This window comes from Arcticibacter svalbardensis MN12-7 (assembly GCF_000403135.1).
GTDB lineage: Bacteria > Bacteroidota > Bacteroidia > Sphingobacteriales > Sphingobacteriaceae > Arcticibacter > Arcticibacter svalbardensis.
Genome location: NZ_AQPN01000141.1, coordinates 57,672 through 115,342, shown reverse-complemented (window position 1 = coordinate 115,342; position 57,671 = coordinate 57,672). Strand labels below are relative to the sequence as shown.

The window sequence follows — 57,671 nt, the reverse complement described above, 5'->3', positions numbered from 1 at the left end:
TTCTTTCCTGATACATATAACGGATGTGGTTTTGCTTACAGCCCTTTTCAATTACATTATGATATTTCATATAAGAGCGTCCAAAAGAAAGAATATTTACACTGCGCTGTTCCCAGGGTTTAACTTTGAAATTATCAGGATTGATAGTTTCCGGTACCCACTGCACTTCACAATTTGGTATATGAAGCTTTCTAAAATGTTCAGTTGCCTGGTAACTGGATAATAAAAGCAATTGAATCTTACTTTTACGCACCAGCTGCTCAACTTCTTTAAATCTAGGTTCCCAAACATCATACGTCCATAATACCCGTAAATCACAATCGTAGCTATAATAGGGGAATGACTTTGAGTGTAAATAATAAGCATAAGGGAGACCTAAACTTATTACAGCACCAGGTATTTTAAACCGCTTTAATACAGGGCTTAAAAACCTGTGTATCCAAGTATACATTCGGGTGGATATTTTGCTTGGTGCAAAAAGCACAATCCCCTTTTTTATATCCCAATTACTATTTTGAGCACAAAATTGTTCAAAATCTCCTAACAAAACCAAATCAGGACTATTATTGCGGATTCTAGAAGTGATTAATGTTATCATGAATTAAGTATATAAGTATGATCAAAAATTAAACACTGATAGTATGACCGTTAGCAATATTTTGATAAATAACCTCAATGCTGTTCATTGCAAGATCATGATCAAATCTTTTTGCATTATTGATAGCGGCCTTTACAGCAATTTGGCGCTCTTCATCTGATAGATCAATAACCTTGCTTACAACTTTTGCAGCTTCAACAGCCCATTCCTGAATTGCGGGCGAATGATCCGGACGAAGAGGAATAAGGAATCCTGCATCACCAGCCACTTCAGACATTGGAGCCTCATCGGTAGTAATTACCAAACAGCCGCTAGCCATTGCTTCAGCAATAGGCCATCCAAATCCTTCTGCAAGTGATGGAAATATAAATACAGTAGCACCAGCATATGCTAAACGGACATCCTCATCGCCTAACTTGCAGATGATATGGATATCATTTTTGAAAGGAGATTGCTCAAGTGTCTTTGCCAATTGAGGAGAAAGGCCTTCACCTACTAGTAACAGCGGCAATTTAGCCTTGCTTTTAGTTCGCCATGCATTGTATATTTCTATAACTCCCGAACGATTTTTGTACCACTGGTTATTCCCAACATGCAACAGGTACCCAGGCATTAAGTCCAGACTCACTTTCTTCCCCAGTATAACTCTTGCTTCAAATAAATCAAAAGGAGCAAATGTTTTAACTATACCGTTATAAACCACATCAGAAGATAATGGATATTCAGGAAGAAATTTAAGCAGTTCCTCTTGTGTTTTTTTTGAACCAGAGATAAAGTGTTTTCCTTTATTAAGACCTTTCCGGATTAAGTTTTGATATTGCCTTCCGGTCCAACTGATCTTAATTTCAGCTATTTTACCAGATGCTGAGGCTTGTGCCAAAAAATCGTGACAATGTACAACATGATGCCTGTTTGCCACTAAAGGAACCCAGGGTCCCTGCGCCTGATCTGTAAAAACAAAAAGTGTATCAGCAGAACATCCTTTTAACCATTTATTGACCTGTGCAGGAAATACAATATATTGATCGATATAACCCATCCATTTTTTCATACTTCCTTTTAATGGAAGATTAAAAAAACTAGACTTGGGAGCCCATACTTGAACTTGATGACCTCGCTCCTCCATTCCATCGGCCATCATCTTTGTAAATCGAGGCATACTCGAGAACTTTGGTCTAATTTGATCACCAAAAAAATCAGGATTTGAAAATACAACAATATTCATATGAGATCAGCTAGTAATTAACTCGGTTAACTTATTCATTTCATCCAGAATGCTTTGGCAGACGTCTTCATTGCCAATAGAGTTTGCTCTTATCCTCTTCATACCGGCCTGACGAATACTTTCACGCTTAACATCATTAGCCAAAAGTTCACTGCAAACTGCTGCACATTCTTTGGCATCAGCCCAAAAAACAGCTTCCACACCTTCTTTATACATCTCCAAATGCTCTGTCGTGCGTTCAGCACATAAAAGTCCTCCTGCATACGGAATTTCTAAGGATCTTTGCGTGTGTAAATCTCTATTTCCTTTAGAAAGAAGACCTAAACATATTTTCGCACCTTGTATCGCAGCTACATAGTTACGACCGCCTAATCCACCACCGCTATGTACAGATTTTAAAGTGTTCCAATAGGGTGACTTTTCCCAACGATCACCCCAAATACGTAACGGAATATTACGTTTCAAAAGTTCCATAAAAAACTCATCTCTTTTCTCATGGCGCATCCAGGTACCTATAAAAGCTACTTCAGACTTAAAGTCGTTAGGTATTTCAGCCGGATTCCGATAAGGGTGATGAGCTATTTCATCGTAACTCATAAAAACCCGCATAACACGCTTCGCGCCAGCCTTAAGACAACCCTCTTTTGTCTCATTTCTAACAACTACCACCAAATCGTATAGCGGCAGTGCCTTAATTAATGAATCAAATTTATGTCCATCTCTTTTACCTGTTGGATCGTCGTTATTGTACACTACTATAGGGACGTTAAAAGTCTTTAAAATCTTTATACTTTTGGGCCCGAGTAATTCCCCACTGCCTACCCATACTAAATCGGGCTTTTGTATAGTGTTTACAATATCTGTTGCCCATTTATTTATAGCGCTTTGCTTCAGATGATAACCAGTTCGAAAATGTACAAATTCGAATCTCCGACTACTAAAAATCTGATAGGGATCTCTTCGAATAATTACATTTCCCAGCCGTTCCAAGGCATTAGCGCGATGTGCAGATGTTGTATTCGGATTGCAATCTCCTATGTAGAGTATGTGAGCCATATTTATATTTTCTATAGATTTTAACTGGACAATAATGCAGGCACATATTTACACAACAAACGTGTAAAATGATAGATGACAAAATAAAGTAGGACCATTTGAAACCAGCCTCGTAAAAGAAAGGTTCCTAATCCAATAACACTTTCAGTTGGAAGAAATTGGAATATAGAAGTAAGCACTAATAAGCCACAAACACTGAAACAAAGTTTAGGATGCTGAAGACTTGACGAAGATTGCCCGTAATCATTTCTTACAAAAACCAGTTTATCAAAGAGCAGGTAGATAGGGATTATACCTATACCTAATATCAATAAATACCACAATCCAAAGGCAGCCATTCCTGTACCGGCAAAATGTCCTGACCTAAAGCCTCCATAAACAACTGTTCCGGCACCAGCCAAACTATATATATAATCACCAAATGAAAGTGAATAAATATTATCCTTATTTAGGGATGGGTGAAGCACCTTTAACACTGGAGATGGAAGAGCGCCCCATAAGTAGTCGATAGAAAATTTTCTCATTGCTGGATTATTGCTACCAATTTTATTGGCTTGAACCAAACTGGCATCATTAAACTTAATATTCGCGAAACGAGCAGTAAATATATTATCCAGGTATCTTTCATCCCAGTCACCCTGTGCTTCGTTATCATTTAACCTACGCAACGAAATAGCTTTCTTGTCGCTAAAGGCATCCAGAGTCATGTCAACTAGTTCTGCCTTGGAGAGGTCTGCCCGTTGTGATCTGACAATCACCATAGCAGTACCTAAATCTGCCAAGGGACCTGTAAGTAGCCATAATCCAAATCCTGCAAGAAGTATAATTTTATAAGAGATCACAGGTGTTTTAAATACTCCATTAAGCAAGCCAAGCAAATAAGATAATCCAACTGCAGTAAAGCCTACCATAAAGGCACCCCGAGTATTACGTGCCATGCCAATGATAAGAAGCATGATTGAGTAGACTACCAAGAAAGTGACTATGTTTTTTGTTAACGCTTTCTTACTTCCAAACAAAGAAGCAAATGGAATAAAGTAAGGTGCGTAAGCAAACGGCAGTAGAGCAAAGACTGCCTTATCAAATACATTACCAGACACTTCTGTAGCTGTAGTTGGCGAAAAAAGGTAAACGTAAATATTTGCGGCCAATCCTATAGCGGCCATGGTCCACAACTGCGATTCGCTTGGAGGCTGAAAAAAGCCTGCCCTGCTTAATAGCGAATTATTCCCTCTATAGGTGTTTACTGGTAATAAACGATAAACATAATGAGCAGTTACTAATACAACAAGCGCTGCTGTCGAATGAAAAAATACTTGCAAAGGGAGTTCTAAATTATACACAACAGGCTTCCCTTCTAAAAGAGTAAAAAGTAATGGAAAATAAAACTGTGTAGATGTGAAACCAATCACTAAAAAAGAAGATAAAGGATAGTTTTTCAATGCATCACGCTGTAAGAACACTTTAGAAGTAATTGTCCAGGCAGTTAATACACAAGCAATAGCAATAAAATTCGCATATGTAGAAAAAATAAGTGCTTGTAAAAAAGCAGCAACCAGAAGGACTACCCATGACCATTTTACAAGCTTTATGACGAATGTGTTCTTTTCGGCAACCTTTATTTCAGCCCTTCTCCTTTCTGTCCTTAATCTCCGAGCGACAACCCGATCAATCACATTATTCATAATTTTTACTATTATCAGGTAAATATTGTTTCCAAAGTGAGATTAAGCCTCAATTATTCGAAAAAAGAAATTTAACTCCTGGCAAATTAATTACTAAGCGCATGGCATGTTGAGTAGCCAGTACAGGCAAAGTATGCCAGTACTTCCAGAAGTTCCAAAACAAAGCCAGCATAGAAACGCATACAATAATCCATTTGTACTGAGGCAACCCAATCATACCACCCATGGAAATTGCCGTAATCCATACCGAAATGAGTGCTATGTTAAATGATCTTTGAGGCCATATCAGCTCATGTAGGGATAACCATTGTTTCGCAACAATACTGTATGCAACACAAGCTATAATCTCAGCCAGAAGTATGGCCATTCCAGCTCCGACGATTCCTAATAAAGGCACTAAAATGACTATACCCAGAATGACAACTGCGGCTGTTAACGAAGAAATAGTAATTTGTTGCTTAAGTAAATTATTACCCCTTACAACTGATATTGCAGGCTGCGCTATAGCATATACCAACACCCCAAGAGAGAGAAGAGCGAAAAGCCAGTGATTAAAAGGAATCTGACCACGTGTCCACGCTCTGTAAAGAGGTTCAAAAACAGCTTGTAGAACTATCAATGCAGGAGCCATAAGTGCAATAGCTACTACCCATACTGTACTAAAGGCAATATTACTACGCACTTGATCCCTTTGGTGCAAAAACCGCATTAGATCAGGCATTAATGGATTAGTGATCGTATGTAATCCCTGCATGGCGACGTTTGCACCAGTTCGCATAGTTGCAAAAGCGGCCAGACCAGTAGCTCCAACAAATGGAGTCAAAAACAATCTTGCACCCTGCTGACGAAAGTTTTCAAATAGATTGGTTACTGATATAACTGATGAACGAACAAAAATTTGCCATCCCAACGTTAAAGAAGGATACACAATCTTAACCCCTTCTTTCCGAAGTAAACGGAGCATATCTACGTATATCGGAGCATCGGATAATACTCTGACAACGGCTAAAATTATACCTGTAAATAATAATCCGGCTCCGTTCATTACGGCGACAGCTGGTGTAATATTCATCAGCACCGAAGCAAAAACACCCCACCAAGCCATTCTTGGATAGTATCCGAAAGTAGATAATACGCGAGTCAATAATCCTCCAATACTACCGCAAACAAGCCATGCTCCACCTTGTAATAGAAGAACAATTCCTGCCTCATGTATCGTATTCGTATTTCCTATCCCTATTAGACTTTCGCCCAAAAGATGAGGTAATACTCCCCAATAAATAACTCCCGTCACTATAATAATCTGTATGATGCCCAATAAAACACCAATGAGGATACTTGAACACAAATAATTACTTATTTTCGAAAGATTTTCCTTTCCAATCTTCAAAAACTCATACGCTAAATATTCCTGAAAGCCTAAATCTAATGAGTTAAGGATAGAAGCAAAAGATAAGATAGCAAGCCATAGGCCATACGTTTCAACCCTCCAATAAGTAAGATATATAGGTACAAGTGCTAGTTGGGTCAACAGATTTATACCTATTTGCACCCATGCAGCAGCAGTCCCAGATATTAATCTTGATGATACAGACATAAGAATTATTAATAATTGCTTTGAAGAAACCTGAGTCTTCTGCTCAATATATACATGCTATCAACGAGCTTTAAAAAAGCGATAACTATTTTATTTGGTTTTGCAATAGGCAGATCTGGCACTTCATTCCCGCTTTTATTAGCTGCATGCCAACAAGCCTCCCAATCAAAATCCCATATATTGTCTACATGAAATTTACTATACCCATACTCCTTAAAATACTTGAGTACTTCAAAATCCTGATATGAAAATTTAGGTTCCTTAAATACTTTCAAATTGATATTTCTATTTTCCCAGCCCGCTAACCATTCTTGTGGAGTATTTTCAATTCGATTGATATTAAAATTCAACTTAGTTGGGTTATAAGCATATCTCCTGATATAAAAACCACTAGTCTTTTTTACGTTTTCCAGCACCGAGTAATATCTCATTTTCGAATAACTCACCTTCATTCGGGAAAATATAAAATGCATAATTTTAATATCATCAATATATTTATCCTTACCAGCTGGGTTATCAGGTACACGTCTGGAATGTATCTTTGTAGGCTTATGACTAATGCCATCATCTACATAACCAATAGGATAATACAATTCGTGACTATTGCCTCTTATGCATTTTTTTTTATCATTTAGTAGATCTGACCTTTCAAAATACAACGAAGTCCCTGGGTCCAATTCCCTTATCGTAGCCCAGGTTTGTTGATAAAGCATACTATCGGCAGAAATCAATTCATCTGCATCTAAACCAAGTAGAATTCTCTTTTCCTGTGGAAATAACTTTCTTGCCGTTTCAATTAATAAAATCTGCCTCTCGTCTTCGCAAAAACCATCATTATTATTATTTATTAAATGAACTTTTGGAAATTTGGAACAAATAGACCTACTGTTATCTGTTGATTGTTGATCAGCAATAATGATACAATCAGCAAACAGACTCGTGACTTCAAGAAACTGCTCCAGAATCCAATCTTCATTTTTAACAGGAGTGAGGACAATAATTTTAGTATTTGCAACCATAAAATTAAAAAATCATTTAAAACCGTGTACCGAAATTCTTAAATAAACTAGAAACAATTGACGGTTTATCGCTATCAGCGAAATATCCATAATCAACACTATAGCCATATCGCTGGTCCATGTGTACCCCATTGAATACCAGATGCATATTTGGCAATTTCTTTGCCCGGTATACCTCCTGAATAAAATCTAATTCCGACTTGGAAGTATAATTGTGACGCACCATATACAAACAGATATCGCATAACGGTGCCAATATCAAGGCATCTGTTACCAGGCGCAATGGTGGACTGTCAATCAAAATATTATCAAACTCAAAACGAAGCTCATTAAGCAGGACTTCCATTTCAGTACTTTCCAATAATTCCGAAGGATTGAATGGAATAGGTCCCGACTTCATCACAAAAAGATTAGGATGAACCCCAGATGGTTGAATAACCTCTTCTTTTGTAGCCTCGCCATTCAGCAAATCACTTAAACCTGGCTGTTCATTATCCAGATTAAAGATTCCGGTAATTTTAGGTTTCCGCAGATCCAGTTCCAAAATAATTGTTTTCTTACCTGATGCGGCTAATGAAGCACCAATGTTGCTGGTAACAAAACTTTTGCCTTCACCTGCTATGCTCGAAGTAAATAAGGTTACTTTAGCCTTACCTTTCCTGTTGTTTACTTGTAGCAGGTTAGTCCTTAATGCTCTCATTTGTTCCCCAATTGCATAAGACGCACGGTTTAAAACTACAATAGGAGCCTTGCTTTCTGAATGGCTTAACTCACAGATCACAGGAACACCGGTTGCCATTTCTAACTCATTTTTGGTCAGTACCACATTCTTTATCGTGTTCCTCCCTGCTATCAGTCCTATTGGAAGCAACAATCCACCCAATAAAGCCAATGCTATCGGATACTTTTTATTCGATTTTGGTTCATCATAGTAAGGCTCTTCTACCGTACGGGCATCTGTTAGTGTGGAGGCATAGCTAAGCGCTACTTCTTCCCTTTTTTGTAATAAATACACATAAAGGTTTTCCTTAATCCCTTGTTGTCTTTTGATGCTGACGTACTGTCTTTCCTGTCCCGGTATATGTTTTATAGACGACTCAATACCCGAATTGAAAGATTGCAATTGTTTTCTGGTCGTTAAGTATGACGATTTAATCCCATCAACTTTACTCTTAATTGCCTCTTTTGTACTATGGATCTGGCTATTGATAGGCGCAAATATGGGATTCTCTTCAGGAGTGGTTGCCAACAATCTATTTCGTTGCAACTGAAGACGGGTTAATTGTTCAACCAGACTCACTAATCCTGGATCTGCAATTCCCAGCGTTGCCGGTGCCGTACTGGAGTTAGAAGAATTCACATACCTTTCAATGCCGTTGATTACATTTAGCTGAATATTAACCTCGTTTAATTTGCTCTCATTTGTTTGCACGTTATCTAAATAAAGCTGCGATTGCGATGAGATATCCGTTAACCCGATACTGCTCTTATAATTTTCAACGTCTTTCTCTACATCCGTTAACTCTCCGGTAAGAGAAGCAAGCCGGTTATCGATGAATTTTAAAGTACTTTGCGTTTCCTTATTTTTGTCTTTAATATTCGAAACCTGGTACGCACTTATCAATGCATTCAGTATGGCTAAACCACGCTCAGGCACCTCATCACTCATTTGTAATCCAACTATAGGAGCCGTTTTATCTAAAGTAACGGTAATAAGTTGCTGATAGGCGGTAACAACTTTTTCCGGCTTTTCTATATTAATTTGTACTTCTTTTCCTATATATTTCTCAATCTCAGCAGTAGGTTTCAATATCCATGTTCCCAATTCATTCTTTAATGGCGTATTAAATGCGTAACTCACACTACTGCCATCTTCATTTTTTAAAATAAAGTTGCTCGCGTCTTTAATTGTGATGTCAAAGGTTCTGGTCTTAATCTTTTTTACAGGTGTTAGTAATTCAAATTGAACCGGTGATTCCTCATATAAATCTCTGTAAGAGTAATTAATACGTGTTTTATAGTTCACCCAAAGATGCAATTGGTTCACCACTTGCTCCATTAGTGGACGCGACTTAATAATAGCAACCTCATTTTCTATAATTTTTGGCGACTTTAAGATATCAAGTTCCTGAAGAGCAGCTTTAGCTGTGGAAGATGATTTTTGGTCGTCTTTAATGGATAACTTAGCCTGAATACTATAGACAGGTATATCATTTTTTATGTAAAGAATAGCGGCTGATACGCAAATCAATATACTCAAAAAGAAAAGCGGCCAATGGTACAGGTATTTATTTAATGACTCTCTGACCACTTTATTCGGGTTTTCTACGTTATTGTCGCCAAAAGATGTGTAAGGAAGCTGTTTGTATTTCATAGATAATTAGTTTAAAATGCTGGTAACTACAATGGCAACTACTGAAAGTGCCGAGAGTAAAATGCTTACTGTCCTATAGCTATTGTCAACTGAAGCATACTTTGTTTTATCAGGCTGTACATAGATTACATCATTGTTTTTAAGATAATAAGAGGAGGACTTAAATGTACTTGCAGAAGTCAAATCGATGTTTTGATACTCCCTTTTGCCATTCACTTCCCTAATCAGTAGAACATCAGTACGTTTGGCCGTTATATTTAAGTCGCCAGCCAGACTTAATGCCTCTAAAAGCGTAATCCTGGTATTTGAAACCTTAAAAACGTCTGGATGCGCCACATCTCCTAATACAGAAACTTTAAAATTGATGATCCTGACATTGACACTTGGCATTTTTAAAAACGCTAACAATTTTGCCTGAATCTGCTTTTGAGCAACAGTAGCGGTTAATCCGGATACTTTTATTGCACCAATAAGCGGGAGTTGAATTTCACCATCCTGGTTGACGAGGTACTCCGCTTTATTAGTTGAATCCTGCCATGCTCCAGGATTTAAGCTGGTCACATTTATGCCCAAAATGTCCTCAGACTGAATAGTAAGCGGAGAAAAATTCTCCACGTTCTCCTGTAAAGTTCCCGATCGGTTCAAATTCTGGAAGTAGGGAATCTTTTTATATGAATTACAGGAGGAGAAGAGTACAATTAAAAGAAATGCCTGAAAAATGAAAAATTTACTCATAGGACTACGTTATGTATGTGATTGAATTAATTAATATTTCCATTATTACCTCATTTTTTTTACACATTTAATCCCTTCTAATTAAAATTTATTCGCTAACCCGGTGATAATCATAAACACTTGTATAAAGCTTCGCCACTTCGCTTACAGCAACTGTTTTTCAGTTTAGAGAATAAAAATTATCAGATACTATTAAATAAAGTGATTATGATATAAATACGTGTAATAATGTTTTTTAAAGGTAAAGACTAAAACCAACACTAATTACTCATTTTGACTTGTGGATATTGTAGCGTGTAATTGTGGGAAATTTGTTGTGGTGAATTGACTATTATTGAACCAAAATTTAGAGAAAACAGGATAAAACTGGAAAGTCATAAAGTCTATATGGACAAACAGAACCGTTAAAAAGCGGAACATTCCGCACTTCTAGTATATATCAGTACAAAAATGAACCTAAACCAAGTTCTTAATCGATAAAATATACAGATCAGACCCATGCATTTTTAAATCCAATTAAACTGCACAAACGTGATAATTTTTATACCACTTTCAATATGTAAATCAAAATTATCCGCTAAATTAAAATACTTGTAATTTTTATAAAAAAAGGCCTGTAGAATACTTTATTAAAAGAAATTGGCAAAAACTATATGCAAAATATCAGACCATCAACAAACTTTCAAACAGCTATTAATAAATCGTTGCTACAACGATTTATTAAGCGGGTGATATCGTGCGCTTTAATCCGGAATGGTTTAAGAAGCATCCTGGAGACGTTGATGTAGTTACATGAGGTGATGCACATTGTCGGCAATTGCATAAAGGATCTGCAGGAACCTAAATGCTATCTTTTACTTCATGTATCTGTAAATAGTCTATGAAAAGTCCATGTTGAGTCCATGTTTTTATGCATAAACACGGACTCAACATGGACTTTTTATAGATTCATTATAGGATGGAAGATAATCGGACAAGAAAAACAATAGGATCAACCTACGGCTAACTTACCACTCTCTTTCCAGATATAAGCTGGCATTGCCTCTTTTAACCTCCATTCTATATTCATTGGTCTTGCTCCTGTAGAATTTATAAAATCTGCTTTACCCAGGAAAACATAAGACATAGTAGCCGTATACTCATCTTTATTTTGTTCGCGAACGAATAGAAGAATGGTCTTCTTCTTTTTTAAATGTTCAATATAAGATTGCCCTTTGGGAGATTCCGGAGCCGTGGCATTTTGAGATTGCCAATGGAAAAGATATTCATTTATGGCATAATCATCATACAGTGTAGTGGGGGAATATTCCTTTTCTGATTTCTTAAGCGTGATAAATAATGATTCTACATTTAGTTCCTTATTCAGAGCTACCCCCTCACGGTTGGAAGATATTGTACTAAAAGTATGAAGACCTATGGCCGCTAGTATCTCATCTCTGTTATATCTACTATGTACTTTTAGCGGGAAAGGAAAATCTAACTGAATATCCTTCTCCATGAAATCAATTTTACCCAGGATATAATCAATCAATTCATTAAGCTCAGATAGCATAACTGGGTTTTTTAATAACTGAAACAAACTATCCGCTAAAGTTTTAAATTCAGTTTTTTTACCTCCATTCTGCCATACATCATAATGAAGCATTAACAACATTAAGCTTTGGCTCTTGGTAGCACAAGGGCACTTGAATTGAGCAAGAGCCAGCTCTTTAATATAGCTCAGATAGCTAAATGAATTACACTGTAGAAGTTTCTTAACCAGCCGGGTAAGTTCTATTTCATTTGGCTCTTTAAAATCTGGTATCACTCCTGCATCTGCACAAAGCCGTTTCCAACTTCCTTTTTTGTAAATAAGGTTTATATCAATGTGATTAAAGGTGATGAAATTTTGAAGTGTTAAAGGTAAGGTGGTGTTGAACTTAAAGTTCCTTATTTTTGCCAGTAGCTGATTTCTATTAAAACCAATGGCTCCTTTTATGTTGCGCAATATAATATCCTGTGCCTTTTTTTCTAATATAATGGAACAACCTAATGGTAAATGAGGAAACTCATTTTCTATTTCTGTTAAAATAGAGGAATGGGTTTTACCAATTAATGCACGATACTTGTTTTCGAAATCATATTCAGGACGAGCATTCCCCACAAAATCCAATACGGTGAGACATTCCTTGTTTGATGCCAGACGTAACCCTCTTCCTAATTGTTGTAAGAATATGGTTAAACTTTCTGTAGGCCGTAAAAACAAAACGGTATCAATTTCTGGTATATCGACTCCTTCATTAAAGATATCACGAACAAATAAGTAGTTAATATCCTTACTCCGTAAACGGCTTCTGACTTCTTCTCTGGTATTGGAATTTTCACTGACTAAGTAATCAGCTTTTAATCCGGCCAGTGTAAATTTCTCCGCCATGTATTTTGCGTGATCTTGACTCACACAAAATCCCAAAGCCCTAACCTCAGTTATATCCGTTAAATACTTTTCACAATTTGAGATGATCTCCCCTACTCTTCTATCATTTTCCGTATATACTTTAGTAAGTTCAGCTGGTTCATATCTTCCATTTTTCCATGACAATTTAGAAAGGTCAACAGAATCAGAAACAGCGAAATATTGAAATGGTGAGAGAAGTTTTCGGTTCAGTGCTTCAGGTAAGCGGATCTCGGCGGCAATCGTATTACAAAAATCTTTCAAAATATCCTCACCATCCATCCTTTCAGGTGTCGCAGTCAAACCTAAAAGGATAGTTGAATTAAATTTATCTAATATTGGTCGATAACTGGATGCTGCTATATGATGAACTTCATCGATAATTATAAAATCATAAAAATCTGGAGAAAGGAATAATTCATTTATTCGATTTCTTAACGTTTGGACGGACACAAAAACATGTTCATAATTAATAGGTTCTTCGCCATCTACCCATAGCTCCCCAAAGTTTGCATCCTTTAATATATGCCTGAAGGTTTCCTGTGCCTGTTCTAAAATTTCTTTTCTATGGGCTACGTACAAAAGTCTGGCTCTTGCATTTTTGTCTTTAAAGCGTTTATAGTCAAAGCCTGAAATGACAGTTTTTCCTGTTCCTGTTGCTGCTACTATTAAGTTTTTATATCGATGATGAATTAAACGTTCTGATTCCAGGTTACTTAATATCTCTTCCTGATAAGGATGGGGTATCAAATCAAAGTAAGTAGTGATTCCTTTTTGATCTTTCGATCGCTGGATTTTCAATGCCTTATTTAACTTCTCTCTATCCTCGCCTGGTTTGTAATATTCAAAGTCTTTATCCAGCCAGTAGGTTTCAAAAGTTTTTTTGAACTTGTCGATGATGTGGCCAATTTCCTTTGTGGTCACTTTTAGGTTCCACTCGAGGCCTGTAGTTAAGGCAGAACGTGAAAGATTAGATGAACCAATATAACCGGTATTGAAACCGGTGTTACGTAAAAACAGATATGCTTTAGCATGTAAACGCTCATGTTCGGAGTTATAAGAAATTTTAACTTCGGTATTTTTTAATCCAGCTAAAAATTCAACTGATTTAACATCTGTGGCCCCCATATAAGAGGTTGTAATAATTTTCAATTTGCGACCGCTATTCGTAAATTCCTCCAATTCGGCCTTAAAAATTCGAATTCCTGAGAATTTAATAAAAGAGACCAGCCAATAAATTTCATCAGATGAAAGAATTTCTTTACGGATCTCACTTTCTAACGAAAGGCCTACATTGTTACCGGTAAATAATTCACTCTGACTAAAGCGTGTATAAGGACTAATCTGTTTTAGTCTTTCATTAAAATCGGGATATGGCGAATCAAGCTTAGAAAAAACAGCTTGTAAAATTTTTCCATCATTATCCAAAAGATTGCTAGAAAGAATAACGGCAGGAAGCTCTTGAATAAGAAGCTGAATGATTTTATTGGAAAGAACCACCTGTTGTAGCAGCTTGTCTTTTTCGGGAAGTCCATTTAAAGCAAATTTGATGGTCTCTGCTAAATACTGGCTTAGGTAACGGGCAGCTTCTGCTTTATCTAATATTGTCTTTTTTATAAAGAACTGATCTTCTTCAATTTCTTTCAGCTTATTATTTATAAGCTGGTTTATTAGTTGCTCGTATAATCCGAGCTCAAATTGAGCCATAATGGGTATAGATGATGATAACACCGATAGTACTCCGGTAAAACAAACTTATTAATTCATTTTATTTAATTCAGAAGGAATAAGGTTGATTTCCAAAAAGAATACTATCGATTAACTGTCTTGCATTGCTAAATGCTACCCGCTTATTTTGCTTTCAAGTTTAAATTTATTACTTTAAGCAGTGGACACTACTAGTTTACTTTTATAAATACGCCTAATTTATATTTGATTCACTATTACCGAATCAATACAAAGCACTACACATCAATGGTTTATTAATTCATACAAGTAAAATAACCAAATTCAAAAAGCATTATGGACAATAATTATAATCAACAAATAAACGTCGAAACGATTCAAAACTATCTCTTGCCCAACTTGCGAAAAATAGTGGTTGTAATTGTTACAATCATTCTATTATGGAGCAGCATTTTCCAGGTTGGCACCGAGGAAGTAGGTGTAATTACCAGATTTGGGAGATACAACCGTACGTTGGAACCCGGTTTAAATATAAAGATGCCTTTTGGTGAGCAGGTTTTTAAAGTGCCTGTGGAACGTCAGCAAAAACTGGAATTCGGCTTTCGAAGTATGAATAATGGCGACGGCAAAACGGAATATACGAAAGATGCAGTAAGTGATGAATCATTGATGCTTACCGGCGATCTGAATCTTGCTGATGTGGAATGGGTGGTTCAGTTCCGAATCAATGACGCTTATAAATATCTTTTTAAGGTTCGTGATCCTGAAAGTACGTTAAGAAATATTTCTGAAGCGGCAACGCGGCAGATTGTTGGCGACCGAACAGTAAACGAGGTTTTGACCATTGGACGATCAGAAATCACAGTAAAAATCCAGGAGCTTATTCAGGACATATGCAATGAGTACAGTATGGGGATTAAAATCGAACAGGTTGTATTGCAGGATGTAAATCCACCTGATCCTGTAAAAGCCGCTTTTAATGCCGTTAATGAGGCTCAGCAGGAAAAGGAAACGCTGATTAATCAGGCGAAATCGGAATATAATAAAGTGATTCCCAAAGCTAGTGGTGAAGCTGAAGCTACCATTCAGAAAGCAGAGGGGTATTCGATTGAACGTGTGAATAACGCACAGGGGGAAGCGGCTAGATTTAATGATTTATATAGCCAATATGTGAAAGCTCCTGAAGTGACTAAAAAACGACTGTATTTAGAAAATCTATCTCAAATACTTTCTAAGGCTGGAAATGTATTGGTAACAGATCAGAGTGGGGCAAACGTGCTGCCTTTGCTACAAATGCAATTTAATAAAGAAACCCTTAAAGCAGAGAAAAATGAAAAGTAATCGGATAATTATAGGTGTTATAGGTTTTTTAGTACTACTGGGGCTATTGTTAAGTGTATATACCGTTAAGGAATATGAACAGGTGGTGATTACACAGTTTGGGCGACCAATTGGTAAAGCAATTACTGCTCCTGGAATTTATATGAAGATACCCTTTATTCAAACCGCCAACGTTTTTGAAAAAAGATATATGGAATGGAATGGGGATCCTAATCAGGTGCCTACAAAGGATAAAAAGTTCATTTTTGTGGATACCTATTCGCGCTGGCAGATTACGGATCCATTGCAGTTTTTTAAAAGGCTGACGAATGAGCGCGGGGCGCAATCCAGATTAGATGATATTTTAGATGGGGAAACCCGTAATGTTGTGGCCAAGAATAATATTGAAGAAATTGTGCGTACAAGTAATAGAAAACCGGAACAGGATTCTATCAGCGAAGTTTTAGGAGATTCTTTAACCAAGGTTTATGTTGGTCGTGATAAGATGCAAAATATGATTCTTGCTTCTGCAAATAAACAGGCTAAAGAACTGGGGATAACGATTTTAGATTTTAGATTTAAAAGAATTAATTACGTAAAAGAGGTTCAGACCCAGGTTTATGAACGGATGAAAAGTGAACGGTATCGGATTGCTGATAAGTTTCGATCTGAAGGTCAGGGGGAAGCTTCCCGTATTAATGGGGAAAAAGACAGAGAATTGAAAAATATTCAGTCCACTGCTTTTAAAACTGCGGAAGAGATTAAAGGTAAAGCGGATGCTAGTGCGGCTTCCATTTACGCTGCGGCCTATAATCAATCTGCACAATCTAAAAATTTATATAGTTTTTTAAAATCTATGGAGACACTGGAAAAAACCTTTACAGAGAAAACATCAGTCGTGCTTTCTACGAATAGTGAGATTTATAAGTATTTAAAAAAATCGGATTAAGCGATACGCTTTCCTAGAATTTTAAGTCCCCTCTCCTGCCCGTCAAGGTCTGCTACATTGGGTAATGTTGCCCAGTCTTCGAATCCAAAGTTCCTGAATAACTTTAAACTAGGCTCGTTATGTGCGAAAATATAGCCGAGAAGGGTTTTTATGCCAAACTGAGGGGTGGTATCGATACAGTATTTTAAAATATCTTTGCCCAAACCTTTACCTCTATGTATGGCATCGAGATATATACTGATCTCCACAGTAGCTTGATAGGCGGGACGGCCGTAAAAGGATTGAAAGCTCACCCAACCTATGTTATTGTGTTCGGAATCTTCTATTATCCAAAGGGGTCTTTTATTGGGAGTATGTTCTTCGAACCACTTTTGTTTACTTTCAAGGGAGACGGGTTCGGTATCTGCAGTGACCATTCGGGACGATACGGTTGAATTGTAGATCTCAACTACTTTTTTCAGGTCTTCCTGAACTGCATCTCTATACTTTAAAACTGACATAAAAGGATTATCGTTTGGAAAAAGCATTTGCTTTCTACTGCAAAAGTAGTAATTGTAGCCGTTTTAAAAGGTGTACAACTGATTTACTTTTGGATAGAGATTTTAATGTTTTATGTATTGATGCGGAATGAAGAGCAGATTTTCCTTTTTTGAAACCTACTGGAGCTGAATTAAGAATTGTGGAAAAATTAAAGATTGGATTGCTAATATATTTAGTATTTTAGCAATCCCGTAATCAGAACAATATGGCCATAATCTCTAATCATCGGAACATAGCGCATTTTGATCTTGATACTTTTTTTGTCAGTGTGGAACGGCTAAAGAACAGCAGCCTGGTTAACAAGCCTGTTATTGTAGGTGGATTGAGTGATAGAGGGGTTGTTGCGGCATGCAGTTATGAAACGCGGGCTTTTGGTGTGCACAGCGCCATGCCTATGAAACTGGCCCTTCGTTTATGTCCGGATGCACACGTAGTTCGGGGAGATCATGATAATTACAGCCACTATTCCCGGATGGTAACGGATATTATCAGACAAGAGGTTCCTGTTTTAGAAAAAGCGAGTATTGATGAGTTCTATCTCGATTTAACAGGGATGGATAAGTTTTTCGGGTGCAGCAAATTTACCGGGGAACTGAAGCATAAAATCATGAAGGAGACCGGCCTCCCTATTTCATACGCCCTTGCTTCTAATAAACTAATTTCTAAAGTGGCCACCAATGAAGCGAAACCTAATGGGCAGATCGAGATTGATTATGGGCAGGAGAAACCTTATCTGGCACCACTGAAGATTGAGAAGATGCCTGGAATTGGTGATAAAACATCCAAGCTACTTCGACAGATGGGGATCGATACGATCCGGACGCTTAGTGAAATTCCACTTCGGTTGATGGAAAGCCGATTTGGGAAAAATGGGATTGATCTGTCCCGAAAAGCAAATGGCATTGATTTTTCGCCTGTGGTGCCTTTCTCGGAACAAAAGAGTATTGGGAAAGAGGATACTTTTGAGAATGATACGATCGACATGCAGTTCCTTCATAGTGAACTGGTTCGGATGACGGAAAACATTGCTTTTCAGCTTCGGCAACAGCATAAGCTATGTGGATGTGTTACGGTTAAGCTGCGCTATTCTAATTTTGACACCTATACCCGGCAGGCGAGTATCTCTTATACGGCTTCGGATGATGTGATCCTGCAGACGGCAAAGGAATTGTTCAAGCGGTTGTATGATAAACGGATGCTGGTGAGGCTGATTGGCGTGCGACTAAGTGACCTGGTTTATGGGCAGCATCAGATTGACTTATTTACGGAGACAGAAGAAAGTGTGCGGCTTTACCAGGCATTGGATCATATCCGTACACGGTTCGGGGAGGAAGCTATATTCAGGGGGACTGCAAAGCATTTAAGAAATCCAAAATGTACTTAAACTGCAAGACTTATTTTAGTTACCACTACGGTACATATAGTACGGAAGAACTGGTTAAGCAGGCCTTGAGTCAGCAGGTCCGCGCTTTGGCCTTAACTAATATTAACGGTACTCCTGACGTTTGGGAGTTTGTAAAGCTTTGCCGGGAAGGCAATATTAAGCCTCTTGTGGGTTGCGAAATAAGGAATGACCACCGCTTTAGTTATATCCTGCTTGCTAAAAATGAAGTTGGATTAACGGTTATTAATCGGTTTCTATCGCTTCATAAAAGGGATAAAACATTGTTTCCTGATCGTCCATCGTTAAGTGATGACGTTTATATCATTTATGAGCTAAATAAATTTGATCCTGCTGCACTAAGAGCCAACGAATTAATTGGTGTTAAACCTGCTGAGATCAATAAGCTTTACCGGGTACCGGTGGCGTTATATCCGGACAAGTTTGTGGTGCGGCAGCCTGTTACATTTCAAAATACGCGTTACTTTAGCTTACACCGTCTCTTGCGGGCGATAGATCTGAATACCTTATATACGAAACTGAACCCGGAAGATTTAGCCGGAAAAGATGAAACGTTTAAATTGGAATCGGAGATCATTTCCACCTTTGAAGAACACCCTACTATTCTTGCGAGAACCAATTTACTCATTGAAGAATGTGGAATTGAGACAACACTTAAGACGGATAAGAATAAAAAATGTTATACTGGTTCTCTGCAGGATGATCGTGACCTTTTAAAAAAGCTTGCCTTAGAAGGAATTACAAAGCGGTATAAAAACACGACTCAGGAAATTGAAGATCGCATTAATAAAGAGCTGAAGGTAATTGACAAGTTAAACTTTAATGCCTATTACCTCATGGTGTGGGATGTGATCAAGTTTGCTCAGGCGTCAAATTTCTTTTATGTTGGTCGTGGTAGTGGAGCTAATTCCATTGTAGCCTACCTGCTGGAAATTACAAATGTTGATCCCATTAAGCTTGATCTTTATTTTGAGCGTTTCCTGAATGAATTTAGGACGTCGCCTCCCGACTTTGACATTGACTTTAGCCATAAGGATCGGGATGCTGTGATTAGCTATATTTTTGATCGTTATGGAGAAGATCATATCGCTTTACTAGGCATGTACAGCACGTTTAAGCGGCGTGCAATCATCCGTGAATTAGGTAAAGTAATGGGTTTACCTAAGGCGGAAATAGACAGACTGGTGAGAAACCAGCAGGTTCGATTGCCTGAAGACAGTTGGCAACGCAAGATTGAGCAGTTTGGGAGTTTGTTGCTGAAGTTCCCTAATCATCATAGCATTCATGCCGGTGGGATGCTGATCTCCGAAAAGCCTATCTATACTTACTCTGCTCAGGAAATGCCCCCTAAGGGCTTTGCTACTTCGCAAATGGATATGATCCTGGTGGAAACAATCGGCTTGTTTAAGCTGGATATTTTAAGCCAGCGTGGACTGGGACATATAAAAGACACGATAAGCCTGGTTAAGAAAAACAAGGGTATTACCATCGATATTAATCGTGTGGATGATTTTATGCAGGATGAAAAAGTGGCTGCACAGATTAGAAAAGCGGATACGATTGGTTGCTTTTATATTGAAAGTCCCGCCATGCGTCAATTGTTATTGAAGTTAAAATGTGATGATTACCTGACACTGGTTGCTGCGAGTTCTATCATTCGCCCGGGGGTGTCGCAATCTGGTATGATGAAGACTTATATTCACAATTACCATCACCCCGATCAGGTAAAATATCTGCATCCTAAAATGGAGGATTTGCTTCAGGAGACTTATGGGGTAATGGTATATCAGGAGGATGTAATTAAAGTTGCCCATCACTTTGGGGGTCTGGATATGGCTGAATCGGATATTTTGCGTAGAGCTATGTCTGGTAAGTATCGCGGCACAAAAGAGATGGATCGGCTGCAACAAAAGTTTTTTGTTAATTGTGAGGAACGGGGTTATCCTGCACAGATTAGTCTGGAGGTATGGCGCCAGATTGCAAGTTTTGCGGGTTACTCTTTTAGTAAAGCACATTCTGCCAGTTTTGCGATAGAAAGTTATCAGAGCCTCTACCTGAAGACGTATTATCCGATGGAATTTATGGTTGGTGTAATCAATAACTTCGGTGGTTTTTATAGGACTGAGTTTTATTTCCATGAGCTTAAACGTGCGGGTGCCAAAGTGCACGCCCCTTGTGTGAATAACAGTGAGTTGTTTACTTCTATTATTGGCGATGAGGTGTATGTGGGTTTAATTCATATTGAAAAATTAAATGATAGTCTGAAAGAGAGAATCCTTTTTGAAAGAAATCACCATGGTCTGTTCCTGAGCTTAAAAGACTTTATTGAAAGGGTGCAGCCTGGATTGGAGCTACTTAATATTTTAATCCGGATTAATGCCCTGCGCTTTACCGGTATAAATAAAAAAGACCTGTTATGGCGGGCCAATTTCATGCAGAAAAGGGCTAAGGATCAAACTGTAGTAGCAGTCTTATTTCAGGAGGAAGAAGTGGAATTTCAACTTCCGGAACTGTATAGTAATCCTTTGGAAGAGGCCATTGATGAAATTGAGATCCTGGGGTTTTCTTTAGGGGATTTATTTAGTCTGGCAGATACCAATCATGCAGGGATTACTTTGGCTACTGAGCTCCCGGCTCATGTAGGAAAAGAGGTGACGGTAACGGGACGGCTGGTTACGACTAAAGATTCCTGGACGAAAAGAAATGAACATATGATGTTCGGGACTTTTCTTGATGCGCAAGGTAATTGGCTGGATACGGTTCATTGGCCCAACTCTTTAGTAAAGTTTCCATTTTTAGGTAACGGATTCTACAAGATGACTGGTAAGGTTATGGAAGATTTTGGCGTATATGCTGTTGAGGTACGCGCAATGGTCAAAATTGGCTACAAAGTGTAGTTTCGAAATATCATTAGTGGGTCATCTCTTGAACACGTATAGGGATATCGGGAAAATCCGATATATCTTTGTATCATGAATCAGGTAGAGATATTTAAAGCACTTTCAAATAAAACCAGATTACAGATTTTGAATTGGCTTAAAGAGCCGGAAGTTAACTTTCCGGAACAGCTGGATAATGGATTTGAAGAAGGAGTTTGTGTGGGTCAGATTCAAAAAAAGGCAGGACTCACCCAATCTACTGTATCCGAATATTTATCCACTCTTCAGCGTGCTGGTTTGGTTAAATCTACCCGTGTGGGTCAGTGGACCTATTACAAAAGGAACGAGGAAGCGTTTTCTACTTTAAGCCAGATCATACAATCAGAACTATAATTAAATTAATTTCGATATGAATAATGACAGTTTGTTCAGACCTTTTCAGCTGAAATCATTAAATATTAAAAACAGAATTGTGATGGCGCCTATGACGCGTTCATTTTCACCAGATGGTGTTCCCACTGCAAAGGTTGCGGCTTATTACCGTAAAAGAGCAGAAGGTGAAGTTGGGCTAATCCTTTCAGAAGGAACAGTTATTGACCGTATTTCTTCTTCTAATGATGCCAATATCCCCCATTTTCATGGCGAGCAGGCATTAGCAGGATGGAAGAATGTGATTGATGGCGTACATCAGGTAGGTGGAGAAATGGGTCCCCAGATATGGCATATGGGTATTATGGATAATCATCATTCAGGATGGTTGCCTTCTGAACCATTTGAAGGTCCTTCTGGTTTAAACAGACCCGGTTTTAGTAATGGCAGAACGATGACTGAAAGCGATATTGCGGATACCATCGTTGCTTTTGGTAAGGCTGCTGCCGATGCAAAAAGACTAGGGTTTGATTGTCTGGAACTTCATGGAGCACATGATTACCTGATCGATCAGTTCTTTTGGTCAGAAACTAATAAACGTACAGACATTTGGGGTGGTAAAACATTGCCGGAAAGAAGCAAGTTCGCGATTGAGGTAATTAAGGAAGTGAGAAAACAGGTGGGTGAGGATTTTGCGATAATTATTCGTTTATCTCAATGGAAACCTGCAGATTATACGTACAAGTTAGCCAAAACACCCCAGGAAATGGAAGCGTGGCTTAATCCGTTGGCAGATGCTGGAGTGGACATCTTTCATTGTTCACAACGTCGTTTCTGGGAGCCTGAGTTTGATGGTTCAGACTTAAACTTCGCTGGATGGGCTAAAAAATTAACCGGAAAAGCAACTATTACAGTTGGTTCGGTAGGGTTAACGGGAGAATTTTTGGCTGCTTTTGCAGGAGAGAGCTCTCAACCTAGTTCATTAGATGAACTGATCCGTCGTATGGATAGAGGCGACTTTGACCTTGTTGCGGTAGGCAGACCTTTATTATCTGATCCAAATTGGGTTAGAAAAATAAGAGAGAAGGATACTAAAGATTTGAAGGGATTTACTAAAGAAGCACTTGCTGAACTGGTTTTAGAGTAATTTTGATAAATCTTATTATTTTGGAAAGAGGATTATTAAAATCTTTTTAGCCTGTAAAGCTGCCAGTCAATCTTTGAAAGGCTTATTCTTCTTTGAAAGACTTATTCTTCAATATTTTTCATATTTAAAAAGGGCAATTTCCTTATGGAAAATTGCCCTTTTTAAATATGTATTCGTTTTAGAAATGAATTACAATTCAATTAGTTCTCTATGAAAGAACGTTTTGATGTTTGCTTAAGAAATCCTGATAAGCTAATTGAATTCCTTCAGGTAGCTCAATGGTATGTTTCCAACCGTAACCATGGAGTTTGGAGACATCCATTAATTTACGTGGAGTGCCATCAGGTTTGCTGGTATCAAACTCAATACGGCCTTCAAAACCTATAGCATCCTTAACCAATACAGCCAACTCTTTAATGGTCACATCTGTACCAGTTCCTATATTTACCAATCCGGGTTCATTATAGTGCTGCATCAGATAATAACAGGCTTCTGCAAGGTCATCAGCGTATAAGAACTCCCTCATTGGTGTTCCTGTGCCCCATATCACTACTTCTTCAGCTCCACTTTGTTTTGCTTCATGAAAGCGTCTGATCATGGCAGGTAAAACATGTGAGTTTTGTGGATGGTAGTTATCATTTAAGCCATACAGATTGGTAGGCATCACAGATATGTAATTACATCCATATTGATCCCGGTAGGCATCGCACATCTTTATTCCTGCAATTTTCGCAAGAGCATAAGGCTCATTGGTATATTCGAGGGGACCGGTTAACAAGTATTCTTCCTTTAAAGGCTGAGGCGCCATTTTAGGATAAATACAGGAAGAACCCAGAAACATTAATTTGGTAACCCCATTAAGGTAAGAATTATGTATAATATTATTCTGTATACATAAGTTTTCATACAAGAAATCGGCCCTGTAGGTACTATTAGCGACAATCCCTCCTACTTTTGCTGCGGCAAGAAAAACATAATCAGGCTTTTCTTTTTTAAAAAATTCAGTAACAGCGGCCTGATCACGAAGATCAAGTTCTTTAGAGCCACGTGTTAAAAGGTTTGTAAATCCTTCGGCCTTTAGTTTTCGTGTTATTGCTGACCCAACCATTCCATTATGGCCGGCAATATATATTTTACTCGTCTTTTTCAAAAGGTTATTTTATATAAAAACTAATGCGAAATAAGAGCATATTATCTCTAAGCCGCATTAGTTTAAATGAATTAATTATTCATATTGATTTTTAACGGTATACCCCAGTTCTTTAAGCGTACGTTCTTTGCGGAACAGCTCTACATCTGAAGTCATCATGTCTTTAACCAGTGCCGGTAAATCATATTTAGGAATCCATCCCAGCTTAGTGTTAGATTTAGTTGGATCACCGATCAAAAGTTCAACTTCTGTTGGACGGAAATAACGGGGATCGACTGCAACCACCTGAGTGCCTGCTTCAACCTGGTATTCAGGATTAGAGCAGGAAATAACGAATCCTTTTTCATCTATTCCTTCGCCTTTGAATTCGATATGAATTCCTACTTCAGAGAAAGCCATCCGGATGAAATCACGAACGGTAGTGGTAACACCTGTAGCAATGACAAAGTCTTCAGGAACTTCCTGTTGCAGAATCAACCACATAGCTTCTACGTAATCCTTGGCATGTCCCCAATCTCTTTTGGCATCCAGGTTTCCAAGGTATAGGCTACTCTGCATTCCCAGGGCAATCTTGGATACCCCTCTAGTGATTTTACGCGTTACAAATGTTTCTCCGCGTAATGGGCTTTCATGATTAAACAGGATTCCGTTACAGGCAAAGATGCCATACGCCTCACGGTAGTTGACTGTGATCCAGTATGCATACATTTTAGCCACAGCATAAGGAGAACGCGGATAAAAAGGTGTGGTTTCTGATTGTGGAACTGCCTGTACCAATCCATATAATTCGGATGTGGAGGCCTGATAGATCTTCGTCTTTTTAGTTAAGCCTAAAATACGAATGGCCTCAAGCAAACGAAGGGTGCCGATACCATCTGCATTTGCCGTATATTCCGGGGTATCAAAACTTACCTTCACATGGCTCATGGCTCCAAGGTTATAGATTTCATCAGGTTGTACCTGCTGAATGATACGGATCAGGTTAGTGGAATCGGAAAGATCGCCATAATGTAAAAAGAAACGAACATCTTCGTCATGAGGATCCTGATATAAATGATCAATACGATCGGTATTGAACATGGAACTTCTGCGTTTTATACCATGTACTTCATATCCTTTGGATAATAATAATTCGGCAAGATATGCACCGTCCTGACCTGTAATACCTGTTACTAAAGCCTTTTTTCTCATTTGTAATTTTTTAATTCTTATCTGTTTTGAAATATTATGATATTACAGATTAGGCAATTTACACAATTTGCTAATTGCTAACCCATATGTTACCTAATACTAAATAACCATTTCTCTTTGGTAGTAAATATAAGTTGATAATTCAAAATTTACAATAGATTTAATGCTTTATTGTAAATTTCATTACGGTTATACCTTTTTTGGACTCATATAAATATTTATATCAGCTCGATATCCTAAATCAATTTCATTAGATACTGTCCGTATCCACTTTTAATAAGTGGTGTAGCAACCTCTTTAAGCTGCGCTGCATTGATAAAACCCATCCGGTAAGCCACTTCTTCGATACAGCCAATCTTCAGTCCCTGGCGGTCTTCTATGACCTGTACGAACTGACCTGCCTGCATCAGAGATTCAAAGGTTCCTGTATCCAGCCAGGCTGTGCCACGGCTCAATACCCCTACCTTCAGTCTGCCTTGTTCCAGATACACTTTGTTCACATCCGTGATCTCATATTCTCCGCGTGGAGAGGGTTTAATATTTTTGGCTATCTCAATCACCGAATTATCGTAGAAATATAATCCCGGTACTGCATAGTTGGATTTAGGGTGTTCGGGTTTCTCTTCTATCGAGATCGCCTTTTTATTGGCGTCAAATTCCACTACCCCATAACGCTCCGGATCGGATACCTGGTAGGCGAATACGATTCCTCCTTTGGGTTCGCTCAGTTCCTGCAACAAATGTGAAAGGCCATCGCCATAGAAGATATTGTCGCCTAAAATCAAAGCCACACTATCTGTTCCCACAAAGTCTGCACCGATTACAAAAGCCTGGGCCAGCCCATTGGGCTCTGCCTGTACCGCATACGAGAAGGTACAGCCTAGCCTGCTTCCGTCACCCAACAGCTTTTCAAAGCCTGGCAAATCATGCGGGGTCGAGATGATCAGAATTTCTTTGATCCCGGCCAGCATCAATATCGACAGCGGATAATAGATCATCGGTTTATCGTATACCGGCATCATTTGTTTACTGGTTGCCAGGGTCAGAGGGTGAAGCCTGGTGCCTGAGCCTCCTGCAAGTATTATTCCTTTCATGCTTGTTGTTTTAATTTGGTGATACACGTAATTAAACTATCTCTCCAATAGGGGATTTTTAATCCGAAGGTGCTTTTGATCTTTGCTTTGTTCATGACCGAAAAGGCCGGACGTACTGATTTTGTCGGGTACTCCGCTGTGGTTACCGGATGAACCTGTACCTGTGTTTCGCTGATATCAAAGATGGCCTTGGCAAAATCGTACCAGGAAGTCACCCCTTCATTGCTGTAATGATAGATCCCGTAGGATTCGTTTTTGGATTCAATGATCGTCAGGATCGCATCTGCCAGGTCAATCCCATACGTTGGGGTACCTACCTGATCGGCTATGATGCTCAGTTCATCACGGTCTGCCCCAAGCTTGAGCATCGTCTTGACAAAGTTGTTCCCATATTCGGAATACAGCCAGCTGGTGCGGATGATGTAATGTTTTGCCGTCGCCGCGATCACTGCCTGCTCTCCCTCGAGTTTAGTCAGCCCGTACACATTCAGCGGATGGGTTTCCTCGCTTTCGGTCAGCAGATGCGGAACGTTGCCTTCAAAGACGAAGTCGGTGGAGACCTGTACCAGAATGGCATCATGAACACGGCAAAGACGGGCCAGGTTTTCTGCCCCTTCGCTGTTTATCCTTCGGGCAAGATCAACTTCATCTTCGGCTTTATCGACGGCTGTATACGCCGCGCAGTTGATCACATAGTGTGGTTTCTCGCTTTCAAACAGAATTTCAAGGGTTGCCATATTCAGGATATTGCCCTTATCTTCTCCCGGAAAAACGATATCTTGTATTGATCTTTCGGCCGAGACCTTTTTCAGGCAGCTGCCCAGTTGTCCGGATGCCCCCATTACCAGGATCTTGCTCATCGTGTTAATCTTTCTTTAAAGGTTTGAAATGTAGCATTGACCTGGTCTTTTTCTGATACCAGGATATCCCCTGCGGGAAGCTGCCAGTCTATGGCCAGATCGGCATCACTATAAAGCAATGACCCTTCGGAGGCTTTATTGTAATAGTTATCGCATTTATAAAAAAACTCCGCTTCAGGGCTCAGCACGGCAAAGCCATGGGCAAAACCGCGTGGAACAAATAGCTGTCTTTTGTTTTCAGCACTCAGCAGCACGCTGACATGCTGACCGAACGTAGTTGAACCTGCACGCAAGTCTACGGCTACATCCAGTACCGTGCCTTTAATGGCACGCACCAGTTTAGCCTGTGCATAGCTTCCCTGTTGGAAGTGCAGGCCACGCAGTACTCCATAGGTGGACAGCGACTGGTTATCCTGTACAAAATGTACATCCAGTCCGGTCTTTTCATTAAAACCCGCTTCATTGAAACTCTCAAAGAAGTAACCCCTTGAATCGGGGTAGACGGCCGGCTCGATGATGAAACAGCCTTCGAGTTGTGTAGGGATGATATTCATGTAATTCTTTTATGCTGGGGTGATGGAATTGGTAATGGAATTAGCGTGCGTTATATTGCCCCTGATAATAGGACTGGTAATTGCCCGAGGTGACGTTTTCAAGCCACTCTTCATTCTGCAGGTACCAGTCTACCGTTTTCTCCAGTCCTTCTTCAAACTGAAGGCTTGGGGTCCAGTTCAGTTCCCGCTGTAATTTGGATGAATCGATCGCATAACGCAGGTCATGGCCTGCACGGTCTGTCACAAAGGTGATCAGTTTGGCTGATGTTCCTGGCTCGCGGCCCAGTTTGCTGTCCATAATCCGGCACAACTCATGAATCAGGTCAATGTTCTTCCATTCATTATGACCACCGATATTGTAGGTCTGTCCCGCTTCTGCACCATGGAACAGGACATCGATCGCACGGGCATGATCTTCCACCCATAACCAGTCGCGTATATTATCTCCCTTACCATATACCGGTACGGGTTTGTTGTTCTTGATGTTGTTGATGGCAAGCGGAATCAGCTTTTCAGGGAAATGAAACGATCCGTAATTGTTCGAACAGTTGGAGATCACTGTATTCATTCCATACGTGTCGGCATAGGCCCGTACGAAATGGTCGGAACTGGCCTTCGATGCGGAATAAGGACTATGAGGATCATATCCGGTTTCTTCTGTAAACAGGCCTTCTTCACCCAGTGTTCCGTATACCTCATCGGTGGAGACATGATAGAAACGATGTGCAGGATATGCGTTCTTCCAGTACTTGCGCGCTGCGTTAAGGAGGTTGACCGTGCCCAGCACATTAGTCATCACAAACTCTAAAGGATTGAAAATAGAGCGGTCTACATGGCTCTCTGCGGCCAGGTGGATCACCGAATCAAATGACTCTTTTTCAAAAAGGTCATCAATAAAGGCGGCATCCACGATATCGCCTTTTACGAAACGGTAATTAGGCTGATCTTCTATATCTTTTAAATTGGCCAGGTTACCCGCATAAGTCAATTTATCCAGGTTTATGATCTGGTATTCGGGATAGGTAGTAACAAATCTTCTGACTACATGTGATCCGATAAAACCGGCTCCCCCTGTGATGAGTATTTTCTTCATAAATTATCTTACTAGCAAATATGAACAAATCTACACACTTTAAACGAAATCAAATCAGTACAGTATGAAACAAGTATTCAAGATGCTCTCGTTACTAATTATTAAAAAACAAAGTTTTTCTAAAGTTTAACTTCAAACAACATAAGAAATTGCAAATCTGAATTATATCTAGCGTTTAGTTTATAAAAAAAATAAAAGATAAACATCCAAACTAATCTTCTTTCCGTACATAGATAATGAGCATATATGTATATTAATGTTTTTTGGAGTCTCAATATCGGTACAGATATTGTTTATTGAACAGAAGATGCGAGAATATCTGATTAAGTTATGTGACGCAGGTCACTTTTATTATTGTAAATTTATATAAATGAGATAAATAACGAGCAAAAAATTCCACACATGAGGAAATAAATACACAGATCGTGTATATATAAACAAAAAAAACACTTGGTAACACTAGTTTTAAATTAACTAACTCTCAAAACATGCTAATTCATCACGGACAAATTATCGAAAAAGTAGTAAGAAGAAATGGGCACTCAATAAGTGACGTTGCACGCTTAACGAATGTAAACAGACGCTCAGTCTATAACTGGTTTAATCAACAACAACTTAAGCCTGAAATTATTTATAGGATTGGATGTGTCATCAATCATGATTTTTCTGTAGAGCTACCGCAGCTCTTCACATCTGAAGATTTTCAAAAAGGATTTAGAAAAACTTCATTCTTAAATAATAGTACGGATCAACCTGAGGATCTTTACAATAAACATTATTGGAAAGATAAATACATTGATTTACTGGAACGCTACAACACCTTGCTTTTACACAAGGTATCGGTGGCGTAACTATTTTAATTTATGCATGCCTTAGATCAAGATATTCTAAGGTACTTTTATTTACTAATGAAGGTTCTGTAAGATATAGCATCACATTGCTAATTATATTATTTTTATTCAGATACTTTTCAGCATACCAGCGACCATTTACGGTTTCGCTGGTATGGTCTGATACACAGCAATCCAGAATCGCTTCTTTTAAAGCATTATCATCCTCGCTTGGAATCACAATTCCCATTTCATGATCCATTATAACTTTATATAAAGAAGTGCCCGGATCGGCTGTTACTAGAGCCAAACCTCCTGATGATAATATTCCTGTTAATTTTGATGGCAACATTAGATCTGCTGCATTTTTCTTTTGTAGAACAAGATGCACATCGGCCATATTTAACAAGCTATTAAACTGTTCTAGAGGTTGAAGTGGCAAGAAAAAGATATTGCTTAACCGCTCCTTGTTAACTAATTTAATCAAGTGCTCTTTATATGGTCCAATTCCACAGATCACAAATTTAATAAATCCATAAGCCTGCAAGCTTTTAGCAATAGGAACCAGGCTTTGCAAACCCTGTTTTTCACCAATACTTCCTGAATAAAGAATAATTTTATCCTCTACGTTAAATCCCCAGGCTTTTTTTAATGATTGCCGATCAGTAATAGGAAAAAGCTTTTGAGTATCGACCCAATTAGGAAACATAATAATATCACGCTGAACCTTCTTTTGAATATTCGCTTTCATTCCTCCTGAAATAGTACTTACATAATCCACACTATTCAGTATATATTTTTCGAGCATGAATAAAATCCTGAAAGCAATGTCACCCTTAATTATTCTTAACTGTTTGGCAGACTCAATTTGCATATCATGCACATGATAATCTATCTTACCACCTTTAAAAAAACGATAAAACAGACTAAGAAAACCTAAATGGAAAGGAGGTGCCATTACAAAAATCTGATCATGTTTTTTCTTGAACAGCAAAAAGAATATTATAAAAAATGAACTTATAAAAAAAGTAAGCTCTTGCAAAACTCTCTTTAAACCGGAAGGAACTAAAGGTATGTACATAGGACAACGAAAAACAGTAAGCTTCCCTTCCTTCTCTGTTTCCTTTTTAAACCATTTGCCCGAATATGGTTTATGAATACTCCAGTTAGGATAATAAGGAAAAGATGTAACCATGGTAACCTGGTAGTCATCATCTACAAGCCAGTCCACCATTTCACCTGTATATTTTCCTATTCCGGTTAATTCGGGAGCAAAATTGATTCCCAGAATTAACACCTTTTTTTTATGAGGAGTACAGACCTTCCTATTTTTAGCTTTAAACTTATGTTCCTCTTCATGAATAGGGGAAACAGATACCTCTTTTGGCTCATGCTGTTTTTTAACTACTCTCCCTAGATTCAATTTTTCCACGTACTGTTTCATCACAATTGCAAGAGCGAAACGACTCTCAAAAGCCTGCCTGGCATGCTCTCCCATAACTATTTTATCATTAGAAGATAAGTTATGCCAAAATTGAAGAAGAGTTCCTGTACCGTATAAGGTATCATCAGCAACTAATCCCGCACCTTCATTAGCAATATCATTCCATATGTTCACCTGATTTGATATCAGCACCGGTTTACTGCAAGCCAAAGCTTCAACTACTGCGATACCAAAATTCTCCTGATGACTGGGCAAAACGAATGCATCACACCCATAATATGCACCCCATTTCAAATTACCAGACAACATTCCAGGGAAAATGATGTGATTGCTACTAGACGAAATAGATTCAGCCAGTTCCATTAACTGCTTTCCATGCAGGCTCTCTAACCCTGGTCCGGCTAAAAGCAATTTAGGTAGTACCTGCAAAGGATCTTTTTCTAAAAGCGAATGAGTAAATTGCTTATAGGCCTGAATCAACATCGCTATTCCCTTTTTCTCATCTATTCGACCAAGAAAAAGTAGATATCGCTGATTTTCAAGTTCCGGAAAACGCGCATAGAAATCCGCCATCATCACTGCGTTTTTTACAGGAGGTTCTTCAACACCAAGTCCTACTACCAATTCGCTTTTAGGGTGAAATGGCAGAAAGGTCATTTGTGCTAATCTTTTTTCCTCATCGCATGTAAATAAAATGCCATCTGCAAAATTAACAAGCTTTTGCTCCACTAATTTCCAATAAATAATGTTCCGTATCGCTTTTAACTTTCTTCCCTCCGCTTTTTGAAAATATGGATCAAGCATACCATGAGTCATGATATATAATTTAGGCCGATTTTCTGCAATTACTTTTAGTGCTTTATACAATGCATATCCAGGATATTGCCATAAACCATGAAGAATAACATTGTCATATAGCTTAAGATTCTGTATTAACCAAGGATAAAAAGATTTATGATAATGCCATGGACCTGTTCCTTGTCCAACAGCATGAATCTTGATAGCACTACTCTTGATATAATCACTTAGAGGATCATCAAGACAAACAACTTCATTTTGAATTCCTTCATCATACAAGCCAATAATAAGTGTCCTTACAGCTTGAGACACTCCGCCAAAATTAGGATTCACTGAAGGAACAACATGCAGTACTTTCATTTATTGATAGATTAGATATAGCTATTTAATTGTTGAAATATTAAATTGATCTGGCAAACTGAGTATTATAAAATCACACCTCATATTTGAATAACAAGAGTGAAAAAATATTTAACAGCAATCCATATTAAGTATTCTTTACATCACTTAATAAAACATAAATAAAGTGCTATTAAGTCATTAAAAAAATTAATCTCTATTTGAATATGCCTTTAATTATTATCATAAAAGTAACGTCGTTATTCTGATTATAGGAATAAATCTAGTATATGTAGCAAAACGCGGGAATTAATGAGAAACACTGGCTACCAATTAATTATATGTGTGAACTATTGTAAATAATAGTAACCAGTTCAATATTTCAATATGTTTCATAAGTTTTCACACTTATCTACAAAGTGTTATACATGGTGAGAAAGTATCAGATTTTCGAGAAGGTTTTTAATTAATTTCGTATTAATGTTAAGTTATAATAACAAGATTAATACAAGTTATACAAGGTCAGAAATCAGGGATATGAACGGAACTTTACTTACAAAAAATGAAGGTTTAAAAAAGACATGGATGGTGATCTATACACGTTCAAAATGGGAAAAGAAAGTTGATCGCTTATTAAAGGAAAAAGATATAGAATGTTTTTGCCCTCTGGTAAAAACTAGTCGTAAATGGGCAGACCGAAACACAACTGTAGAAATGCCTTTGTTTAGTTCTTATTTATTTGTTCGTATTAATTCACTGGAACAAAATAAAGTAAGAGAAACAATGGGAATCATCAATTTTATTTATTACTGCGGTAAACCGGCAATAGTAAATGATGCTGATATTGAAAAAATAAGACAAATAGTAGATACATACAAAGATATTGAAACTTTAAGCATACGAGATTTTTCTCCTGGAGATCGAATCAAGATAACACAAGGAGCTTTCATTAATTGTGAGGGGGAAATTATGGAGGTTAAAGGCAAATCAGTTTTAATAAGTATCCAACAATTAGATTGCGTATTGATCGCAAAAGTATCCGTTAATCAAAATATCATATTTGCAAATTCTATTGCTGGTTCAGCATTGGCTGCACAGGCTTAACTAAAAAAAAACATGAATGAAAATTTCAAAGATCAGCACTATGGACAAATTATTGAGAAGGTAATTAGGAGAAATGGGTACAGCATCAGTGAACTTGCACGCTTGACGGATGTTAATCGCCGCTCAGTATATAATTGGTTTAACCAAAAATATCTAAAACCTGCAATTATTCATAAAATTGGTGTAGCTCTTAAACATGACTTCTCAAATGAGTTTCCTGAGTTATTTATGAAAACCGACCAACGAAGCCTCCCTAACACGCCTGATGAAGCCGTATATGTTGAGGAGGAATTTGACGGAAGAACACGAAACGAGCAATATTGGAAAGACAAATATATTGACTTGTTGGAAAAACATAACCAGCTACTACTAGCCTACGTTGAAAAGAATTCGCTTTATCTATAAAAGATCGGCGATAATAATCCCCCATAATCAGGGGGTAACCCATTAAATTAGATAGGTAGATTGTTTTCTTGCACGGGACTTAACATTGTTTTTAATAAGAAACCAATTTCTCTTAAAAAGAGGAGATGTGGTCTTATTTGTTCAATGGTTAAATCTCCGCGTGCAGAGTCAATTAACGTGTCCGAAATTTCTTGAGTAAGCACCTCAAATTGTGCCACATTGTCCAAAGGCATAAATTTTCCACACTGCTCAATGAATGCCTCGATCTCCTCAATGTTGACTACATAATCAGTTCCATTCATTTTCAGCATTGGCTGATCATGAAAGCTTATCGATTTTTCTATTACCATCTGTGCCATAAGTAAATATACGTATATAATAAGGTATTTATACGCAAATAAAAATAAAGAGTTTTTATATTTTTAAATAAAAAAAAGAGTATAAATACAATTATGAACTTATTGTATTTATACTCTTTCGGACTATTAGTAAGGAATTTAGGAAATTATATGTCTTTACTATTAAACAACATTTATATATCATGTTCTTTTTGTTAAAAATTAATTGATAAGATTTAAAACCAAAACAAAAATATATTTAATCTCTAAACTTCCGCTCTATTATTTTATCTATTATTCCACATTTTCGACTTTATAAGACCAATTATAACCTGGCATCTACTATTTCCCGTCTTAAACATGCTTTAGTATCAAATATTACTCCATCTTCCATCTTTAAGGCCTCATAATCTAAACCTAAGAACTCTTTATGAGCTACCGCAACTATTATGGCATTATAGCGAATACTCATATCTAATGTATTTAATATATCCACCTTATATTCCCGTTTAACTTCTTCTTTATCTGCCCATGGATCATAAATAACCACTTCTACTCCAAAATCCATTAATTCATGATAAATATCAACCACACGGGTGTTGCGTACATCAGGACAATTCTCCTTGAAAGTAACCCCTAAAATCAACGCCTTAGAGCCTTTAATACGTTGATCTTTTTGAATCATAAGTTTAACCACTTTATCAGCTACGAAAGCCCCCATGGCATCATTTACCCTTCTGCCTGATAAAATAACCTGTGGATGATACCCCAGCGACTGCGCTTTATAAGCCAGATAATAAGGATCGACCCCTATACAATGCCCTCCAACTAGTCCTGGTTTATATTTTAAAAAATTCCATTTGGTACCTGCAGCTTCAATAACATCATTTGTATCAATTCCAATCCGGTCAAAAATGAGCGAGAGTTCATTCACAAAAGAGATATTTACATCACGCTGCGCATTCTCGATCGCTTTCGATGCTTCCGCAACCTTTATACTAGGTGCTTTATGCGTTCCGGCTAAAATAATAGAACCATATAAGGCATCCACTTCATCAGCAATGAAAGGCGTTGAGCCACTGGTTACTTTTTTAATTTTAGTGAGCGTATTAATTTTATCTCCGGGATTTATACGTTCAGGCGAATATCCCGCAAAAAAATCTTTATTAAATACTAAACCAGATACTTTTTCCAGTACAGGAATACATACCTCCTCTGTACAACCCGGATAAACTGTAGACTCATAAATGACCACATCACCTGCTTTTAATACCGAACCCAGCATTTCGGAAGCCTTTATCAAAGGTTGAAGGTCGGGCGATTTAAACTCATCTATTGGAGTAGGCACAGTAACTATAAAGGTATTATAAGCAGATAAATCCTCCTTGTTCCATGAAAAGCAAAGACCTTTGCTAACCATAACCAGTTGTAAATCATCAATATCAGCTTCCTGTGTACGGTCTCGTCCTTCCGACAGTTCCTTTACACGCCCCTGATTGATATCGAAACCCAATACAGGGTATTTTTTAGCAAATTCGATAGCAAGAGGCAATCCTACATATCCGAGACCAATAACCGCAATCCGTGCATTTTTAGCCCGATATGTATGTCCAATAGAATCCATAGGGTAAAGTTAATATATTTGTCAAATAATGACGATAAGCTATGCACTAGAACTTCTGGGATGTATTTCCTTTGCTATCTCCGGAACGTTCGCCGGGATCCAAAAAAGGCTCGATATCTTCGGTGTCCTAACAGTTGCTTTTGTTACCTCTATTGGAGGAGGAACGGTTCGCGATATACTCATGGGTGAGTTACCGGTAAGCTGGATGCTGGATAAATTTTATGCTGGTGTAACTTTTTTTTCAACCATTGCAACATTAATCTTCTGGAAGCGTCTAAAAGCTTTTAAGCTACCTTTATTTCTATTTGATACCATTGGTCTTGGTTTGTTTACCATCCTAGGTGTACAAAAAGGTCTTAATGCAGGATTAAAACCGGAAATATGTGTTGCTTTAGGTACCATAACCGGATGTTTTGGAGGTATTACCAGAGATATATTACTGAATAATATCCCATTACTATTTCGAAAAGAAATATATGCTACTGCATGTATTGCTGGAGGATTGGTGTATATTACATTGATAAAAGTAGGAATCGATATTAATATCACCCGATTTACTTCAATTATTGTGATCTGCATCATACGAATTGTGGCGGTAAAATATAAAATGAGTTTGCCAAGAATGTATTGACGAAAAAAGTATGAACAAAATCCTTCGCCTTTTCACTGTTTTATCCTGTATTGTACTGCTATTAACCTATCTGGCTGGCCACATAGATCCCCGGTCATTTTGGCCATTAGCGTTCATCAGCCTGGCTTACGTGCCCGTATTGCTCATTACCTTCCTCTTCCTGTTTATATTAACCTTACAACGATCCTGGTTTGCACTAGTGCCGCTTTGCTGTATTTTATTGGGATGGTCTAACCTGACAAACTCGTTCAGCTTGCATAAAAGAGCATTAATGGAACCTAAAAGTGCATTGGCCGATTCCTCCGCAATCAGAGTGATGACGTACAACGTTCATTTTTTTAATGAAGCCACTCAGGACCCTGAAAACAGCCTAGGTGTGTTCAGCATAATCAATCGCATTCAGCCCGATGTAGCCTGTTTTCAGGAATTTTATAGCGATACCAGGCCTAATAAGCTAAATTCCGTAGATTCCTTAAAAAGAATCCTCCACACTACTAACTTCCACTATGTAGACTTTAGCAAGCAAGGTTCAGGAATGGCTATTTTCGCTAAATATCCTATTGTAGCAAAGGGAATAATTCCCTTTTCAGAGGATCATGATGGCAATCAATGTATTTATGTCGACTTATTAAAGAATGGGCACACATTCAGGATTTATGCCGTTCACCTCGAGTCTATTCGCCTCCAGCAATATCAGCTCAATTATATGAGTAAATTCATTAAGGGTAAAACACAAAAGCTAAGACCCTCTAAAAAGATTGGCGGACAGCTAAGAAGAGCCTTTCTTGAACGTGCCCATCAGGTCGATCTGGTGCGTGCACATGCTGCTACAAGTCCCTATCCTTATCTTATTTGTGGCGACTTCAATGACCCACCCTCTTCCTACGCTTTCAATCAAATGGCAAAAGGAATGCAAAGCACATATAAAGAAAAAGGAAGTGGCCTATACGCGGTAACCCTGCACAAAGGTTTTTTACGCTATCAAATTGATCATATTCTAACTTCACCCGGATGGAGCGTTCTTTCACATATTATTGTGGCAGAAAAAGCTTCCGATCACTATCCTGTATATACTGACTTATCATTGAGCACTTCAAGCAAATAGTATCAAATAACAAATCAGTAACTTTACCACTCTGATAAAGCTTCACATATGCCAGATAAAAAAATCAAAATTCTTTATGTTGATGATGAAGAAAATAACCTGTTTTCCTTTAAGGCTGTTTTCCGCATAAAATATAAAGTTCTGATTGCTAACAGTGGAGATGAGGCCCTTAAATTAATGCGCTCCAATCAAGTCCACATTATCATCACGGATCAAAGAATGCCCAATATGACAGGCGTCGAATTTTTAGAAAAAGTGATTGAGGAATTTCCCGATCCTATCCGCATCCTATTAACTGGTTATGCTGATATGGCAGCCGTAGTAGACGCCGTAAACAAGGGGAAAATATTCCATTACCTGAGTAAGCCATGGAATGAAGAAGAACTTGATATGACAATTAAGCGTGCATACGAGGTATATAAGGAACACGAAGAAGTGAAAATCATGAATGAAAAATTAGCCACCTCTAATGATCAGCTTGAATTTATATTAAGGCAAAAGTTACTCGATTAAACACCATCAAAGCTTACTTACTCGGAATAATCACTTTAAAAGTAGTTCCCTTATTCAACACGGAGCTAACCTCTATATGTCCGTTTAGCTTTAATATTGCACTCTTCACATTATAAAGACCAAAACCCGATCCTGTAGATTGAGATGTAGCCCTGTAAAACAGATTAAAAATCTCATTGATATGATTTCTCAGAATCCCAATTCCATTGTCACTTATTTGAAAAGTTGCCTGTTCTTTGTTCACCTCAATACTGAGTTCAACAACTTTATCCGACTTTCCCTTTTCCTGATATTTGAACGCATTGGATAAAAGATTATTCAGAATAAGCTGTATTGGCGCCTCATCATTATAGAAAGGTTCCGACTGATCAATCTTTAAAATAAAAGAGATGTTCCTTGTTTCTGCAATTACCTGATAAATATTTTTTAAACCTGATGCTATCTCCTTGAAATCAATTTCTTTAATCTTCAGTTCTCCTCTTTGCAAACTATGGTATTCATGCATATTCACAATGTAATTATCGAGGTTTTCCAACGATTTCTCCATCATGCCCAACACTTCTTTCATACCTTCAACATCATCAGTTACCCTGGCTACATTGATTGCACCCAGAATACCAGAAAGCGGACCACGGATATCATGACTCACACTATAGGCAAACTTATCCAGTTCGCTATATGCTTTCTGCAATTCATCGTGCTTAACAGCAAGCATATAATTGCTGATAAAAAATTTATTGGCCTCTTCAATTGCTGAAATAATGTCAATCTCCGCCCATGGCTTTTTAACAAACCTGAAAATATTCCCCTTGTTGATTGCATCAATAATAGACTCCACATCGGTATAAGCCGTTAGCAGTATCCTAACTACAGATGGATATTGAGATCTAAGGTCATCAAAAAACTCAACTCCTGTCTGATCAGGCATCCGTTGATCACAAAATACAATCCTTATATCAGAATTTTTTTCCAGATGCAAGTAGGCTTCTGCTACATTTTCCGCAATATAAACCTGATAATCAAAGCGAAAGGATGCTTTGAAACCTATTAAATTATCAGGCTCATCATCAATGTATAAAATTTTTATCTTTTCTGCCATTGGGTTCTATTTTATGCGAACAACTTAATTCAGATGAGATAATGATTGATTATTATGAATGGGTATTTGAAGACTAAACTGCGAGCCTTCACCTGGTGAAGACATAACACTTATCTGACCCTTATGTTTTTTGATCGTATTGTATGCAATTGACATACCCAAACCGGTACCCTCACCCACATCTTTAGTAGTAAAGAACGGCTCAAATATTTTTTTCTGCGTTTCAGGTCCCATTCCTATTCCATTATCATAAATATTTATAAACACATTTTCTTCATCAGCATAAGTCGCAATTTTCAACTCTCCACCCGAAGTACTACCAAATTTTGTATGGATAGCATGTATACCGTTAATAATAATATTCAGAAAAACCTGGTTTAGCTTTCCGGCATAACATTCAACTAAAGGCAATTCACCATACTCCATTATTACCTTAATATTGTTATTCAATTGATTATTAGCAATAATCATGGTCGAATCAAGGCACTGATTAATGTCCGCCTTCTTTAGGTCATCTTCATCCAACCGCGAAAAAACCCGAAGTCCCTTTACTATTTCTGCAGTGCGCGATGCTCCTTCATTGATCCCTTTAACCAGCTGATTAATTTCTACCTTAAGATAGTCAAAATCAAGCTCTTCCTTATATTCTTTAATACGCAGCTGTTTTGCAGAAATAGTGCTATCAGACAAACCAACAATTTCAATTTCATCCAGTGCAGCAAGTAAAATATCAATATCCCGCTTTAATGGATTAATATTGGAAGTGACAAAATTTATAGGATTATTTATTTCATGTGCTATACCTGCAGTGAGCTGACCTAATGAAGCCATCTTTTCTGATTCAACAAGCTGAGATTGTGTTTGTTTCAGATTTTCTAACGTACTATTAAGCTCCTCATTGGCTTCATGCAATTCCGATGTACGTTCAATCACTCTTGCTTCCAGAACAACATTTTGCTCTTTTATGATCCGCTCATTCTCTTGCAATGCCTTTAAAGTTTCCAGCTGCGACTGCTCCTTTTCCACTTTAAGAATATTTATCTTATCAGCTAATGCAAATGATAGCATAATCGCTTCGAAAGCAGATCCAATCAGTAAGGTAAAGTTGGTAATGTTGTTGTAATGGAAAATAAGGTCAAAATCTTTCAGTACATAAATGATCACACAAAAGATAAAACCGGTCCAGGCTATCAGGAAGAACTTTGCAGGGCGAAATCCCTTCAGCATGATCACTACAGCCATATACAACACATACACTGCACTAACCATGGCCAAAGCCAACATCATGGTATAACTAAAATTGTGAAATCCAGCTATAGCCAAAGAAATCTGGATGCCATATAAAGCCCAAAAAATGTAGGATATCCGGTGTAGTAATGGCGTATATTGTTTAGAAGAAAGAAAGTGCTTTGAAAATTCAATGGCCGCAATACCAATAAGCGAAGTACTGATATAGATGAACATATCAGCTATTTCCGGATAGGCAGGAAGAATAAACCGGAAGATATAACCCTGCATAGATGCCTGCGTAAGCATTACAATGCCCAAATAAGACACATAATATAAATAGGTAATGTCTCTTATCGAAAAATAAATAAACAGGTTATAAAGCAGCATAACCATTATTATCCCGAGATAAATGCCAAACAGCAAATCAATAATCATGGCATTTTCCACTACCTCTTCTATCGAACCGACGTAAATAGGCAGCGTAAGTTGCTTCCCACTTTTCACCTTCAGATAAATTGTCTGACTCTCGCCTTTTATAATCGGTACTTGATAAATGTAGGTTTGATGTTTAACGAACCGATTATTAAAAGGCCTTCTGTGCCCGGTAAAATTTGTACGCGTAACCGAATCTCCTTGTACCTGGTAAAAATCTACATAATCCATCATGGATTGCGTCAGCTGGATTCCCATGGCCTTCGAATTACTCTCATTCTTCAATGTAAACCTGATCCAATACGAGTAAGGGGTTGTCCCCAGATTAGGGAACTGACTACCCGATGATCTTTTAAACTCCTTTGAAGACAAAGCTGATCGTAGCGACATCGTAGAATTACTATCCGTCAATATCTCTACCCGATCACCAATAGGTGCTAGCTCACCCTTAAACGTCAACACCTGCTGAGCAAATGAAGCATTTAAAGTGAAAAATAAAAATAGAAACACTGCACTAATTCGGTTAATCATATTGTATATGTCCTTTATTCCCAATCAAATAGTTCTGTTTTATCCTTCCTTAAGGATGTACTATCTGCATCCGGAGCAATCGAAACTTTCATCAGGAATACCTCCTTTTGAACCGGATTACCAGCATTTACATCCTCCAATGCGAACACCTTTAAAAAACGTTGTCTCAATAAAGACAATTTATCCGCCACATGCGCCGGCAATTCTTTTCCTTTTCCATGCATCAGGCGATTAAAAAAGAAAGCAGTAGAAAGCATTGGATGTACGGCAACATGTTGCTGACAGGCAAAAATCCAGGCCTTTTGTGCTGCCCTTCCCGCCTCAATCAATGCCTCATGTGTAAATTCAGGTACACTTAATACCACAATGCCAGAAGCACACTTTATACCATCCAGCGACATTTTCTTAAACGCATTGCCTTTGTCCCATTGCGCCAGTAATTTTACTGCATTCCAATCCTGAGCAACCCTAAAACCGGCCTTTTCACTTGGGGTTATATCAACCGCATCAATTTCAACACCATTTTTAGTCTTGCCAGCCTCTTCTTTGTTCCATCTTATTTCATGAAAGAACTCCTCATGACCCATTTGGTTCAGTAACCTAACCTTATCACATTCAGCAATTATATCAGCTAATTCAGCCAACGCCAATTCATCTTCCGTATAGTGGAGGTTTACATGATCGATCTGATGGACCACATTCTCCATCCTATGATAAAAATCAGATCCTAACACTGTTCTTTCCGCCAGTTTTCGGTTCGTATTACGAATATAAATATATTTCGCCAGTTCAACCGCATCCGCTGTAACCTCTTCATTTGAAGCACTAAAACGAATAGCAGCAATCATCATCGGCCTATCTTTCACAGGAAACAATTCGATATGATCATTTAAACCTAATGCCTGAGCTTGGATATGCACGTTTTCCAAAGCGCCACCAAGCGACAAATGAGATCCCATTTCATAATAATCGCCCCATGACCAGGACTGAAATTTATCATGAAATAAAAACAACACGTTATGACTATAGAACCATTTCCAGGGTTGATTATTCCCTGCAGATGGAGCAATTATAGCGGCATCAATCAAACGATTAAGCTGACTTTCAGTAACTCCAAACGCCGAACCTTCCTTATTTTGAAAATACTGATCAACCTGGGCCTTTATATCAGACCTTTCAATAGGCAAATATGGATTTACTTCTTTAACCTCTTTCTCCGTATGTACTATTTTCTCATCCTTTACCAAATCTTCCAGATCAATGTAATACCGGCCTGATTCATGATATTGGTCCAATAAAATCCTTCTGCACACGTCAGTGGTAAGCGCACCCCCTAAAGTTACCGATGATGCCAGTTGAGGCCAGGTATTGATAGATTGTTCCACTTCAAGCATAGAGGCCTTCATCCTGGTAGATATCGTATCTGCACCTATCATCCGCAAAATATAGGGCACTTTATCTTCATTGCTCAGCCCTCTTATACTTTTTGGATCCAATCCTTCAGTTAGACCATGCAAAACAGGGCGATCAGGCTCAAGGTCAAAACGCTCCACGTCAAGCATTCCCCGATCATTTGTATCCATCACTACCGGAATTCCAAATTCCTTTGCCTTATAACGACTCTCTATTTTAATATCCAGTCCGTCGCATACTTCAATAAACAGATCAAGCTTTCCATTGGCAGTAAAGAAATGATTCATATTGTCCTCCTGAAGGCCGTCCATGTATAAACGAACCTTTATAAAAGGATCAATCTCCAGAATTTCCCTGGCGGCAATAATCGCTTTATTGACACCCAGGTTCTGTACACCGGTCCTAATCCTATTTAGATTGCTCAATTCAGCGGTATCAAAGTCTGCTAAGCGCAGCTCCCCACAGGTGCGTTCCATCGCTAAGGTTAAAGCAATAGACTGTCCTACTGACAGGCCCACAATACCAATCTTCTTTTCGCGAAGCGCATTTTGCTCTTCTCTGGTAATTTTATAGCGGTTTCTGTTGGTTCGCACCTCCACAAACTCTGCTTCATCCAGCAGATGTACCATACGTAAACTCCAGGGGTAATAAACCCATACCCCATAGTCCCGAATATCAGTACCAGCAAGGTGCTGATCAATCAATGCCGCATAATCTTCTTTTTTGATCTTTACAGCAGGATGCTCAGATTTAATTAGTTCCTGTAACTGACCATAAATTTCGTCATGAAAGAACATAATTTTTTTATCGTCAATTAAAGCATCGAACGTTTTTTTATCAGCAGGATTAGTGATTCTTAATAATGTTGGGGTATAATTTTGATTTATCTCCATGAATATATGTTATACGGATAATTGAATTAAAAGATACTTAAATCGTCTTCATCGATTTGACCTTTTAAAAAGTTCATTTTTGCATTTTTAATTGTATTTCCCAGATCCCATTTATCGATAAAAGGAATCTCAGTTTCATAATGGATCTTGATGGTTTTCCGCCTTAATTCCTCCAGACGGATAATATTTAAAGTTTCCCTGATTTTAAAAATAGCATCCTTGTCTTCAGGATAGGCTCTTTTGATAGTAGACACATCCTTTAATAACATCGTCGTAGCCAGAAGATCGAGTTTAGGGTAATAAAAAGTCCCATTGTTACCAATACTTTCTTCCAGCTCCATGCCTATTGCTTCAACCGGTTTTATTGTATATGGAGCACACAGCGCAAAGAGCGACTCGATACCTATTTGAGTGGAAATAGCAACCGCAGCACGGATTAGAAAAATACAGCCAATGCCATATCCCGAGATCTCGCGCGAATTCCATAATCCACATAACTCGCCAGTACCTTTTTGTGCAAACTCCCAAACCAATTTAAATATCTGCGGATCTATAGCTCCCGTAGCCTGTTCAATAGGCAATGGCTCAGTGCCTCCTGCCACCTGTACCCGCGCACCTCCATATACTTTTTTACGATCCAACGACTCTACAACAATCACAAATGTCGCCGGATTAAACATCCATTCATTCTTAGATGAAGTAACTTTGGTTACGCCTATACTTGTTAAAACGTGTGTATGTCCTTCAATAAAGAGTTCGCAGGTTTCCGGTTCATCTACTGCCCGGAATGCTCTTAGCCTTACTTCCGGATTTTCTTTATTTAAGCTACCACTCATTCATATTTTTTAATTAGCACTGTAAAGCTAGTGATTCATTGAAGATATGTTCTGTTCTCTTACTTATAAAATCAGATTTTGCATGGTATTTTTCTGCCCGTGATTAAACCTTGTTACAAATAGTCCTAATGCATAGAATTCGTTTAAAATTTTTCTTTATGAATTTATAATTTAGATATAATTGTATTTTAAGACACAACTATGGAAAAAACCTATTTAAGTGACTCAGGACCAAAAGTATCATCGGCGATATATGGATTTTATCGCTGGAATGATGAAGCAAGTAATGTTGCGGCCGACATGGAACGAATTGTTAACCTGTGTCTTGAATTAGGCATTAATACCTTTGACCATGGCGATTCGTATGGCTCCTATCAGTGTGAAGAATTATTTGGTCAGGCTATCAGCCAAAAATCTTTTAAAAGAGATGATCTTGTCATATTTACAAAGTGTGGATTAAGAGTTCCGCATAGCAGTCAGCCTGGCGTTCGCATTAAACACTACGATACCTCCAGCAAGCATATTCTAGCATCAGTAGAAAACTCATTACGAAAGCTACGTACCGATTATATTGATATCTTTTTACTGAATCATCTCGATCCGATTTCTAATATAGAAGAAACGGCTCTAACATTAACACAACTTAAAAATTCAGGCAAAATAAAAAATATTGGAATCACTAACTTTTCGGTATTTCAGCATCAGCTGCTTGCCTCGTTCCTGAATGCCCCAATAGTAACGAATCATATCGAACTGAATTTGTTGAATACATCAGCTCTGGACAATGGTCAGATTGATTATATCAAACAAAGGTATATGAAACCTTTAGCATCTGCTCCACTGGCAGATGGAAGGATTGCCCACGGTAAGGACGATCTGGCAATTAAAGTCAGGATGAAGTTGCAGAAAATTGCTGCGAAATATGACGTAGATATCGAATCAGTAGCGGTAGCCTGGTTGATAAAACTTGGGGCACTTCCTTTAATAGGTACCAGAGAAGAGCAGAGAATAAGAAATATTGTAAAGGCTTTTGACATTGATCTGGATCATCAGGATTGGTATGAGCTTTATGCTACGTCCAGAGAGGATATATATCTAAAATAAAAAAGTCCGGACCAGGAGGTTCGGACTAATTTTCCTTTCAACTCATTAAGAATGTTTCTACGACAAACATACAATCACATGCTTATTTAAAAAATGATCATCATCATACTTTATAAATAAATCTCTTTTTTCTAAGTTTTCTAACAGAAATAGCGTTTAAATGAAAACAATTTGCTTTACAGAACCTTATTGAAAGATTAAAAGCTTAATCTGACACGTATGACAACTAAAAAGAAAACCGAAGAAGCAGAGGGAATTACCGCTTACTCTGTTAAAACAAAAACCAAAAATGTTCCGATGATTGATCCAGTGATCGACATCAAGTCAGGAAGATATATTGCTACTGGTAAAGATAGCGAAGGAAACAAGATGGCCGCCATCCTTGGTAAGGTTAAAGCTGAAGAACATGTTAAATCTGGTGTAGCGACTAAGGGTTCCGGCTGGGAATAGTACTTTTTAAAAATAGGTCTGGGAATGAAAAATTCTCCGTTTAAAGAACAGAATGTGGTATAAACGACAATCTGTTCTTTAAACGAAAGACACTTTTACAATTAAATTTCCTTTGCTAAAATATATAAAGCGAAGGGAGTGATAAATGCCACTACGGCAACTGCATTACCTATTATGAATGCTAAAATTGTAATCTTGCTAATCTCTGCTGGTTCTTCAATAAATTCTTTCGCTTTCATTTCTTTCCTTCTTTGTTCTATGTAAATAAACGAGAAATTTTGTTACTAACTTCCTATTAAATAACTTTTAAGAAAATGTTAAGCTTTATTTATTTCCATTGAATTTTCAATTCCAATTCGGTGATTTACATTAATTTTTGTTAAGATAAGCAAGATATATTAACCTTCTTAATTTCAAAAAAACGCTTATAAAAAATGTTAAATGTCACTTTAATAGCAAAAAAACGCATTTTTTGATGCCTAGACACCTATTTTGTATTTCCTGACCACGTTTAATTATTTAAAAACAGAACTGACTTATCAAATAGAGCATTGCTTTTTCTATAAAAACAACTCCTTATTCCGGATGGGGTAATTGGCCAGATATTTGGCAGCCTCCCCACTCTTCACAAATTTCTTTACATATTCCAGATGTTTATCATGATGAAGATCAGACCCTACCACGTCAATCATGTTTTCTTTGATTAGCGTTAAAGCTATTTGCTTAACTACTTTTCCGTAATATCCAGCCAGGGAAAGCAGATTAAGCTGAAAGAGGCAGCCCTGTTCTTTCATGCGTCGCAATTGTTCAAAGTTATTATGGTAATAAATATACCGTTCAGGATGAGCCAGTACGGGCAAATAGCCTTTAATGTTTATATCGAAGATAAACTGATCTATATTACGGGTTTCAACTTGATAGGACATCTCAACTAGAACATACTTTCCTTTTAAGCATAATATCTGATCATTTTTCAGAAGATCTAAAAAGTCAAGATCCATCATGTACTCGGCTGCCGCGTTCACCTCGACATCGATATGTTGAATAATAAGTTCTTTTCTCAAGGACTCAAGTACTGGGGTAATGGTATCCACGCTATTTGGATACACTTCAGTAAAAATATGCGGTGTACAGATAAACTTCTTGATTCCTAATTCAGAAAGGCCCTTGATGTAGGATATAGAGCTGGTCATATCTCTTGATCCATCGTCTATCCCAGGCAATATATGTGAGTGTATATCTACGCCCATCCATTCTAATGTAACATTAGTTGGTTTTTTGGAGAAAAAATTAAATGATGAGAACATAGATGCAAATTTAGAAAAATAAAAAGAGGGAAAGCATTCAGCTTATCCCTCTCTAACAACACTAAACCAACATAAAACCTTTATTGTTTGATAGTAGATTTTTTTCTATATAATAATGTATTGCTGAGTATTTATTAATTAGAATGCATATACTGCAGCCACAGAAAATTGAGATGCACTTTTAGTGAAATCACCATTTTTCTTAAGGAATGTATCTGCTTCTGACCTGCTATCTAATCTTAGTTCAGGAATGAAAGTTAATCCACCGGCTTTAACATTTGCAGTTAAAGTGAATGATTTCACATCAGTTCCGGAAACATCTGCAACATCTTTAGATTTAAAATATTCACCTCTTACACCTAAAATGAAGTTATCAGAAACTGCATATTGAGGATACAAGGCAATACCGCTATAACCAAGACCACCAGCGTTATCATTTGGCATGCTATAATCAGCTGCGTTTAAGCCTAGCTTGAATGCAGGTGTGATCTGATATGCAGTAGTTAAGTCAAGGATTGTCCCTGAGCCTAATACTTCAGATGATGGTGTTTCACCAATAGCAGCAGAACGGCCTGTCAGCACATTTAAATAAGCAGTCCATCCTTCAACTGGTGATAAAGACAATTGTGCTCCGAAATGAGATACCCCATTGAGGTCTTTATAGGCATTCCAATCATTAAATACACCAATCATTAATCCTACCTGATCGCTCAGCGTAAAGTTAGCCTTGATACCTGCATTTTGAAAAGGACCATTAGTAAACAAATACGAAGTAGAATAGTTAAAATTGCCTACTGGAGAGATCACTTCATATCCAATGAATGTACCCATATAACCACCTGTTACCGACACTTTTTCATTGAATGCGTAGGTCATATACAAATTCTGGATATGAAAGCTATTCCCATCTACTCCATCACCGTTAGGAATAGATTGATATTGACCTCTAGGGCCAAAGGAGATCTCGCCAACAAATGAAGCCTTTCCGGTACTTTTCTTCAGCATCACATCAATCATTCCCAGGGAAAGTGAATTGTTATCACTGGCGAATGAAGTCCCGATGTTGCCGGTTCCACCTTTAAGGTTAGCGAAATCATACTTGTAATAGGCATCAACAGAACCGGAAATCTCCAGTGGTGACACACTCGAACTGTCTTGAGCGTAGGCAGATGTTGCCACAGCAGCGATTGACATCGCAGTAATAAATCTTTTTAGCATGTTGATAATTAATTTAATAGTTTAAGGTTGCTTTGAGGTACAAAATTTGCAGAGCGATGAGGCCTCAATGCCCTGCAAATCATTTTATTATTTTTAAGGTTTTAAATTATATTAATGAAGTTCAATCTCTTCTACATCTTCTTCCGTAGTCACACCATTTTGGGTAACAAGAAGAGTTCCCTGCATATATTTCTCATTATGTTGAGAAGCATCCAGTCCAATTTCTTCTTCTTCTGTGCTAACCCGTATTGGTTGAATCAGATTAATAAGTTTGAAGATCAGGAATGAAACAGTGAAACTATACACAACCGCAACGGTCATTGCTTTTAACTGTGTAATAAAGAATTCCGGATTTCCATAGAATAACCCATCAGCGCCAGCACTGTTGACTGTTTTAGTCGCAAAAATACCAGTTAAAAGCATCCCTACCATACCACCTACACCATGACAAGCAAATACATCAAGAGTATCGTCAATTCTGGAGTTTGTCATTTTATGTGCAACTATATTAGATATAATGGCAGCGATAAATCCGATAAAGATACTTTGTGGTATGGCTACAAAACCGGCACCTGGAGTAATAGCTACTAAACCTACTACAGCACCGATACAGAAGCCAAGAACCGAAGGTTTCTTTCCTCGGATGACATCAAAGAACATCCAGGCTAGTCCAGCAGCACCAGCTGCAACATTAGTAGTCATAAAAGCAGAAACAGCAAGTGAATTTGCTCCTAATGCAGATCCTGCATTAAAGCCAAACCATCCAAACCATAATAAACCAGTACCAATAAGTACGTAAGGAATGTTTGCAGGTGGAACTTCTGTATTTTCAAGATGAGCTCTACGACGTTTTAAAACCAATGCACCAGCAAGAGCTGCACATCCAGCAGAAATATGTACTACAGTACCTCCTGCAAAATCCAAGGCTCCCATTTTAAAAAGAAAACCTCCGGGATGCCAGCTCCAATGTGCCAATGGGGCATATACGAAAAGCATAAATAAGGCGATAAATGTAATATAGGAAGTAAAGCGGATTCTTCCGGCTACTGCACCTACTACCAGTCCTGGTGTGATGATCGCAAACATCAATTGAAATATAGAAAATAGGGTCAGAGGAATAGTTGGGGCACCTGCCCATGGAGCACCTGAACTTACTCCTTTAAAAAACAGGAATGTTAAAGGATTTCCTATGATTCCATTAATGGAATCACCAAAGCATAAACTAAATCCTACCACTACCCATAATACGGTAACGATCCCTGCTGCTACTACACTTTTTATCATAGTAGATAGCACATTCTTACGATGAACCATTCCTCCGTAAAAGAAAGCAAGTCCTGGCGTCATTAAAAACACTAATGCTGTTGCTGTCATGATCCAGGCAATGTCTGCACCATTGTAAATTTTTCCACCGTCATCAAAATTAGGCATGGAGGGAATGAAAACTGATCCTATTGCTGCCAATAATAGCAGAATGAATGGGATAGTTTGTTTAGCTAAACTTTTACTCATAATTGTTGGTATTTAGTGTTGTTAATTAAAGATTTGTTGGTATTAGTCAATCTTTAGAGTTTTATTGTGTTGATTTTTAAATAAAAATAGGTATTTTTTAGATAATTCATAATTATTTTTATGTTTTTTTCAACTTAATTGCAATAAAATATTGATTTATCATCATAACACAAGACATAAATTGGCCATAAATGATTGTAAAGCGATATTTTACATGTATTCATTACAGATATTAAAAAAAAATAAAAAACAAATATATTTTAGAGCTTTAATCAATTTGATCAAATAATTAAAGAAAAAAACGACATTAAATTAAACTTTTGTCATTTATCATGAAATTGACCTGCTTAAAAAAACTTTTCTTCAACATATCTCCAAATGGAACTTTTAGATTGAAATACTGTTAACAAACTATGAAGATCTATACCTTTCGCTTTGAACAGAAAATCCCTGTGAATATGGAAACCGCATGGGATTTTTTCTCCTCTCCTTTTAACCTTGCGCGCATAACCCCGTCCCTGGGCTTCAAAATTGTAAGCGACTTAAAAACCGATCAAAAGATGTACCCGGGAATATTGATAGCCTATACCGTAGCTCCATTACTGGGAATAAAAATGAATTGGTTGACGGAAATAACCCATGTTTCTGAACATGAATATTTCATAGATGAACAACGCTTCGGGCCGTTTGCCTTATGGCATCATCAACATCATTTTAAAGAAATAGACAATGGAATTGAAATGAAAGATATTCTTACCTATGCGATACCTTATGGCTATGTGGGCCGAATGGCTAATGGAATTACTGTAAAAAGCAAAATTCAAAAGATATTTACTTTTAGAGAGAAGAAAATTGATGAACTCTTTGGCGTTTATAAAGAGATATAAGACGAACCCTGCACTACATTTTGTTTTTCCAGGTATTTATCCAGATAGGTTTGAATACCTGACTTTTTAAGTCCCCAGTTAGGCGCGATTAACAAATCAAGATCAGAAATTCCAAACAGGCGCTGAATCACTATATCCGGACGAAGAAGAGGAATAAATTGGGCAAGAAAAGTAGCATACTCTTCCATTGAAAACAACTTAAATGGCTCGCGTTTGTACTGAACACCCATGATGGAGCCCTGCACTACATATAACTGATGAAGTTTAACAAACTTGATCTGCGGAAACCGATTAATTTCAGCTGCATAACGCAACATCATTTCAGTGCTTTCCCATGGGAAACCAAATACGGTATGAAGACAAACATCAAGAGTGGAGTTTTCCAGCAAATTTAAAGTATGCACTAGCTCTTCGTGGGTACATCCTCTGTTAATCCGGCTGAGTGTTTCATTATAAATGGATTCCATACCCATTTCAAGATCAACATCAAGTCCCCTATGCGCATACCCTTCAAGAAGTGCTATTTTCTCCGCATCTATACAATCAGGACGGGTTCCAATAGAAAGACCCACTACTTTATCAGGTGGGCATGCATTTAACGCCTCGTCATACATCATTTTCAGGTAATGAGCCGGAGCGTAGGTATTTGTATTGGGTTGAAAGTAAATAATAAACTTATCCGCTTTATAGCCATTTACAGCACGCTCAATCCCATTTTCTATCTGTTCGCGGATATTGGAAGTCTGACGGGTAAGTTCTGGCGTAAAGGAATCCACATTGCAATAGGTACAGCCACCGTAGCCTTTACTGCCATCACGATTTGGGCAAGTGAAACCACCGTCTACAATAATTTTGAAGACACGTTGCCCCTCATACTTTTTTTTAAGATAGGCCCCGTATGAATTATAATTTTTATATCCATTATCAACCGTCTTCAACTTCTCCATTAACACAAAGATAATCAATATGATGTTGTAACTTTGAAAATGCTTCGTATTTACTATAAAAAAGACAGACGACTTATTAAAGAAACTGATCTCGAAGATCTCCGGGATATAGCAATGAGCAGTATGGTTTGGGTAGACCTTCAAAACTCTACTATAAAGGAGAAGGTGACCGTTGAAACCTATTTTGATATTAAGTACTCTTCGGAAGAAGAATCACAAGAAATTGAAAGTTCATCTCGTTTTAGTGAATTTGAAGACGAATTAATTATAAATAGTAATTTCTTATCCATAACCCCGGAGGGTTTTGAATATTGTCCTGTATCTATTATTGTAGAAAAGGGAATTTTATTTACCTACAGGTCCAATGACCTCAAAACATTTAGTGAATCAGTCAAAAAAATACGAGCTAGTCCGGCATCCTTCGTTAATGGCTACCAGGTATTAATGACTTTATTGGAAACATCCATTGATCTGGATGCCGATTTAATAGAAGCATTAGCGAGGAAAATCGCAAAGCTTAACCAGGATATTATTCTTCGTCAGAAGCGTTCAGATGAAGAAGTGCTGATTCAGATCTCTTCCTTTCAAAATGAAACCATGTCATTAAGGGAAAACATAATAGACAAGCAACGTTTAATATCCGCTTTAATGAAAAGCAATAGCTTCCCTGAAGAATATATGGCTTTTTTACGGATCATGATTAAGGATATCAATTCTATCCTGGAGCATAATAAATTTGCTTTTGAAAGGCTGGAATATCTACAGGATACCTTTATGGGATTTGTAAACATTGAACAGAATAGAATCATAAAGATTTTTACTGTAGCTACAGTCGCTTTTATGCCACCTACCCTGATAGCCAGCATATACGGTATGAATTTCAAAATAATGCCGGAATTAAACTGGGAATGGGGATATGCAGCGGCCGTTTTACTTATGATTGCCTCCTCGTTGTTTACTTTAATCTACTTTAAAAAGAAAAACTGGCTTTAATAATTTATTTTTTTATATTTTAACAATATCATTATCTTACCCGACGTTTAAAGAAATCCTAAACATACTTTGAAAATATTGACGTGAGAGAAATAATATTAGTGGATGACGAACCTTTAATCAATAAAATCCACTCTATGCTGCTTAAATCGGCAAATACAGCCTTACAATTGTCGATTTTTAACGACCCTACACTTGGATTAATTTACGTTAAAAGCGCACCTGAAAACAAGCTTGTTTTATTGGATATCAATATGCCTGTGATGAATGCATGGGACTTTCTAGATAATCTGGAAGAGTCTTCTATAAGCATAGATGTTGTTATTCTTTCCTCATCTATCAATCCTGAAGATATCACCAGAGCTGGAACCTATAAAAACATCAAGGGATTTTTAAATAAACCCCTTAATAAAGCAAACATCATGTGGTTAATAAACGAATCGGGCCTAGTTACTGAGTTACCTTCATTAGGTGCCTGATCAGGTTTTTCATTATTTGAGTTTTTAACAAATAATGAAAAACAGTTATTCCCGAAAATGCACATATTATGCCGGCGAAGACATCCAGAAAGTAGTGGTGACTTGTGTATACAGCAGAGAACCATATCCCTAACATGATGATTGCAAATAAGATATTGATATATTTCAGCTTGTTTTTGATGCCATAAAAAAGCACTAACAAAGGGTATGAGGAATGTAGAGAGGGCATTGCAGCAAAAACATTGGAACTTTTGGCATATATAGACTTAAATATTTCCACGCCGAAGTAAGCATCAAAACGTCCTAATCCAGCTGTGTTACCTAATGTTAAAGGATTAAACACCGTTCCATACTGTTGAATATACCATGGTGGAGCTGCCGGATGCAGATAATATATAATGAAGCCCATTATATTAACCAGCAGGAAAGTTAGAGAGAAACAGAAAAACTGCTCTCTTTGAGTAAAAAACAGGTACAGGGCAAAAAGCATAGGTACAGGTACCCATGTTAAATAAAAAATCCCAGCCATGACATCCAGAAAAGAACTCTGCTTGATATGTAAATACTCGTTTAAACTCAGCAGGTGATCCTGATAATTGATACCAAATAGTTTCTTATCCAAATTATAGATGGGTAATATATCAACCGAATGATAGAGATAATTAGGAATGGCCTTCATATAATCGAAAAGAATCCAATATATGATGAAAATAGAGAATCCAGTAATAACCCTTCTGGTTACACCGGATACATAAAATAAAAAATTAACTAATGCAACCAGAAATAGCTGCTCCGCTTTAAATCCGATAAGGAAATAAGAAACTATGGGGTATAAAACAGATAAAATAGTGACTATCCAGCTGTGTTTTTTATCGAAACTCATTACACTTTAATGCGTTCTGTTAACTTTTCTCCTGTAGCAGGGTCAATTGCTTTAAACTCCACATATACTACATTTGGCACCCAGAATGTTCCTCCCACTATATGCACATATATGCTATTAAGAATTGCATTTTTATTGGCAACTTTCGAATAAACATGATATTTATTGTCTTTTCCCTTCTTTAGCGTCATCAGATATTTAGGGTAGGAAACAAAGTTAAGTTCGAATTCCTCCGTAGTTACCTGCCTTGAACTAATACCATAAGCTAGTTTTCGCTGAATATAGCTAAGTTGTGCATATTGCCCTTTCTCTGTATATCGGATCCAATATACATTTACGGGATTCTTTTTATTGGGCCTGCCATCCTCGTCTAACTTTAGCTGACAAATGATCGTATTTGAATTCGGATCGCGCTGCAGATAAAAGAGTTGGTTTGTGATATTCTTTGGAACAGGGAAATCAGCTGGTGGATCTATACCCGCTTTAAGTGTTAAAGGAGTAAATGCCGATAAAGTGAGCAACAATATGACAATAGCCGCTGTTCCGCTCTGTTGCTTTAATGATGCAGCTTGAGCATCTTTTTCATCCAGCGCTTTTTTTGAGCCCAAAAGCCTTTTTATAGCGGTGATATTTGTCATGATGGCCATTATGGTAATCGGGATAGTAAAAATGGACATGGTTTCAAAAACATGTACAGAAATACCCGGGACAAATAATTTATAATCACTGCCAATATATTTAGAGCTGATTCCGCAGGCAAGGGCAGTAATACCAATCAGCACCACACGTTCGGGTCTTTGCATGAAGCCGCCTTTACATTCAATACCCAAACCCTCTGCTCGTGCCCTGGTGTAGCTCACCATCATGGAGCCAATCATGGCAATAAAAGCAAAAAGAGAACTCAGAAAATAATGGTGTGATATTAAGTAATAACAAATTCCGAGAAAGAGAAAGAGTTCACTATATCGATCCAGAACAGAATCGTACATAGCACCAAAGGTAGATTTCATGTTTCCCAGACGGGCAACCTGACCATCAAGCATATCAAATATGCCTGCAAATAATACCAGAGCGCCTGCCCATCCTACAAATTGCAAATCACCACGGTTACCCTTTTCTGCACCCATTATGAAAATAGCTGCAACTCCTAAATTCAGTATCAGGCCAATGGTTGTGATGGCATTTGGCGTTAATCCCATTTTTATAAGCATTCTTACAAAAGGATTGATCACTTTATAAATGCTCAACTGAAGACTGGTCCGGATAGACTCAAAAGACATATTTTTAATTATTTATTAACGCAAAGGTAATGTTAGAAATCTAATTTAAAGCGTGTTCTTATACCCCATTCTGAAACTTCAGGATGATCAAGATAATTAAATCGCTTTACCAGGTCTATCCGAAGAACCTTAAATATATTGGAAAGGCCCACACTTCCTTCTATATATGGCGATTTATCTAACGTATAGGTACTACTGACCGCATTTTCATTGGTAGGAAAACTGTATAACTCATTATGTATGCTCGGATTATTTTCATTTCTTAAGCCCCCATACAGACCTTTGAAGGTAACCACTTCACGCAACTTTAGTTTTTTAATTAAGGGCACTTTATTTAAAAAGAATCCATTAAAACTATGGTCAATATTTAAACTGGCATAATGGTCACTCACAAACTCTAAAAAGTTCATCAGGTTATATGAATTTAACTGATAAGAATAGGTTTGATTTGCCCTGTGAATGTCAAGTAGTGGAAAGGGCACTTGTCCGAAGATATATCCTCCTTCTACTGTAACATCTGTATATCCCAACTGCGACAGATAAAAACGTTTATACACATTGCCCAGCAGGTTATGATAGTTGTACTCTCCCTGAAGTAATCCTTTGATCCCTGCTGTATATCTTGCAGTAAATACAGGATTTGGTCCCGGAACCGGAGTACGGTAAATTTTGCTCTGATAGAACTTCTCATTGGGTGCCCAGCGCAATTCGAGCGAAAGCTCGGAAGTATTCAAATCATTATGAGTGGTTACGATATTATTCTGAATGGAATTGTAAAGAAGCGAACCTGCAGGAGATTGATTCCATTTCCTGAATCCTAGAGTATACGAGAAATGATTTTCATATTCCTTGATATAATCAACCCTAAATACATCATTGTATAACCACTGATCATTCTCCCCTCTCTTAAATGATAAAAGAAAATTGTCTTCCTGCACAAACTGCAATTCCTGTCCGGGTATCTTAGTGTCCCTCTGAAAACTTGCCCTGATATAATTTTGTGGGAACTGATAAATCGACTTGTTGTTCAACGAGTAAGTGGAACTCAGAAAATATTTCCATTTCTCATCTTTAAACCCGTATGCTCCATATCCTTCAAAATAATAACGCTTACTGAGTTGAGTGGTGGTTCTACCTCCAAACCTAAGTCTGAATCCTTCAACCGGATTAAAGCTATAGAATGTATTCGCCGGACCAATTTCTACAGGTCCAAATGATTTATATCCGGCAATAAGCAAGGTGGCTATTTCTGCTGTACGTTTAAAAGATGACATGTTCTGCAGACTGTCAATATTATGATAGATCCCTTGTTCACTAGCGGCTAAAGCCTCATGTCGGTTGTCTTTCCAGAAAGCTTCCGTATGCACATCTGCACTTTTCACAACTTCCTCTGCCGGACCGTTAAAAATACTGTCTGGAATAGGTTTGTCTATAACATAATTTTTAAACGATACGGTACGCTCACCAAAAACCCCACTTCCCTTGGTTTTGGAAATCCCGAAGTTGATCTGAAGGGTATTCTTGCTTAAATAATATTGTCCCTTTTCATTCTGGCTAAAGTCAAGAGTAGATTCAAAATCGCGGATAAAATTTAAATTAATATTTTTATGTACAGTTACGAGTGCCTGCTTTACAGCGAACTTACCGTCCTGACTGATATATAACTTACCTTGAAACAACATGTCACCTTTATTTCTTGGAGCATAGCTTAATTCAATAAGCTTCTGATTGTCAACAACTACTGTATCTGTAATATAATACAAATAAAAGTTAGGCGCACTATTTGCAATAGGGCTCAAAAACTGATTACTTACGACAAAAACATTATTCTCATAGATATCAATATCCTGATACATCCTGTTCATGTAAGCACTTACTCCTTGCTGATCAATATATTTAGGATCAAAATCAACCTTTTTCGTTGCAAGAATCTTGGTCTTAGTTTGAGATGGATTCTTCTTATAATATACTTCAGATAGCTTTTCTTCCATATAAAGAGGAAGAATGGTCTGCCCCCCTATTGCTGTCGAATCCTGATTTTTAAAGAGAAACTGATAGTTTTTAAAAAGCTTCTTTTCTTTGAATTTATCCG

Annotated in this window: 48 protein-coding genes (2 of these 48 cut by a window edge); 17 read left to right on the top strand and 31 right to left on the bottom strand. The window is 37.7% G+C overall.

Going from position 1 to position 57,671, the window contains the following annotated elements; translation table 11 throughout:
* The 9 genes from ADIARSV_RS18665 to ADIARSV_RS18625 all read right to left on the bottom strand — a co-directional run.
* Nucleotides 1-598: the 5' portion of a hypothetical protein gene (locus ADIARSV_RS18665; RefSeq protein WP_040300633.1), read on the bottom strand. 455 nt of this gene lie to the left of the window's left edge; only the first 598 of its 1,053 coding nucleotides appear in the window; it begins with the start codon at nt 596-598; the stop codon falls past the left edge of the window.
* Nucleotides 599-626: 28 nt separating this feature from the next.
* The gene (locus tag ADIARSV_RS18660) at nt 627-1,757 is read right to left on the bottom strand and encodes a glycosyltransferase (RefSeq protein ID WP_235048446.1); all 1,131 of its coding nucleotides are present in this window, start codon (nt 1,755-1,757) and stop codon (nt 627-629) included.
* Nucleotides 1,758-1,829: 72 nt separating this feature from the next.
* Nucleotides 1,830-2,879, bottom strand: coding sequence for a CgeB family protein (locus ADIARSV_RS18655; protein WP_016197220.1), 1,050 nt, complete (start codon nt 2,877-2,879; stop codon nt 1,830-1,832).
* 20 nt (nt 2,880-2,899) lie between these two features.
* A complete protein-coding gene (locus ADIARSV_RS18650; protein WP_016197219.1) occupies nt 2,900-4,564 on the bottom strand; it encodes a hypothetical protein in 1,665 nt (554 codons plus the stop codon).
* Nucleotides 4,565-4,613: 49 nt separating this feature from the next.
* A complete protein-coding gene (locus tag ADIARSV_RS18645; protein WP_016197218.1) occupies nt 4,614-6,161 on the bottom strand; it encodes a lipopolysaccharide biosynthesis protein in 1,548 nt (515 codons plus the stop codon).
* 8 nt (nt 6,162-6,169) lie between these two features.
* Nucleotides 6,170-7,180 (bottom strand): glycosyltransferase family 2 protein, encoded by a 1,011-nt coding sequence (locus ADIARSV_RS18640; protein ID WP_016197217.1) that lies wholly within the window; start codon nt 7,178-7,180, stop codon nt 6,170-6,172.
* A 16-nt stretch (nt 7,181-7,196) separates the two neighbouring features.
* Nucleotides 7,197-9,554: a GumC family protein gene (locus ADIARSV_RS18635; RefSeq protein WP_016197216.1), complete on the bottom strand. Its 2,358-nt coding sequence runs from the start codon at nt 9,552-9,554 to the stop codon at nt 7,197-7,199.
* Between the two features lie 6 nt (nt 9,555-9,560).
* Nucleotides 9,561-10,289 carry a polysaccharide biosynthesis/export family protein gene (locus tag ADIARSV_RS18630; protein ID WP_016197215.1) on the bottom strand — a complete coding sequence of 243 codons (729 nt, stop codon included), beginning with the start codon at nt 10,287-10,289 and terminating at the stop codon, nt 9,561-9,563.
* A gap of 991 nt (nt 10,290-11,280) precedes the next feature.
* The gene (locus tag ADIARSV_RS18625; protein ID WP_016197214.1) at nt 11,281-14,427 is read right to left on the bottom strand and encodes a DUF3427 domain-containing protein; all 3,147 of its coding nucleotides are present in this window, start codon (nt 14,425-14,427) and stop codon (nt 11,281-11,283) included.
* A 315-nt stretch (nt 14,428-14,742) separates the two neighbouring features.
* Between ADIARSV_RS18625 and hflK the strand changes: the two genes are divergently transcribed.
* Nucleotides 14,743-15,747, top strand: a complete 1,005-nt coding sequence (gene hflK / locus ADIARSV_RS18620) for an FtsH protease activity modulator HflK (protein WP_052017056.1) — start codon at nt 14,743-14,745, stop codon at nt 15,745-15,747.
* Nucleotides 15,737-16,675 carry a protease modulator HflC gene (gene hflC / locus ADIARSV_RS18615; protein ID WP_016197212.1) on the top strand — a complete coding sequence of 313 codons (939 nt, stop codon included), beginning with the start codon at nt 15,737-15,739 and terminating at the stop codon, nt 16,673-16,675. Before hflK ends, hflC begins: the two co-directional genes overlap by 11 nt.
* Here the strand turns inward: hflC and ADIARSV_RS18610 are convergent.
* Nucleotides 16,672-17,175, bottom strand: a complete 504-nt coding sequence (locus tag ADIARSV_RS18610; protein ID WP_040300654.1) for a GNAT family N-acetyltransferase — start codon at nt 17,173-17,175, stop codon at nt 16,672-16,674. The genes hflC and ADIARSV_RS18610 overlap by 4 nt on opposite strands.
* A gap of 245 nt (nt 17,176-17,420) precedes the next feature.
* On the opposite strand from ADIARSV_RS18610, the gene dinB reads away from it, so the two are divergent.
* From dinB to ADIARSV_RS18590, 4 genes are all read left to right on the top strand, one after another.
* On the top strand, nt 17,421-18,599 hold the full coding sequence (gene dinB, locus ADIARSV_RS18605) for a DNA polymerase IV (protein ID WP_016197209.1): 1,179 nt from the start codon (nt 17,421-17,423) through the stop codon (nt 18,597-18,599).
* Entirely contained in the window at nt 18,590-21,514 is a 2,925-nt protein-coding gene (locus tag ADIARSV_RS18600; RefSeq protein ID WP_016197208.1) for a DNA polymerase III subunit alpha, read from the top strand. Before dinB ends, ADIARSV_RS18600 begins: the two co-directional genes overlap by 10 nt.
* Nucleotides 21,515-21,589: 75 nt before the next feature.
* Nucleotides 21,590-21,889, top strand: a complete 300-nt coding sequence (locus tag ADIARSV_RS18595; RefSeq protein WP_016197207.1) for an ArsR/SmtB family transcription factor — start codon at nt 21,590-21,592, stop codon at nt 21,887-21,889.
* Nucleotides 21,890-21,905: 16 nt separating this feature from the next.
* Nucleotides 21,906-23,012 (top strand): NADH:flavin oxidoreductase, encoded by a 1,107-nt coding sequence (locus ADIARSV_RS18590; RefSeq protein ID WP_016197206.1) that lies wholly within the window; start codon nt 21,906-21,908, stop codon nt 23,010-23,012.
* A 208-nt stretch (nt 23,013-23,220) separates the two neighbouring features.
* Here ADIARSV_RS18590 and fcl read toward each other — a convergent pair whose 3' ends face one another.
* The 6 genes from fcl to rfbB all read right to left on the bottom strand — a co-directional run bounded on the left by fcl (nt 23,221) and on the right by rfbB (nt 28,954).
* The gene (fcl, locus tag ADIARSV_RS18585; RefSeq protein ID WP_016197204.1) at nt 23,221-24,162 is read right to left on the bottom strand and encodes a GDP-L-fucose synthase; all 942 of its coding nucleotides are present in this window, start codon (nt 24,160-24,162) and stop codon (nt 23,221-23,223) included.
* Nucleotides 24,163-24,237: 75 nt separating this feature from the next.
* Nucleotides 24,238-25,353, bottom strand: coding sequence for a GDP-mannose 4,6-dehydratase (gene gmd / locus ADIARSV_RS18580; protein ID WP_016197203.1), 1,116 nt, complete (start codon nt 25,351-25,353; stop codon nt 24,238-24,240).
* Nucleotides 25,354-25,589: 236 nt separating this feature from the next.
* Entirely contained in the window at nt 25,590-26,447 is an 858-nt protein-coding gene (rfbA, locus tag ADIARSV_RS18575) for a glucose-1-phosphate thymidylyltransferase RfbA (protein ID WP_016197202.1), read from the bottom strand.
* Nucleotides 26,444-27,307, bottom strand: a complete 864-nt coding sequence (gene rfbD, locus ADIARSV_RS18570) for a dTDP-4-dehydrorhamnose reductase (RefSeq protein WP_016197201.1) — start codon at nt 27,305-27,307, stop codon at nt 26,444-26,446. The genes rfbA and rfbD overlap by 4 nt, the downstream gene beginning before the upstream one ends.
* Nucleotides 27,304-27,861, bottom strand: a complete 558-nt coding sequence (rfbC, locus tag ADIARSV_RS18565; RefSeq protein WP_016197200.1) for a dTDP-4-dehydrorhamnose 3,5-epimerase — start codon at nt 27,859-27,861, stop codon at nt 27,304-27,306. Before rfbC ends, rfbD begins: the two co-directional genes overlap by 4 nt.
* Nucleotides 27,862-27,901: 40 nt before the next feature.
* Entirely contained in the window at nt 27,902-28,954 is a 1,053-nt protein-coding gene (gene rfbB / locus ADIARSV_RS18560) for a dTDP-glucose 4,6-dehydratase (protein ID WP_016197199.1), read from the bottom strand.
* 488 nt (nt 28,955-29,442) lie between these two features.
* Here rfbB and ADIARSV_RS18555 point away from each other — a divergent pair, with 488 nt between their 5' ends.
* Nucleotides 29,443-29,805 carry a helix-turn-helix domain-containing protein gene (locus tag ADIARSV_RS18555; protein ID WP_016197198.1) on the top strand — a complete coding sequence of 121 codons (363 nt, stop codon included), beginning with the start codon at nt 29,443-29,445 and terminating at the stop codon, nt 29,803-29,805.
* A gap of 10 nt (nt 29,806-29,815) precedes the next feature.
* Here ADIARSV_RS18555 and ADIARSV_RS22265 read toward each other — a convergent pair whose 3' ends face one another.
* Entirely contained in the window at nt 29,816-32,386 is a 2,571-nt protein-coding gene (locus ADIARSV_RS22265) for a WcaI family glycosyltransferase (protein WP_016197197.1), read from the bottom strand.
* Between the two features lie 516 nt (nt 32,387-32,902).
* Here ADIARSV_RS22265 and ADIARSV_RS18540 point away from each other — a divergent pair.
* Together ADIARSV_RS18540 and ADIARSV_RS18535 are read left to right on the top strand one after the other, a co-directional pair.
* Nucleotides 32,903-33,469 (top strand): UpxY family transcription antiterminator, encoded by a 567-nt coding sequence (locus tag ADIARSV_RS18540; RefSeq protein ID WP_016197196.1) that lies wholly within the window; start codon nt 32,903-32,905, stop codon nt 33,467-33,469.
* A gap of 12 nt (nt 33,470-33,481) precedes the next feature.
* Nucleotides 33,482-33,874 (top strand): helix-turn-helix domain-containing protein, encoded by a 393-nt coding sequence (locus tag ADIARSV_RS18535; protein WP_016197195.1) that lies wholly within the window; start codon nt 33,482-33,484, stop codon nt 33,872-33,874.
* A 47-nt stretch (nt 33,875-33,921) separates the two neighbouring features.
* On the opposite strand, the gene ADIARSV_RS18530 is transcribed toward ADIARSV_RS18535, so the two are convergent.
* Both ADIARSV_RS18530 and ADIARSV_RS18525 read right to left on the bottom strand, forming a co-directional pair.
* Entirely contained in the window at nt 33,922-34,224 is a 303-nt protein-coding gene (locus ADIARSV_RS18530) for a hypothetical protein (RefSeq protein WP_016197194.1), read from the bottom strand.
* Between the two features lie 313 nt (nt 34,225-34,537).
* Nucleotides 34,538-35,836: a nucleotide sugar dehydrogenase gene (locus ADIARSV_RS18525; protein WP_016197193.1), complete on the bottom strand. Its 1,299-nt coding sequence runs from the start codon at nt 35,834-35,836 to the stop codon at nt 34,538-34,540.
* 28 nt (nt 35,837-35,864) lie between these two features.
* Between ADIARSV_RS18525 and ADIARSV_RS18520 the strand changes: the two genes are divergently transcribed.
* The 3 genes from ADIARSV_RS18520 to ADIARSV_RS18510 are packed head-to-tail and all read left to right on the top strand — an operon-like array spanning nt 35,865 to nt 38,085.
* Nucleotides 35,865-36,467, top strand: a complete 603-nt coding sequence (locus ADIARSV_RS18520) for a trimeric intracellular cation channel family protein (RefSeq protein WP_016197192.1) — start codon at nt 35,865-35,867, stop codon at nt 36,465-36,467.
* Nucleotides 36,468-36,477: 10 nt separating this feature from the next.
* On the top strand, nt 36,478-37,572 hold the full coding sequence (locus ADIARSV_RS18515; RefSeq protein WP_016197191.1) for an endonuclease/exonuclease/phosphatase family protein: 1,095 nt from the start codon (nt 36,478-36,480) through the stop codon (nt 37,570-37,572).
* Between the two features lie 48 nt (nt 37,573-37,620).
* A complete protein-coding gene (locus ADIARSV_RS18510) occupies nt 37,621-38,085 on the top strand; it encodes a response regulator (RefSeq protein ID WP_016197190.1) in 465 nt (154 codons plus the stop codon).
* Nucleotides 38,086-38,098: 13 nt separating this feature from the next.
* Here the strand turns inward: ADIARSV_RS18510 and ADIARSV_RS18505 are convergent, their stop codons facing one another.
* The 4 genes from ADIARSV_RS18505 to ADIARSV_RS18490 are packed head-to-tail and all read right to left on the bottom strand — an operon-like array spanning nt 38,099 to nt 44,519.
* Nucleotides 38,099-39,184 carry a hybrid sensor histidine kinase/response regulator gene (locus tag ADIARSV_RS18505; RefSeq protein ID WP_016197189.1) on the bottom strand — a complete coding sequence of 362 codons (1,086 nt, stop codon included), beginning with the start codon at nt 39,182-39,184 and terminating at the stop codon, nt 38,099-38,101.
* Nucleotides 39,185-39,208: 24 nt separating this feature from the next.
* The gene (locus tag ADIARSV_RS18500; RefSeq protein ID WP_016197188.1) at nt 39,209-41,377 is read right to left on the bottom strand and encodes a sensor histidine kinase; all 2,169 of its coding nucleotides are present in this window, start codon (nt 41,375-41,377) and stop codon (nt 39,209-39,211) included.
* Nucleotides 41,378-41,391: 14 nt separating this feature from the next.
* Nucleotides 41,392-43,683 (bottom strand): Rv1355c family protein, encoded by a 2,292-nt coding sequence (locus ADIARSV_RS21315; protein ID WP_016197187.1) that lies wholly within the window; start codon nt 43,681-43,683, stop codon nt 41,392-41,394.
* 26 nt (nt 43,684-43,709) lie between these two features.
* Nucleotides 43,710-44,519 (bottom strand): hypothetical protein, encoded by an 810-nt coding sequence (locus ADIARSV_RS18490; RefSeq protein ID WP_016197186.1) that lies wholly within the window; start codon nt 44,517-44,519, stop codon nt 43,710-43,712.
* A gap of 201 nt (nt 44,520-44,720) precedes the next feature.
* Here ADIARSV_RS18490 and ADIARSV_RS18485 point away from each other — a divergent pair, with 201 nt between their 5' ends.
* Entirely contained in the window at nt 44,721-45,623 is a 903-nt protein-coding gene (locus ADIARSV_RS18485; protein WP_016197185.1) for an aldo/keto reductase, read from the top strand.
* A 219-nt stretch (nt 45,624-45,842) separates the two neighbouring features.
* Nucleotides 45,843-46,073 (top strand): hypothetical protein, encoded by a 231-nt coding sequence (locus tag ADIARSV_RS18480; RefSeq protein ID WP_016197184.1) that lies wholly within the window; start codon nt 45,843-45,845, stop codon nt 46,071-46,073.
* A gap of 101 nt (nt 46,074-46,174) precedes the next feature.
* On the opposite strand, the gene ADIARSV_RS21995 is transcribed toward ADIARSV_RS18480, so the two are convergent.
* From ADIARSV_RS21995 to ADIARSV_RS18465, 4 genes are all read right to left on the bottom strand, one after another.
* Nucleotides 46,175-46,312, bottom strand: coding sequence for a hypothetical protein (locus tag ADIARSV_RS21995; protein WP_016197183.1), 138 nt, complete (start codon nt 46,310-46,312; stop codon nt 46,175-46,177).
* A gap of 321 nt (nt 46,313-46,633) precedes the next feature.
* A complete protein-coding gene (locus ADIARSV_RS18475; RefSeq protein ID WP_016197182.1) occupies nt 46,634-47,380 on the bottom strand; it encodes a tyrosine-protein phosphatase in 747 nt (248 codons plus the stop codon).
* Nucleotides 47,381-47,518: 138 nt separating this feature from the next.
* Nucleotides 47,519-48,598 carry a porin gene (locus ADIARSV_RS18470; RefSeq protein WP_016197181.1) on the bottom strand — a complete coding sequence of 360 codons (1,080 nt, stop codon included), beginning with the start codon at nt 48,596-48,598 and terminating at the stop codon, nt 47,519-47,521.
* A 111-nt stretch (nt 48,599-48,709) separates the two neighbouring features.
* Nucleotides 48,710-50,110 (bottom strand): ammonium transporter, encoded by a 1,401-nt coding sequence (locus ADIARSV_RS18465; RefSeq protein WP_016197180.1) that lies wholly within the window; start codon nt 50,108-50,110, stop codon nt 48,710-48,712.
* 413 nt (nt 50,111-50,523) lie between these two features.
* On the opposite strand from ADIARSV_RS18465, the gene ADIARSV_RS18460 reads away from it, so the two are divergent.
* A complete protein-coding gene (locus ADIARSV_RS18460; protein ID WP_016197179.1) occupies nt 50,524-50,997 on the top strand; it encodes an SRPBCC family protein in 474 nt (157 codons plus the stop codon).
* Here the strand turns inward: ADIARSV_RS18460 and ADIARSV_RS18455 are convergent.
* Entirely contained in the window at nt 50,982-51,944 is a 963-nt protein-coding gene (locus ADIARSV_RS18455) for a TIGR01212 family radical SAM protein (RefSeq protein ID WP_016197178.1), read from the bottom strand. The two genes, ADIARSV_RS18460 and ADIARSV_RS18455, sit on opposite strands and share 16 nt — an antisense overlap.
* A 39-nt stretch (nt 51,945-51,983) precedes the next feature.
* Between ADIARSV_RS18455 and corA the strand changes: the two genes are divergently transcribed.
* Together corA and ADIARSV_RS18445 are read left to right on the top strand one after the other, a co-directional pair.
* A complete protein-coding gene (gene corA, locus ADIARSV_RS18450; protein ID WP_016197177.1) occupies nt 51,984-52,937 on the top strand; it encodes a magnesium/cobalt transporter CorA in 954 nt (317 codons plus the stop codon).
* An 83-nt stretch (nt 52,938-53,020) separates the two neighbouring features.
* On the top strand, nt 53,021-53,416 hold the full coding sequence (locus tag ADIARSV_RS18445; protein ID WP_016197176.1) for a response regulator: 396 nt from the start codon (nt 53,021-53,023) through the stop codon (nt 53,414-53,416).
* On the opposite strand, the gene ADIARSV_RS18440 is transcribed toward ADIARSV_RS18445, so the two are convergent.
* The 3 genes in view from ADIARSV_RS18440 to ADIARSV_RS18430 are tightly spaced (at most 32 nt apart) and all read right to left on the bottom strand, a layout consistent with a single transcriptional unit that may run on beyond the window.
* Nucleotides 53,388-54,299 carry a phosphatase PAP2 family protein gene (locus ADIARSV_RS18440; RefSeq protein ID WP_016197175.1) on the bottom strand — a complete coding sequence of 304 codons (912 nt, stop codon included), beginning with the start codon at nt 54,297-54,299 and terminating at the stop codon, nt 53,388-53,390. The two genes, ADIARSV_RS18445 and ADIARSV_RS18440, sit on opposite strands and share 29 nt — an antisense overlap.
* Nucleotides 54,299-55,579, bottom strand: coding sequence for a DUF4833 domain-containing protein (locus ADIARSV_RS18435; RefSeq protein ID WP_016197174.1), 1,281 nt, complete (start codon nt 55,577-55,579; stop codon nt 54,299-54,301). The genes ADIARSV_RS18440 and ADIARSV_RS18435 overlap by 1 nt, the downstream gene beginning before the upstream one ends.
* Before the next feature lie 32 nt (nt 55,580-55,611).
* A protein-coding gene (locus ADIARSV_RS18430) for a DUF5686 and carboxypeptidase-like regulatory domain-containing protein (protein WP_016197173.1) crosses the window boundary here: on the bottom strand, nt 55,612-57,671 show its 3' portion. The gene runs 502 nt beyond the window's last position; 2,060 of the gene's 2,562 nt are visible here — the last part of the coding sequence; its start codon lies beyond the right edge, outside the window — the gene reads right to left on this strand; the stop codon is at nt 55,612-55,614.

Excerpts from the sequence above, each read along its gene's own strand:
- ADIARSV_RS18660 (WP_235048446.1), bottom strand. The coding sequence starts at position 1,757 with ATGCCTCGATTTACAAAGATGATGGCCGATGGAATGGAGGAGCGAGGT.
- ADIARSV_RS18655 (WP_016197220.1), bottom strand. The coding sequence starts at position 2,879 with ATGGCTCACATACTCTACATAGGAGATTGCAATCCGAATACAACATCT.
- ADIARSV_RS18650 (WP_016197219.1), bottom strand. The coding sequence starts at position 4,564 with ATGAATAATGTGATTGATCGGGTTGTCGCTCGGAGATTAAGGACAGAA.
- ADIARSV_RS18645 (WP_016197218.1), bottom strand. The coding sequence starts at position 6,161 with ATGTCTGTATCATCAAGATTAATATCTGGGACTGCTGCTGCATGGGTG.
- ADIARSV_RS18640 (WP_016197217.1), bottom strand. The coding sequence starts at position 7,180 with ATGGTTGCAAATACTAAAATTATTGTCCTCACTCCTGTTAAAAATGAA.
- ADIARSV_RS18635 (WP_016197216.1), bottom strand. The coding sequence starts at position 9,554 with ATGAAATACAAACAGCTTCCTTACACATCTTTTGGCGACAATAACGTA.
- ADIARSV_RS18630 (WP_016197215.1), bottom strand. The coding sequence starts at position 10,289 with ATGAGTAAATTTTTCATTTTTCAGGCATTTCTTTTAATTGTACTCTTC.
- ADIARSV_RS18625 (WP_016197214.1), bottom strand. The coding sequence starts at position 14,427 with ATGGCTCAATTTGAGCTCGGATTATACGAGCAACTAATAAACCAGCTT.
- hflK (WP_052017056.1), top strand. The coding sequence starts at position 14,743 with ATGGACAATAATTATAATCAACAAATAAACGTCGAAACGATTCAAAAC.
- hflC (WP_016197212.1), top strand. The coding sequence starts at position 15,737 with ATGAAAAGTAATCGGATAATTATAGGTGTTATAGGTTTTTTAGTACTA.
- ADIARSV_RS18610 (WP_040300654.1), bottom strand. The coding sequence starts at position 17,175 with ATGTCAGTTTTAAAGTATAGAGATGCAGTTCAGGAAGACCTGAAAAAA.
- dinB (WP_016197209.1), top strand. The coding sequence starts at position 17,421 with ATGGCCATAATCTCTAATCATCGGAACATAGCGCATTTTGATCTTGAT.
- ADIARSV_RS18600 (WP_016197208.1), top strand. The coding sequence starts at position 18,590 with ATGTACTTAAACTGCAAGACTTATTTTAGTTACCACTACGGTACATAT.
- ADIARSV_RS18595 (WP_016197207.1), top strand. The coding sequence starts at position 21,590 with ATGAATCAGGTAGAGATATTTAAAGCACTTTCAAATAAAACCAGATTA.
- ADIARSV_RS18590 (WP_016197206.1), top strand. The coding sequence starts at position 21,906 with ATGAATAATGACAGTTTGTTCAGACCTTTTCAGCTGAAATCATTAAAT.
- gmd (WP_016197203.1), bottom strand. The coding sequence starts at position 25,353 with ATGAGAAAAAAGGCTTTAGTAACAGGTATTACAGGTCAGGACGGTGCA.
- rfbA (WP_016197202.1), bottom strand. The coding sequence starts at position 26,447 with ATGAAAGGAATAATACTTGCAGGAGGCTCAGGCACCAGGCTTCACCCT.
- rfbD (WP_016197201.1), bottom strand. The coding sequence starts at position 27,307 with ATGAGCAAGATCCTGGTAATGGGGGCATCCGGACAACTGGGCAGCTGC.
- rfbC (WP_016197200.1), bottom strand. The coding sequence starts at position 27,861 with ATGAATATCATCCCTACACAACTCGAAGGCTGTTTCATCATCGAGCCG.
- rfbB (WP_016197199.1), bottom strand. The coding sequence starts at position 28,954 with ATGAAGAAAATACTCATCACAGGGGGAGCCGGTTTTATCGGATCACAT.
- ADIARSV_RS18555 (WP_016197198.1), top strand. The coding sequence starts at position 29,443 with ATGCTAATTCATCACGGACAAATTATCGAAAAAGTAGTAAGAAGAAAT.
- ADIARSV_RS22265 (WP_016197197.1), bottom strand. The coding sequence starts at position 32,386 with ATGAAAGTACTGCATGTTGTTCCTTCAGTGAATCCTAATTTTGGCGGA.
- ADIARSV_RS18540 (WP_016197196.1), top strand. The coding sequence starts at position 32,903 with ATGAACGGAACTTTACTTACAAAAAATGAAGGTTTAAAAAAGACATGG.
- ADIARSV_RS18535 (WP_016197195.1), top strand. The coding sequence starts at position 33,482 with ATGAATGAAAATTTCAAAGATCAGCACTATGGACAAATTATTGAGAAG.
- ADIARSV_RS18530 (WP_016197194.1), bottom strand. The coding sequence starts at position 34,224 with ATGGTAATAGAAAAATCGATAAGCTTTCATGATCAGCCAATGCTGAAA.
- ADIARSV_RS18525 (WP_016197193.1), bottom strand. The coding sequence starts at position 35,836 with ATGGATTCTATTGGACATACATATCGGGCTAAAAATGCACGGATTGCG.
- ADIARSV_RS18520 (WP_016197192.1), top strand. The coding sequence starts at position 35,865 with ATGACGATAAGCTATGCACTAGAACTTCTGGGATGTATTTCCTTTGCT.
- ADIARSV_RS18515 (WP_016197191.1), top strand. The coding sequence starts at position 36,478 with ATGAACAAAATCCTTCGCCTTTTCACTGTTTTATCCTGTATTGTACTG.
- ADIARSV_RS18510 (WP_016197190.1), top strand. The coding sequence starts at position 37,621 with ATGCCAGATAAAAAAATCAAAATTCTTTATGTTGATGATGAAGAAAAT.
- ADIARSV_RS18505 (WP_016197189.1), bottom strand. The coding sequence starts at position 39,184 with ATGGCAGAAAAGATAAAAATTTTATACATTGATGATGAGCCTGATAAT.
- ADIARSV_RS18500 (WP_016197188.1), bottom strand. The coding sequence starts at position 41,377 with ATGATTAACCGAATTAGTGCAGTGTTTCTATTTTTATTTTTCACTTTA.
- ADIARSV_RS21315 (WP_016197187.1), bottom strand. The coding sequence starts at position 43,683 with ATGGAGATAAATCAAAATTATACCCCAACATTATTAAGAATCACTAAT.
- ADIARSV_RS18490 (WP_016197186.1), bottom strand. The coding sequence starts at position 44,519 with ATGAGTGGTAGCTTAAATAAAGAAAATCCGGAAGTAAGGCTAAGAGCA.
- ADIARSV_RS18485 (WP_016197185.1), top strand. The coding sequence starts at position 44,721 with ATGGAAAAAACCTATTTAAGTGACTCAGGACCAAAAGTATCATCGGCG.
- ADIARSV_RS18480 (WP_016197184.1), top strand. The coding sequence starts at position 45,843 with ATGACAACTAAAAAGAAAACCGAAGAAGCAGAGGGAATTACCGCTTAC.
- ADIARSV_RS21995 (WP_016197183.1), bottom strand. The coding sequence starts at position 46,312 with ATGAAAGCGAAAGAATTTATTGAAGAACCAGCAGAGATTAGCAAGATT.
- ADIARSV_RS18475 (WP_016197182.1), bottom strand. The coding sequence starts at position 47,380 with ATGTTCTCATCATTTAATTTTTTCTCCAAAAAACCAACTAATGTTACA.
- ADIARSV_RS18470 (WP_016197181.1), bottom strand. The coding sequence starts at position 48,598 with ATGCTAAAAAGATTTATTACTGCGATGTCAATCGCTGCTGTGGCAACA.
- ADIARSV_RS18465 (WP_016197180.1), bottom strand. The coding sequence starts at position 50,110 with ATGAGTAAAAGTTTAGCTAAACAAACTATCCCATTCATTCTGCTATTA.
- ADIARSV_RS18460 (WP_016197179.1), top strand. The coding sequence starts at position 50,524 with ATGAAGATCTATACCTTTCGCTTTGAACAGAAAATCCCTGTGAATATG.
- ADIARSV_RS18455 (WP_016197178.1), bottom strand. The coding sequence starts at position 51,944 with ATGGAGAAGTTGAAGACGGTTGATAATGGATATAAAAATTATAATTCA.
- corA (WP_016197177.1), top strand. The coding sequence starts at position 51,984 with ATGCTTCGTATTTACTATAAAAAAGACAGACGACTTATTAAAGAAACT.
- ADIARSV_RS18440 (WP_016197175.1), bottom strand. The coding sequence starts at position 54,299 with ATGAGTTTCGATAAAAAACACAGCTGGATAGTCACTATTTTATCTGTT.
- ADIARSV_RS18435 (WP_016197174.1), bottom strand. The coding sequence starts at position 55,579 with ATGTCTTTTGAGTCTATCCGGACCAGTCTTCAGTTGAGCATTTATAAA.